Source organism: Tamlana sp. s12 (assembly GCF_016767215.1).
GTDB lineage: Bacteria > Bacteroidota > Bacteroidia > Flavobacteriales > Flavobacteriaceae > Pseudotamlana > Pseudotamlana agarivorans.
On the sequence record NZ_CP068547.1, the window covers coordinates 3,685,001 to 3,742,671 of the forward strand.

General features: G+C 35.5%; 46 protein-coding genes, 2 tRNA genes and 2 rRNA genes (2 of these 50 running past the window's edge). 21 read left to right on the forward strand and 29 right to left on the reverse strand.

Annotation, left to right across the window (positions count from 1 at the left end):
• The 8 genes from JJL45_RS15845 to JJL45_RS15880 all read right to left on the reverse strand — a co-directional run.
• Positions 1–72: ribosomal RNA gene (locus JJL45_RS15845) — 23S ribosomal RNA — on the reverse strand; it reaches 2,754 nt to the left of the window's first position.
• Between the two features lie 213 nt (positions 73–285).
• A tRNA-Ala gene (locus JJL45_RS15850) sits at positions 286–359 on the reverse strand.
• 174 nt (positions 360–533) lie between these two features.
• Positions 534–607: transfer RNA gene (locus JJL45_RS15855), tRNA-Ile, on the reverse strand.
• A gap of 90 nt (positions 608–697) precedes the next feature.
• Positions 698–2,216: ribosomal RNA gene (locus JJL45_RS15860) — 16S ribosomal RNA — on the reverse strand.
• The 16S and 23S rRNA genes sit together here with 2 tRNA genes alongside, the layout of an rRNA operon.
• A 1,227-nt stretch (positions 2,217–3,443) precedes the next feature.
• Positions 3,444–4,760: a TolC family protein gene (locus JJL45_RS15865; RefSeq protein ID WP_068601789.1), complete on the reverse strand. Its 1,317-nt coding sequence runs from the start codon at positions 4,758–4,760 to the stop codon at positions 3,444–3,446.
• Complete coding sequence (locus JJL45_RS15870; RefSeq protein ID WP_068601716.1) at positions 4,750–7,947, reverse strand: efflux RND transporter permease subunit; 3,198 nt, start codon at positions 7,945–7,947, stop codon at positions 4,750–4,752. The genes JJL45_RS15865 and JJL45_RS15870 overlap by 11 nt, the downstream gene beginning before the upstream one ends.
• Complete coding sequence (locus tag JJL45_RS15875; RefSeq protein ID WP_068601714.1) at positions 7,947–9,080, reverse strand: efflux RND transporter periplasmic adaptor subunit; 1,134 nt, start codon at positions 9,078–9,080, stop codon at positions 7,947–7,949. The genes JJL45_RS15870 and JJL45_RS15875 overlap by 1 nt, the downstream gene beginning before the upstream one ends.
• 75 nt (positions 9,081–9,155) lie before the next feature.
• The gene (locus tag JJL45_RS15880) at positions 9,156–11,069 is read right to left on the reverse strand and encodes an ABC-F family ATP-binding cassette domain-containing protein (RefSeq protein WP_067144597.1); all 1,914 of its coding nucleotides are present in this window, start codon (positions 11,067–11,069) and stop codon (positions 9,156–9,158) included.
• A gap of 86 nt (positions 11,070–11,155) precedes the next feature.
• On the opposite strand from JJL45_RS15880, the gene JJL45_RS15885 reads away from it, so the two are divergent.
• On the forward strand, positions 11,156–11,542 hold the full coding sequence (locus JJL45_RS15885; RefSeq protein ID WP_067144599.1) for a DUF983 domain-containing protein: 387 nt from the start codon (positions 11,156–11,158) through the stop codon (positions 11,540–11,542).
• Positions 11,543–11,721: 179 nt separating this feature from the next.
• Here JJL45_RS15885 and JJL45_RS15890 read toward each other — a convergent pair whose 3' ends face one another.
• From JJL45_RS15890 to JJL45_RS15930, 9 genes are all read right to left on the reverse strand, one after another.
• Entirely contained in the window at positions 11,722–12,792 is a 1,071-nt protein-coding gene (locus JJL45_RS15890; RefSeq protein ID WP_242521398.1) for an NAD(P)/FAD-dependent oxidoreductase, read from the reverse strand.
• 128 nt (positions 12,793–12,920) lie between these two features.
• The gene (locus JJL45_RS15895) at positions 12,921–13,727 is read right to left on the reverse strand and encodes a hypothetical protein (protein WP_068601710.1); all 807 of its coding nucleotides are present in this window, start codon (positions 13,725–13,727) and stop codon (positions 12,921–12,923) included.
• A 160-nt stretch (positions 13,728–13,887) separates the two neighbouring features.
• The gene (gene gldN / locus JJL45_RS15900) at positions 13,888–14,778 is read right to left on the reverse strand and encodes a gliding motility protein GldN (protein WP_068601787.1); all 891 of its coding nucleotides are present in this window, start codon (positions 14,776–14,778) and stop codon (positions 13,888–13,890) included.
• Between the two features lie 153 nt (positions 14,779–14,931).
• Positions 14,932–16,494 (reverse strand): gliding motility protein GldM, encoded by a 1,563-nt coding sequence (gene gldM / locus JJL45_RS15905; protein ID WP_068601708.1) that lies wholly within the window; start codon positions 16,492–16,494, stop codon positions 14,932–14,934.
• Between the two features lie 53 nt (positions 16,495–16,547).
• Positions 16,548–17,186, reverse strand: coding sequence for a gliding motility protein GldL (gldL, locus tag JJL45_RS15910; RefSeq protein WP_067144609.1), 639 nt, complete (start codon positions 17,184–17,186; stop codon positions 16,548–16,550).
• 59 nt (positions 17,187–17,245) lie between these two features.
• On the reverse strand, positions 17,246–18,616 hold the full coding sequence (gene gldK, locus JJL45_RS15915; RefSeq protein WP_082935843.1) for a gliding motility lipoprotein GldK: 1,371 nt from the start codon (positions 18,614–18,616) through the stop codon (positions 17,246–17,248).
• Between the two features lie 158 nt (positions 18,617–18,774).
• Positions 18,775–19,941, reverse strand: a complete 1,167-nt coding sequence (locus tag JJL45_RS15920; RefSeq protein WP_068601706.1) for a formimidoylglutamase — start codon at positions 19,939–19,941, stop codon at positions 18,775–18,777.
• 6 nt (positions 19,942–19,947) lie between these two features.
• On the reverse strand, positions 19,948–22,455 hold the full coding sequence (gene topA / locus JJL45_RS15925) for a type I DNA topoisomerase (RefSeq protein WP_068601703.1): 2,508 nt from the start codon (positions 22,453–22,455) through the stop codon (positions 19,948–19,950).
• A 139-nt stretch (positions 22,456–22,594) separates the two neighbouring features.
• Entirely contained in the window at positions 22,595–23,356 is a 762-nt protein-coding gene (locus JJL45_RS15930; protein WP_067144615.1) for a hypothetical protein, read from the reverse strand.
• 195 nt (positions 23,357–23,551) lie between these two features.
• Between JJL45_RS15930 and miaB the strand changes: the two genes are divergently transcribed.
• The 7 genes from miaB (at position 23,552) to groL (ending at position 30,367) form a co-directional block, all read left to right on the forward strand.
• A complete protein-coding gene (gene miaB / locus JJL45_RS15935; RefSeq protein WP_068601700.1) occupies positions 23,552–25,000 on the forward strand; it encodes a tRNA (N6-isopentenyl adenosine(37)-C2)-methylthiotransferase MiaB in 1,449 nt (482 codons plus the stop codon).
• A 39-nt stretch (positions 25,001–25,039) separates the two neighbouring features.
• The gene (locus JJL45_RS15940) at positions 25,040–26,311 is read left to right on the forward strand and encodes a sigma 54-interacting transcriptional regulator (protein ID WP_068601698.1); all 1,272 of its coding nucleotides are present in this window, start codon (positions 25,040–25,042) and stop codon (positions 26,309–26,311) included.
• A gap of 43 nt (positions 26,312–26,354) precedes the next feature.
• On the forward strand, positions 26,355–26,864 hold the full coding sequence (lptE, locus tag JJL45_RS15945; RefSeq protein ID WP_067144625.1) for an LptE family protein: 510 nt from the start codon (positions 26,355–26,357) through the stop codon (positions 26,862–26,864).
• A gap of 27 nt (positions 26,865–26,891) precedes the next feature.
• Positions 26,892–27,854, forward strand: coding sequence for a hypothetical protein (locus JJL45_RS15950; protein ID WP_068601782.1), 963 nt, complete (start codon positions 26,892–26,894; stop codon positions 27,852–27,854).
• A 2-nt stretch (positions 27,855–27,856) separates the two neighbouring features.
• On the forward strand, positions 27,857–28,207 hold the full coding sequence (gene secG, locus JJL45_RS15955) for a preprotein translocase subunit SecG (RefSeq protein WP_068601696.1): 351 nt from the start codon (positions 27,857–27,859) through the stop codon (positions 28,205–28,207).
• A 154-nt stretch (positions 28,208–28,361) separates the two neighbouring features.
• A complete protein-coding gene (gene groES, locus JJL45_RS15960) occupies positions 28,362–28,637 on the forward strand; it encodes a co-chaperone GroES (protein ID WP_068601694.1) in 276 nt (91 codons plus the stop codon).
• Between the two features lie 101 nt (positions 28,638–28,738).
• Positions 28,739–30,367, forward strand: a complete 1,629-nt coding sequence (gene groL, locus JJL45_RS15965; RefSeq protein ID WP_067144629.1) for a chaperonin GroEL — start codon at positions 28,739–28,741, stop codon at positions 30,365–30,367.
• Between the two features lie 210 nt (positions 30,368–30,577).
• Here groL and JJL45_RS15970 read toward each other — a convergent pair whose 3' ends face one another.
• From JJL45_RS15970 to xrtF, 8 genes are all read right to left on the reverse strand, one after another.
• Positions 30,578–30,979, reverse strand: a complete 402-nt coding sequence (locus JJL45_RS15970; RefSeq protein ID WP_068601692.1) for a hypothetical protein — start codon at positions 30,977–30,979, stop codon at positions 30,578–30,580.
• A 62-nt stretch (positions 30,980–31,041) separates the two neighbouring features.
• Positions 31,042–32,199, reverse strand: coding sequence for a PepSY-associated TM helix domain-containing protein (locus JJL45_RS15975; RefSeq protein WP_068601690.1), 1,158 nt, complete (start codon positions 32,197–32,199; stop codon positions 31,042–31,044).
• Positions 32,200–32,290: 91 nt separating this feature from the next.
• Complete coding sequence (locus JJL45_RS15980) at positions 32,291–34,681, reverse strand: TonB-dependent receptor (protein ID WP_068601688.1); 2,391 nt, start codon at positions 34,679–34,681, stop codon at positions 32,291–32,293.
• Positions 34,682–34,943: 262 nt separating this feature from the next.
• The gene (locus JJL45_RS15985) at positions 34,944–35,315 is read right to left on the reverse strand and encodes a heavy-metal-associated domain-containing protein (RefSeq protein WP_068601684.1); all 372 of its coding nucleotides are present in this window, start codon (positions 35,313–35,315) and stop codon (positions 34,944–34,946) included.
• 26 nt (positions 35,316–35,341) lie between these two features.
• Positions 35,342–37,588 (reverse strand): TonB-dependent receptor, encoded by a 2,247-nt coding sequence (locus JJL45_RS15990; protein WP_068601682.1) that lies wholly within the window; start codon positions 37,586–37,588, stop codon positions 35,342–35,344.
• Positions 37,589–37,703: 115 nt separating this feature from the next.
• A complete protein-coding gene (locus tag JJL45_RS15995; RefSeq protein ID WP_082935842.1) occupies positions 37,704–38,105 on the reverse strand; it encodes an HYC_CC_PP family protein in 402 nt (133 codons plus the stop codon).
• A gap of 68 nt (positions 38,106–38,173) precedes the next feature.
• The gene (locus JJL45_RS16000; protein WP_068601678.1) at positions 38,174–38,602 is read right to left on the reverse strand and encodes an exosortase F system-associated membrane protein; all 429 of its coding nucleotides are present in this window, start codon (positions 38,600–38,602) and stop codon (positions 38,174–38,176) included.
• Complete coding sequence (gene xrtF / locus JJL45_RS16005) at positions 38,589–39,188, reverse strand: exosortase family protein XrtF (protein ID WP_082935841.1); 600 nt, start codon at positions 39,186–39,188, stop codon at positions 38,589–38,591. The genes JJL45_RS16000 and xrtF overlap by 14 nt, the downstream gene beginning before the upstream one ends.
• Before the next feature lie 90 nt (positions 39,189–39,278).
• On the opposite strand from xrtF, the gene JJL45_RS16010 reads away from it, so the two are divergent.
• The 8 genes from JJL45_RS16010 to def all read left to right on the forward strand — a co-directional run bounded on the left by JJL45_RS16010 (position 39,279) and on the right by def (position 48,001).
• Positions 39,279–39,734 (forward strand): GAF domain-containing protein, encoded by a 456-nt coding sequence (locus JJL45_RS16010; protein ID WP_068601675.1) that lies wholly within the window; start codon positions 39,279–39,281, stop codon positions 39,732–39,734.
• A gap of 217 nt (positions 39,735–39,951) precedes the next feature.
• Positions 39,952–41,484 carry a bifunctional phosphoribosylaminoimidazolecarboxamide formyltransferase/IMP cyclohydrolase gene (gene purH / locus JJL45_RS16015; RefSeq protein ID WP_068601673.1) on the forward strand — a complete coding sequence of 511 codons (1,533 nt, stop codon included), beginning with the start codon at positions 39,952–39,954 and terminating at the stop codon, positions 41,482–41,484.
• Between the two features lie 189 nt (positions 41,485–41,673).
• Positions 41,674–42,702, forward strand: a complete 1,029-nt coding sequence (locus JJL45_RS16020; protein WP_067144647.1) for a rod shape-determining protein — start codon at positions 41,674–41,676, stop codon at positions 42,700–42,702.
• Positions 42,703–42,720: 18 nt separating this feature from the next.
• Complete coding sequence (gene mreC / locus JJL45_RS16025; RefSeq protein WP_068601671.1) at positions 42,721–43,545, forward strand: rod shape-determining protein MreC; 825 nt, start codon at positions 42,721–42,723, stop codon at positions 43,543–43,545.
• Complete coding sequence (gene mreD, locus JJL45_RS16030; RefSeq protein WP_068601668.1) at positions 43,538–44,044, forward strand: rod shape-determining protein MreD; 507 nt, start codon at positions 43,538–43,540, stop codon at positions 44,042–44,044. Before mreC ends, mreD begins: the two co-directional genes overlap by 8 nt.
• A complete protein-coding gene (mrdA, locus tag JJL45_RS16035; protein WP_068601666.1) occupies positions 44,041–45,996 on the forward strand; it encodes a penicillin-binding protein 2 in 1,956 nt (651 codons plus the stop codon). Before mreD ends, mrdA begins: the two co-directional genes overlap by 4 nt.
• Positions 45,977–47,254, forward strand: a complete 1,278-nt coding sequence (rodA, locus tag JJL45_RS16040) for a rod shape-determining protein RodA (protein WP_202664199.1) — start codon at positions 45,977–45,979, stop codon at positions 47,252–47,254. The genes mrdA and rodA overlap by 20 nt, the downstream gene beginning before the upstream one ends.
• Positions 47,255–47,380: 126 nt before the next feature.
• A complete protein-coding gene (gene def / locus JJL45_RS16045; RefSeq protein WP_068601662.1) occupies positions 47,381–48,001 on the forward strand; it encodes a peptide deformylase in 621 nt (206 codons plus the stop codon).
• A 14-nt stretch (positions 48,002–48,015) separates the two neighbouring features.
• Here the strand turns inward: def and gldC are convergent, their stop codons facing one another.
• Both gldC and gldB read right to left on the reverse strand, forming a co-directional pair.
• A complete protein-coding gene (gene gldC, locus JJL45_RS16050) occupies positions 48,016–48,354 on the reverse strand; it encodes a gliding motility protein GldC (protein ID WP_068601660.1) in 339 nt (112 codons plus the stop codon).
• Positions 48,354–49,328 (reverse strand): gliding motility lipoprotein GldB, encoded by a 975-nt coding sequence (gene gldB, locus JJL45_RS16055; protein ID WP_242521399.1) that lies wholly within the window; start codon positions 49,326–49,328, stop codon positions 48,354–48,356. Before gldB ends, gldC begins: the two co-directional genes overlap by 1 nt.
• A 74-nt stretch (positions 49,329–49,402) precedes the next feature.
• Here gldB and nadE point away from each other — a divergent pair, with 74 nt between their 5' ends.
• Positions 49,403–50,191, forward strand: a complete 789-nt coding sequence (gene nadE, locus JJL45_RS16060) for an NAD(+) synthase (RefSeq protein WP_068601658.1) — start codon at positions 49,403–49,405, stop codon at positions 50,189–50,191.
• A 103-nt stretch (positions 50,192–50,294) separates the two neighbouring features.
• The gene (locus JJL45_RS16065) at positions 50,295–50,924 is read left to right on the forward strand and encodes a response regulator (protein ID WP_067144665.1); all 630 of its coding nucleotides are present in this window, start codon (positions 50,295–50,297) and stop codon (positions 50,922–50,924) included.
• On the opposite strand, the gene dnaG is transcribed toward JJL45_RS16065, so the two are convergent.
• The gene (dnaG, locus tag JJL45_RS16070; protein ID WP_068601656.1) at positions 50,919–52,877 is read right to left on the reverse strand and encodes a DNA primase; all 1,959 of its coding nucleotides are present in this window, start codon (positions 52,875–52,877) and stop codon (positions 50,919–50,921) included. The two genes, JJL45_RS16065 and dnaG, sit on opposite strands and share 6 nt — an antisense overlap.
• A 258-nt stretch (positions 52,878–53,135) precedes the next feature.
• Between dnaG and JJL45_RS16075 the strand changes: the two genes are divergently transcribed.
• Genes JJL45_RS16075 through JJL45_RS16085 form a run of 3 tightly spaced genes read left to right on the forward strand, consistent with a single transcriptional unit; the run spans position 53,136 to position 56,481 of the window.
• On the forward strand, positions 53,136–54,578 hold the full coding sequence (locus JJL45_RS16075) for a circularly permuted type 2 ATP-grasp protein (RefSeq protein WP_068601654.1): 1,443 nt from the start codon (positions 53,136–53,138) through the stop codon (positions 54,576–54,578).
• A gap of 14 nt (positions 54,579–54,592) precedes the next feature.
• Positions 54,593–55,519, forward strand: coding sequence for an alpha-E domain-containing protein (locus JJL45_RS16080; protein ID WP_068601652.1), 927 nt, complete (start codon positions 54,593–54,595; stop codon positions 55,517–55,519).
• An 8-nt stretch (positions 55,520–55,527) separates the two neighbouring features.
• Positions 55,528–56,481 carry a transglutaminase domain-containing protein gene (locus JJL45_RS16085; protein WP_068601650.1) on the forward strand — a complete coding sequence of 318 codons (954 nt, stop codon included), beginning with the start codon at positions 55,528–55,530 and terminating at the stop codon, positions 56,479–56,481.
• Positions 56,482–56,529: 48 nt separating this feature from the next.
• Here JJL45_RS16085 and JJL45_RS16090 read toward each other — a convergent pair whose 3' ends face one another.
• On the reverse strand, positions 56,530–57,671 hold the 3' portion of the coding sequence (locus tag JJL45_RS16090) for a DUF2254 domain-containing protein (RefSeq protein ID WP_068601648.1). 112 nt of this gene lie beyond the right edge of the window; the window shows 1,142 of its 1,254 coding nt (coding positions 113–1,254); the start codon falls outside the window, past its right edge; it ends in the stop codon at positions 56,530–56,532.

Below are 57,671 nucleotides of genomic sequence, written 5' to 3' on the forward strand. Positions count from 1 at the left end.
TCGCAGCTTATCACGTCCTTCATCGCCTCTGAGAGCCTAGGCATTCCCCATACGCCCTTATTTAGCTTATTGTACTTTTTGCTTTTTTAATGAGTTATAATCAATTGAATATTTCCTATTGATTATTGATTAATTAGATATCGCTCGTGGTGATTCTAATTAATCCAAATTATTATTACTTAAATAAATTCTAGTTTTACCTAGTTTATTTTCATGTATCTTGTTTCAATATGTCAATGAACGTTTATAATTAACAATTGTAAATTAACAATTATCAATTTTTTGTGGAGAATATCGGAGTCGAACCGATGACCTCCTGCGTGCAAGGCAGGCGCTCTAGCCAGCTGAGCTAATCCCCCGTTTTTTTAGTATTCAGTATCAGTATCCAGTAATCAGTTAGTGATGTACTGTGTACTGCAACTGCGTACTGCAAACTGGTTTCCCAACTTCTAAAATTTCCTTTTTTTAATGAACGTTTTAAAAACTACTCGTGAACTTTTAACTTTTCACTTATAACTTTTAACTTCAATTTGTAGTCTCAGGCAGACTCGAACTGCCGACCTCTACATTATCAGTGTAGCGCTCTAACCAGCTGAGCTATGAGACTCTACTAAATTGTTTATTTTAAATTAACAGCAATGAGAATAAACTATCTTTTCGTAATAGTTATTGATACTTATTAGTCGTCTTTCTCTAGAAAGGAGGTGTTCCAGCCGCACCTTCCGGTACGGCTACCTTGTTACGACTTAGCCCTAGTTACCGATTTTACCCTAGGCCGCTCCTTGCGGTGACGGACTTCAGGCACTCCCAGCTTCCATGGCTTGACGGGCGGTGTGTACAAGGCCCGGGAACGTATTCACCGCATCATGGCTGATATGCGATTACTAGCGATTCCAGCTTCACGGAGTCGAGTTGCAGACTCCGATCCGAACTGTGATAGGGTTTATAGATTCGCTCCTTCTCGCGAAGTGGCTGCTCTCTGTCCCTACCATTGTAGCACGTGTGTAGCCCAGGACGTAAGGGCCGTGATGATTTGACGTCATCCCCACCTTCCTCACAGTTTGCACTGGCAGTCTTGTTAGAGTTCCCGACATGACTCGCTGGCAACTAACAACAGGGGTTGCGCTCGTTATAGGACTTAACCTGACACCTCACGGCACGAGCTGACGACAACCATGCAGCACCTTGTAAGTAGTCCGAAGAAATAGCTATCTCTAACTAATGCAACTTACATTTAAGCCCTGGTAAGGTTCCTCGCGTATCATCGAATTAAACCACATGCTCCACCGCTTGTGCGGGCCCCCGTCAATTCCTTTGAGTTTCATTCTTGCGAACGTACTCCCCAGGTGGGATACTTATCACTTTCGCTTAGCCACTCAGATAAATCCGAACAGCTAGTATCCATCGTTTACGGCGTAGACTACCGGGGTATCTAATCCCGTTCGCTACCTACGCTTTCGTCCATCAGTGTCAATACATTATTAGTGATCTGCCTTCGCAATTGGTATTCTATGTAATATCTATGCATTTCACCGCTACACTACATATTCTAACCACTTCATAATGATTCAAGATAACCAGTATCAAGGGCAATTTTACAGTTGAGCTGCAAACTTTCACCCCTGACTTAATCATCCACCTACGGACCCTTTAAACCCAATAATTCCGGATAACGCTTGGATCCTCCGTATTACCGCGGCTGCTGGCACGGAGTTAGCCGATCCTTATTCTTACAGTACCGTCAGAACTCTACACGTAGAGCAGTTTCTTCCTGTATAAAAGCAGTTTACAACCCATAGGGCAGTCATCCTGCACGCGGCATGGCTGGATCAGAGTTGCCTCCATTGTCCAATATTCCTCACTGCTGCCTCCCGTAGGAGTCTGGTCCGTGTCTCAGTACCAGTGTGGGGGATCCCCCTCTCAGGGCCCCTACCTATCGTTGCCTTGGTATGCCGTTACCACACCAACTAGCTAATAGGACGCATGCTCATCTTTTGCCGTAGCCTTTAATCATAAATACCATGCAGTAATATGATACTATACTGTGTTAATCCAAATTTCTCTGGGCTATCCAGTAGCAAAAGGTAGATTGCATACGCGTTACGCACCCGTGCGCCGGTCGTCAGCGGAAGCAAGCTCCCCTGTTACCCCTCGACTTGCATGTGTTAGGCCTGCCGCTAGCGTTCATCCTGAGCCAGGATCAAACTCTTCATCGTTAAATTTTTATGTGCTACCTAAAAGGTAACAACTTTAACAACTAATTAGAATCTCTAGTACTCAAAATGGTCTATTCTCTTTGTTGAATTAAATCGTTTCCAATTTAATTCTTACGCTGTCAATTCAATATGTTTATGAACTTATTTCTCTTTTCTTTAGCTCGTTTCCTTGCTAAGCGGGTGCAAATGTAAAACCCTTTTTTTTAACTCACAATGTTTTTTTGATATTTTTTTAAAGTTTTTTTTCGCTTTAAATCTCAATAACCAATATCACTTTATGAACTTTAAACCTCCAACAGACCTGCTGTTTTTAGCGGCTGCAAACATACAACCTTTTTAGAACCTAGCAACATTTTTTTTGATTATTTTTTTAAAGTTTTTTTAACCTTATCTTAATACCAAAACCACTCAATGAACTTCCGCTTTATAGGCATATGCCTTTGTTAGCGGGGTGCAAATATACAAACCTTTACTTCTCCCAAACAAACTTTTTATCGCTTTTTTTTGAAGTTTTTTTGATGATGTTTTTAACTTTCAGTAAACGTGTTGATTACATAGTAAACTTTTGACTATTGACTATTGACTATTTCAAAACACCCCCAAACCCCCTCAAGAGGGGAAATGAGTTGCGTTTCCAGTTCGGCAGGTTGGAGTAATTAAAATAAATCCTTTGTGTATTGATTTGTTAGATCTATGAAACGTTGTGTGCCGAGTTCAAACTTTTAACTGTTGACTATTGACTGTTGACTGTCTCAAAACACCCCCAACCCCCTCAAGGGGGAAATGAGTTTCGTTTCCAGTTCGGCAGCTTTGAGTAAATTAAAACAAATCCTTTGTCTATGGATTTGTTAGATCTATGAAACTTTGTGTGGCAAGCTCAAACTTTTAACTTTTAAACTCTAATATCTAACTTCTACCTTGGATTGCCCTTCGACAAGCTTAGGGTGACAACCGTTATTAGGCTTCAGCTGGAAACCAAACTAAAAAAATATGAAGTCCCATCATATTATAATAATGAAATGCCTATGATGAAACCTAACGCGGATACTTCCGCCGAAAGGCTAATAAAACCCTATATGCTTACTTTCTCCAAATAAAGAAAGGTTATATAAAGATTAAGCATCCTTATATAACCTTATATTTTTGAATATCATTTTACCTAATATATAGGTTAATGACAAAATTGCTCGCCTCCGCCCCTAATAAAGGTTAAGCAGTAGTCATTCTTTAAAATTCTACATTTAAAAGTTCTCCACTAATTTGTAGCATTTCTAATTCGGCAATTTTAGCCAGGTACTTGGCTTTGTTCCTATTGAGTTCTGCATTTAATAAATTGAGTTGCGCCTGACGAAACTCGATTGAATTAACTTGTCCCAATTTGAATTTCTCTTGTGTACGATCGAAGTTGTTTTGAGAAGTTCGAATGTTATCTTCTTCCAATCGAAATATATTTAAACGGTTGTGATAGTTATCCCAAGCATTATTAAAGTCGCGCTCTAATGTAAGGAGCAACTGTTCCTTTTGAATTTTTTGGGTTTCTAAATTAATTTTAGCATTCTTCACTCTGGTTATGGTACTCCCGCCATCGAAGAGGTTCCAACTCAGGTTAACCCCACCTGACAATCCGGTTGTTGTAGAAACCGATACAAATGATGCTGCATTATTATCGCTTTTATTCCAACCATAACTACCTATTAAACCAACAGTAGGCAAAAAGGTCGATTTCTCGGAATTTATTCCCAGCTCACTAATGTCTATATTTTTATTGGCTTGTAGAATACTTATGTTGTTTGCTATGGCTTTTTGCTTGAGCGCTTCCTTATCATAAATGGTATTAAAACCGATATTGGTGTCTACATCAAATTCATTGGACACAGCGTTACCTAATACCAAGTTTAGGTCTCTTTTATAATTTCTAAGCTGCTGCCTGGTATTTAACACGGTAATACTATCATTATTGATATCGACTTCGGCATTAAGGACATCGAGTTTTGTGTTTTGTCCGTACTCAAATTGATATTGGGATCTCTTTAGTCGATCTTTGGAGATTTCGAAAGTTTGAGTGATGGCATTATAATTATCGGCAATTTCGGCAACATTATAATATATGGTAAACAATTGCATGACCGTATTTTCTATAGTGGCACGCACTTCAAGTTCGGTTAATGCTTTAGTTTCTTTTAGGCGTTTGTAATAATATGAGCGGCCTAGCCCATCAAACAACACATAATTTAAATCTACAGAGGCATTATATCGAGAACTTTCGGCTCCTTTAAGTTCGGTAACCCTGCCATCTGAAAATTCGGCTTCGGTATTATCTCGATTAATAGTAGCTCCTGCATTTCCTGTTAATGTAGGCAGGTAACCCGAATTTAATATGTCTGCATTATTGGTTGCTATTTCTAGATCTTTATTAACTAATTTAATTCCATAGTTATTTTCCAAAGCTAAGCTCACAGCTTTTTCCTGGGTCAGGACTTCTTGAGCTACTAACGATGCCTGTGTCAATAATAGGATAGTAGCAATAATGGTTTTAATGTGCATTTTCTTCATTTTGCTCTTTAATCGCGCGTTCAACTTCTTCTTTTGTAACTTTTTTACCAGTCGCTAACCATTTGGTATGCCTTTTAATATCATTACTAAAGGATAAAAACAAGGGCAACACTAATAAGGTTAAAATGGTAGCGTAACCAATTCCGAAGGAAATGGAAATAGCCATAGGTTTTAAAAACTGTGCTTGTCTACTTTTTTCTAAGAGTAATGGCGCTAAACCTGCTATGGTGGTTAATGAGGTTAGGAAGATGGCTCTAAATCTTGACTTGCCCGCTTCAGACAGCGCGTCATCAAAGGTCATACCTTCTCTCAAATTACTATTAAATTTACCGATTAACACCAAGCCATCGTTTACCATGATCCCTATTAGGGCAATGATACCTAATAAAGAAAGCACATTTACAGGAAATCCTAGCAACCAGTGCCCCCAACCTACGGCTGTTAAACTAAAGGGAACTAATAATATTAATAACAATGGCTGACTATAGCTTCTAAAGGTAAAGGCTATTGTGATATATATAAGTAGCAATATGGGGATTCCTGCCTTTTTTAATGATGATGATAATTTATTGGCTTCCCTTTTTTGTCCTTCATACGAGGTTGATATGGTAGGATATTGCGATTGAATGGCAGGAATTATATTGGCTTTAATGTCGTCCAGAATATCTGTAGAACTCGTACTCGGGTCTTTTAAATCGGCCGATACTTGAATTTCACGTTGTCCAGATAAGTGATTAATCGCGACATCGCCACGTTCGATGGTATAACTTGCAATATCTTTTAAAGTAACACGACTTCCTGAAGGCGTAACGATTCGCATATCGTCTAGATTATTTATAGATTCTCTATTAGAACGATCGTATCGCACCCAAACGCGAATTTCATCTTGACCACGTTGAAAGCGTTGTGCTTGAGCACCAAAAAATCCTGCTCGAACTTGATCCATAACGGTTCTTAAATCCAGATCTAATAAGTAAGCACTTTCTTTGAGTTCTAAACGAATCTCTTTGATACCTGCCGGGTCATTATCTTCAATATCTTTTAATAAAGGGTTTTCTTGAAGCGCATTTTTTAATGCCACTTTGGCTCCTTTTAAATCGTCGATATTATTACTTAATAACGAAACAGAAACCGGACTACCACCAAAATTACCTCCTGAACCAAATATTAATCGCTCGGTGCCTATAATAGGCCCCACCAATTCTCTTAAACGGTTTGCGACCAAACTAGCACTAATGGCATCAGGACGTTCTTCACCAGGAAGCATATTTAATTGTAAACTGGCACTGGAGGAACTGTTTAGTTTTAGAATGGTATTTTCAAACAACTCTTTATCTGTTCCCTCTAAATATTTTTCGGTAAATTCTTTATTTACTATAAAAGCCTTTTGTTCAATCATCGATATAATAGAATCTGTGATTTTCACATTGGTTCCGTTAGGCATATCTAGTTCTACGCTTACACGATCACTCGCAATAGAAGGAAAGATGGTCATACCTATAATACCACCTCCAATAGCTCCAAAGGTTAAAACTAAAATGGCTACAAAAATACCAAGCGATAACATCTTAAATTCTAATACAAAATCGAAAATAGGACTGTAAACCTTATCTCTTAGAAAAGTCATAATTCTATCCCCTAGCCTATTGATGCCTCGCATTTTAGCAAAAAACAATTTAATTTTTGACGGGTTTTCTTCTTCTACAGGTTTCATTAGGGCTTTGGAATGCGCCAAGTGAGCCGGAAGAATAATTAGGGCTTCTACTAATGAAACCACTAAAGTTAAAATGACGATAACAGAGACTTCACCAAAAAACTCACCAATTCTACTGTCTAAAAACAGAAATAATGAAAAGGCCAATAGCGTTGTTATGATGGCAGATACAACAGGAGGAATCACTTCCATAGTACCATCGATAGCTGCTTGCACAGGAGATTTTCCTTTTTCGTAATGCTGATAAATATTTTCGGCAATAACAATACCGTCATCAACCAAGATACCAATTACGATAATCATCCCGAAAAGGGATAGTACGTTAATGGTGACATCAAACTGACCGGCAAAAATAAACATCCCCAAGAAAGAAACTGGCAATCCAAAAGCAACCCAGAAAGCTAAACGTGTATTTAAAAATAGTGATAAAAACGCCAATACAAGTAGCATCCCTACAATAGCATTCTCGGTTAATAACTGCGTACGTTGTTTTAGTGTGATCGATCGATCTTGAACAACGTTAAGCCTCACATTATTATGACTTTGGTTATAGCCTTCTATATAGGCATTAACCTTATCGGCAGACGATATTAAATCTTCATTATTTGTACTGGTAACTGTGACATTGACTGCTAGATCTTCATTAAAGAATGTAGCGTTAGGCGTTTCTGAAAAGCGATCACGAATAATCGCTACATCTTTAAGTCTAACCGTTTTCCCTTCATTTGTAGCCTTAACCACAATATTAGACAACTCGTCACCATAATAGGAACGGTTGTTTGCACGAATTAAATATTCTTCGGCATCTGTTTTTATATTCCCACCTGTAACCAATATATTAGAGGCACTTACAGCCTGAGATACATCAGAAAAACTAATATCATAAGCCAATAAGCTGCTTTCGTTTACGGCTATTTCTATTTCTTCTTCCGGGTAACCAGTCACTTCAATTTGTGAAATACCTGGAATGGCTCTTAAATCATTTTCTACTTGCCTTCCAATTTGCTTTAGCGTGGCTAGTGGCACATTTTTTCCGCTTAACGCGAAAGAGATCGTTTCTCGAACTTCCTCGCGTTTAGCTACAATTAGAGGTTCCATGCCAACGGGGAACGACGGAACACGATCTACCGCATTTTTAACCTCCAAAAGCATGAAGTCTATATTTTCACCCTTTTCGATTTCTACGGTTATAGTTCCACTATTTTCTTTGGATACCGAAGTCACACGATCTAATCCTCGAAGGCCTTTAAGATTATCTTCGATTTTTAAAACGACACCCTCTTCAATCTCTTGAGGTGAAGCTCCAGGGTAGGTGATGTTAACCGTTATGATTTTAGAATCTACTAAAGGGAAAAAGGACGATTTAAGTGAATACAATCCAATAACACCAAACACAAAAAACGCTAAAAGAAACACATTAACAGCAACGTGGTACTTAATAAAATATGCTATTAGTTTCCTCATTACTCAGCGTCTTTTTTAGATGTTACTTCTTTAAATGGTTTTACTAGCATCCCAGCATATGCGCCTGGAACATTTTTTTCTAGTATCACGGTTCCATCTGGAATATTTTTTAAAACCACTGTAGTTTCAGAAAAATGAACAGGTTTTACAGGTATGGTTCCTAAAATGCTATCCCGTACCACAAAAACTTCATCATTTTCTAATAATAAGTTCCTATCAATCTCAATGGCATTTTCTTCTTTCTTAGCATCAATTTGGGCTTCTAAATACATACCCTCTTTTAAGTTTTTGTCGGCCACATCAATATAAGCTGTAATGGTTTGAGTTGTGGCATCAATACTTCCGTTTACACGGGAAACATGCCCCTTATAGGTTTCGGTTTCATCTAAACTATTTAAAACAACAGGTTCACCAACTTTTAATAGACTTGCATAATTTTCACTTAATGCCACTTCCATCTCGTAAACCGACGGATCAATAAACGCGCCTAATTTTTGTCCGTTACGAACTAAGGAGCCTTCCGTAACTAAAGCTTCTGTTAAGATTCCTGTAAAAGGTGCTGGAATTTTGAATTTTGATAAACGCTGTTCTAAATTTTTAACATTATAGTAGCTCGTTACAATACCACGACCTGTGATGAAGTAATTTTCTGTGTCTGATGAAATTTCAGGAAGTATAGGTGTCGTCTTGTTTAAGTCGAAGCCATTTAAATAGTTTTGCCATTTCTGATACACCTTAGGGAAATCTAAGCGTAAATCGGGCATAATAGAAGACACCAAACTATAAAGACTACTTTTAGCCGATTGTACACTGGCATAATGCTCTTGGGCATCAATACTTATTAAAGTCTGTGCTTTTTTATAGGTTTGCCCAGGTTTAAATAATACTCGTGAAGGCTTAAAAATCCCTTCCACTTCAGCATACAATTCAACACGTTGCTTGGCAACTAAGCTGCCCGTAGCTGGAATGATAATTTTTACGGTTGTATTCTTTACTGTATCGGTAAATACCGTTTTAATAATCTTTTCTTTTACAGGCTTTGGTTTGTTTTTACTCGCAATTAATTTTTGAGCTCCAAAGAAGGATAGGGCAATAAGTAAAACGCCTATTACAGAAAGTATAATTTTTCGCATTATCAATATTTTAGCGGTGTAGTCGCCAAAATTACCCAATACTTTTCCGCGAAAAGTTAAAAAAAGCTTAAAAAGTTACAACTCGAAAGTATCAATCTCCATGTGAATGGCTTCCCATTTCTCTACAAGCGCTTCTAAATCCGTTTTCTTTTTCTGGTAGTTATCAAAAAAGTTAGGCTGCGATGTAGTTTCTTCGTAATTCACTTCAAGTTCAAGATCAATAGCTTTAATATCTCGTTCTAACTGATTGATTTTAGATTCAACATTACTCAGTTTATTATTTAAAGACTTGAGTTTCTTTTGATCTTCGTAAGAATGCTGTTTTTTCTCCTTTGGCGCTTCGGTTTTAACCACGGTGCGCTTTTCAACTTCTCTTAAACTTTCTACTTGACGCTGCTCTAAGTAAAAATCAATATCACCCAAATACTCCTTAAGTTTATGATCTTTAAATTCGTAAACTACATTGGTTAAACCTTGTAGAAAATCACGATCGTGAGATACTAAAATTAAAGTCCCTTCAAAACGTTTTAAAGCATCCTTCAAGACATTTTTAGATTTAATATCAAGGTGGTTGGTAGGCTCATCCATAATCAAAACATTGAATGGTTGCAGCATCAATTTGGCTAAGGCTAAACGGTTTCGTTCACCCCCAGAAAGTACGCGCACATATTTATCGGCTTCTTCACCACGAAATAAAAAGGATCCTAAAATATCACGTACCTTACTTCTATTAGTTTCATTAGCGGCATCAACCATGGTATCATAAACGGTTTTATTTCCGTCAAGGTACTCAGCTTGATTTTGGGCGAAATATCCAATTTGAACATTATGCCCAAGCTTTAAATGTCCGTTATATTTCACATCACCAACCATAATTTTGGCTAATGTTGACTTTCCTTGTCCGTTTTGACCAACAAAAGCAGTTTTACTATCACGTTCAATCAATAAGTCAATATTCTTTAAAACCTGATTATCGCCATAGCTTTTAGAAACGCCTTCAGCCTCAACAACCACTTTCCCTGGCGTAATAGATACCGGGAAATTAAGCGTCATCACACTATTATCATCCTCATCAACTTCAATTCTATCAATTTTATCCAGCTTTTTAATTAAGGATTGTGCCATAGTCGCTTTAGAAGCTTTAGCACGAAACTTTTCAATTAACTTTTCGGTTTGCTCAATTTGCTTTTGCTGATTTTTCTGCGAAGCCAGTTGTTGGGTTCTCAGTTCTTCACGCAATACCAAAAATTGTGAATAAGGTTTTGGGTAATCGTAAATACGTCCTAATGAAATTTCGATAGTTCGGTTTGTAACGTTATCTAAAAACATTTTATCGTGAGACACAATGGCCACGGCACCCGAATAATTTCTTAAAAACCCTTCCAACCAAATAATAGATTCAATATCGAGGTGGTTGGTAGGCTCATCAAGAAGTAATATATCGTTATTCTGAAGTAATAATTTCGCCAATTCAATACGCATTCGCCATCCACCAGAAAAAGTATCGGTTAACTTATCGAAGTCTTCACGCTTAAAACCTAAACCTTGAAGTATTTTTTCGGTATCACCTTGGTAGTTATAACCTCCTAAAATCTCATACTGGTGTTGAAGCTCGTTGATATCGACCATTAATTGATGATAACCTTCACTTTCATAATCGGTACGCTCTGCCATTTCATTGTTAACGGCAGCCATTTTAGCTTCAACTTCTTTAATCTCAGTAAAAGCCTCATAGGATTCTTCTAGAACAGTTCTCCCTAAAATAAAATCGATGTCCTGCTTTAAAAATCCTATTTTAAGATCTTTATCGGCCGCAATTTGTCCGGTATCAGGCTCCATTTCTTTCGATAAGATTTTAAGCATTGTCGATTTACCGGCACCATTTTTCCCTATTAACCCTATACGATCACCATTACCCAGTTTGAATGTAATATCTTCAAACAGGTATTCCCCTTGAAATGAAATCGATAAATTATGAATGTTCATCATAGAAATGTAACTTTTATCACAAGTGTTATATGTTTAATATGCTATTTTTGTCTTGCAATTGAAGCCGCAAAAATACATTAAATTATATGTTTAAAAAAGGATCTAAATTATATAGTATTTTCACAGGAGCCTGTCCGAAATGTCATGGAGAATCTATGTTTAAAAACACAAATCCTTACATCCTCTCTGAAGCCTTGGATATGCATGAAAAATGCTCACATTGTCATACCAAATACAAAATAGAGCCTTCGTTTTTCTACGGTTCCATGTATGTAAGCTACGCCGTTGGTATTGCTTTTGCTGTGGCCGCATTTGTTATCGCCTTTTTTGTGTTTAACGCTGGAGTAAACGCTATTTTTATATCCATAGTCATCACGTTAATTGTATGTATGCCTATTATTTTAAGGCTTTCCAGAAACATATGGATTAATATTTTTATGCACTACGATAAAACGATTACCAAGGAAAATTAAGATTTTGGCGTTACCACAAGGGTCGGGCTTTATTCACTGTTTTCTACATTAAATTAAAGAGCTCATGAATATAAATATTTTGGCAGTCGCTTTTTTTTGAGAAAAACAAAAAAAGAGCTTCAACAAATGCCTCAATCCCTAACGCAAGCATCGAATAAGCTGTAACAGAACCTATTTAATTAAGTCATCAAATCTTGAAACCTTTTGATATCAATATCGTCTTCTAAAGGAGTCTGGTATTCTATAAAGTCATACAACTGCTTTGCAACATAAGGACCTATCATAACGCCTCGGGTGCCAAGTCCGTTTAAAACATAAAGATTTTTAAATTGGGGGTGTTGTCCCACCAATGGTCGACGGTCTTTCACTGTAGGCCGAACTCCAGCAACTTGATTAACGACTTCAAACGGACAATCAATCAGTTTTTTTAATTTTGATAAAAGTTCTGTTCGCGCCTTATCGGAAGTTTTATTTGTTAAATCTTTCCACTCATAAGTTGCCCCTACAATATATTGATCGTTATCTAATGGAATTAGAAAGACACCTGCTTTTAGCACAAAATTAATTTTAAGTTCAGGAGCATGAATAATAAGCAACTCGCCTTTTGCAGGAACTAATGGTAAATGGTTAAAAAAGGTGTTTTGTTTAATACCAAAGCCTTCAGAAAAAACAATGTGTTTCGCTTGAATATCCTTATACTGTATCGAATCGGGATTATTAATGAGCAAATCATAGTCAAAACCTTCTTCAATAAACAGGCCCTCCTCTTTTAACCTTTGTTGGTAAGTATCTACAAGCGTCTTAACATCGATACGCCCCGTATCTAGAACTTCTCCAAAACCAAAAGGTGCATCAATAGCCGCATTTGAATTTTTAATCACTTTAGGAGAAAGCCATTTAGAAAGTAAAGGCTTATCACAGGCCGAGAACCAATTGTTTTGCTCTTCCAATGAAGCAAACTTACGGTACACAGGAATTTTATAATCCAATTTAACGCCTAATTTTTCCTCTAGTTGCTGATAAAAAGGTAAAGCTAAGGCTATCTGCTCATCACTTTTCCAAACCGAGGTAAAGCGTTTTAAAACAACAGGATTGTATAACCCACCTGCAACTGCAGATGACTTTTGTGAGCCATTGTCCAACACAACGAAGCTCTTCCCTTGAGCACATAACAATTCACAGAAACAAATGCCTGCAATACCAGTACCTACAACTATATAATCAACTTTCATACTTACAAAATTACGCATCTTAAAAAGATATATCTAATGAAGTAATAAGTTATATTAAAGCTAAAATCAAAATCTATAAAAACGAAAATCTCAGACCATAAAGCCTGAGATTTTATATACTTAACAGCAGCTAATAGCCAGCTGTATTAATTCATGAATTGTAAATTGATTCCCGTTAGAACCTGAAAAACAGGTTGAACACCTTCTACATAAATAGAATACTGCGGCTCTACATACATGTTAAATACGGTGTTACCCATTTTTACAACTTTACCAATACCTAAAGCAATAGGCACTGAATAAGCCTCTTTTTTAAAGTCTAATACCCAAATAGGAGCACCTCTTAAATAAGTTCCTTTACCTAATTGCCAAAAATAAAATGGTTGTATAGCAGCTAAACTGGTTGCTGCTCTATCTTCATCTCCTGCAAATGAAGCCTGCCATGTAATTAAACCACCAAATTGAAAAATGGGGGACTTAGCCACAAACGCTACAAATGCAAAACCACCTTGCCATTTCCCAGCTCCTAAAACATCATCAGAAGCCGTTGGCGCAGTTACAGATGGACCAATACCCATTGTTGTTGTTGCGTTAGAAACAAAATTATATGATAAAAATGCATTAAAATCTCCTGTACCACTAGTGGTGTTCACAACTCCGTTGGTATTAGGCATTCCTAAAGAAGAAAAAGGCATAGATGCTCTTAGTAACAGCTTCCCTTTAGAAATTGGTTTAGCAAAACGAACCCAAGTTGTATTCATAAAAGCTGCATCGGGTGCTTCAGCTAATTTGGGGAAATAATAATTTTGAAAGCTTACTGCTGTCATATTAGCTAATGGGTTATTAGCTTGAGCAGCACTCGCACTGGCATCTTTAGGGGCAGTGGCATCTTGGCTAAAAACTAAAGTTGTACCAATTAAAAAGCAAAACAGAGCTAATGTAATTTTTTTCATAATTTCAATGTAAGGATTAATGAAGTAAAGTTAATAAATAAACAGAAAGCCCATTGATTAATAAATAGAATTTTAGAAGCGACAATTAACGCTCCAAGTAAAACAAAAAGCGCCCACTTTAAAAAGTAGGCGCTTTTAATATTATTTATTAAGTTAGAAATTAGTAAGTCCACATATCTAACTCGAAATCTCTAATTTTATCTTTGATTCTTTGTGATTCTAACAATTGCATTAAAGCATTATCTGATACATATTCTGAAATCGCTCTATCACCTTGTACATTCTCTTCTCTATAAATATAACCATGGAAACGGCGTGCATTTAAAACGTGATCGAATGAAAAAGGAATTGAACTATTTTCATTGTTAAAAGATTTCGCTTCGTGTAAAACTTCTCTAGCATCTGGGAAGAATACCCAAAATAATTCTACTAAATCTTGTTGATCTGTATCAATAAAGTTAACATCCGGAGCCACTGGTGCAATACCTAATAAACGGTATTTCATTTCAGCTTGACGTTTGTCAAAATACCACAATCCTTTAATATGGTATTCTTTAATATCAGCAGCTGTAAGATCTCTTCTGTTAATATACTCAACAGATAATTCTTCACCAGCATTAATTTGCTCGATACCTAATTCAGTAGTATCAACCATCGCTAACGAAGCTTCAATATCTTTAAGTGTTCTTTTTGTTGTAAAATAAGAGTCACTATAAATATTTTCAATATCACCATTTTGAATGCTCTTCATAAGCACATCGTACAACGAACGTCTATCGTGTCCGATATTGTTCGTGTCGATTGGGTAATATAATGGGAAATTTGCACGTTCATCAAGAACAATCTTTTCCCAAACCATTTTTGAAAATAAGATATCTCTATCATCAACATAGCCATACTCCAAAGGTTTATCGTTATCTACAGCTTTTTGACTTTCTGTTCTAACACCAATTTCATCAGGGCTTTTTGCATTTAATATATTCGCCTGAGCAAATATATTAGAGACTGTAAAAACAGCTACAAGGGTTAATAAAAAATTTCTTAATTTCATCTGCTTATATTTATTATTTCTAATGGTATTATAAAACATCCGCATGGTTTCCGTTGCAAGCAACATCATCTTTACGGATGTTATATATTGTACTTATTTACCTTAAATACTTAATGTATTAACGATAAGTTCTGTTATATTATTATAGAACTTTTAATTTGTAAGCTCAATAAACACTGGAGATACTTTCTTAAGTATTACACTTACTCCAGTTGCTTTAGCTTCAATGTCAAATATTTGAACACCTGACCCACGTTTAGCACGAGCTAAAGCTTGTTGTGCTCTACTATCTAACTTGTTTCCATTAACATTAATGGTTGGTTGTCCAGGCACTTTAAATTTAAATCCTGTAACACGTAAAGGTAATTCGAAATCGAAATCATCAAACTTAGCTCCAATAGTAGAAATTTTCAAACTATTACGTTGCATTTTAATAGATCCATCTTCACCTCTAACAGTACCAGTTGGTTTTGGTAAATCTTTAATTCTAAATTTAGCTTTATCTCCAACTTTAGTACCATCTGGTAAAGTACCAGTAACATTAATAGTTACTTCTCTACCTTTAATACGTGTTGCATCCATAACGTAAGAACTTCCAGATTTTCTAGATAAACCAGAGGCACTAGCATTTACTTTATTGTCAGGGATACCTGCAAATGAAATCGTCATAGGGTTTTTAACACCTCTATATACAACATTCATTTTATCAGCAGAAATAGTCGCTGAATTTGGTTTAGAAACTGTTGCGAAAGATGAATTTACAGGTACTTCAATTTCTTCACCATCTTGAGCAAAAATTAATTTACCTTCAATTTTATGCTCTCCTACATTACCCGTACCAATTTTTAATTTCACTTTACCTTCTTCAATAACGTATTGATCTTCAGTAAGTGCTTTACCGTCTAAAGTTAACTCTACACGTGTTGGCTTAGTAGATGCATCTTTACGACCTAGTACAATGTTTCCATCAAACTCCTCACCATTAAAGTAAGCTGATTTTGATGTTTCCATTAACGTCGTATAGTTTGTCATAGATACCTCGCTAGAAAGTGTCCCTTGTAACATTGTAGATAAAACTTCAGATTCTGTAGTTTTAATATCTGCCTGTAGTTGCGTCATTTTAGTTAATGAAGCTACTAAAGGGAATCCTTTATAGTGGTAATCTAACCAGTTTACTTCTAAACCATCTCTGTTCGTTACAGGATCGGTATTAAATTCTGCTTGCACATCTTTAATAACAGACTCCATACCTTTTTCATCTTTTAAAAGGTTTACAACACCATCTCTAAAAGTTGCTATTTGGTTTAAAAACTCTTTACCATCTTCTTTGATTTTATCTCCTTGGAAGAAGTTTTCATCAAGGTAATCCCCTTTATCCATGATCTCATAATCTGTAGGATCATCAATTTTAGCGGTCATTTTACCTTTTAATTCTGATAAATAATCATCAAAGTTTTTTGCTAAGGCGTCAATTTGAACCGCTTTAGCTTTTAATGGTTCGTATTTTTCTGGTTGATCTGTAGCTTTTTGCTCTAAACTTGCCATAAAACTGTTGTTTTGAACAGTATTTGACACATTAGATTTTGTAAGCTTTTCGTTCATTAATCCGAAGGCTGAAAGCACTTCTTTTGACATATTTAAAGCTAGCATCGCTATAAATATTAAATACATCAGATTAATCATTTTCTGTCTAGGTGATAAATTTCCTCCTGCCATGTTTATTAATTAGGTCTTGATTAATTATTTTAATTCGAGATTAATTCCCCTAATTATTTACTCATTGCAGATAACATCCCACCGTAAACTCCATTTAAAGAAGATAAGTTAGATGCTAAAGCTTGCATTTGCTCTTTTAACTTAGCTGCATTTTCTACAGACTCTTGGTTGATAGTAGCTTGTTTGTTTACACTTTCTAATTGTACTTTATATAAGCTGTTTAAAGACTCCATTTGAGCAGCTGCTAAAGACATTTCTTCTCCGTACTTTTTAGTAGCTTGGATAGAATCAACTGTTGGGCTGATGTTTTTAGCTGCACCTTCGAAGTTCTTAATGCTGTTACCTAAGCTAGAGATTAATTCTCCATCAATTTTAGCTTCTTTTAATAAATCATCTAATTTTTTAGATAATAATCCTTGTGCGTCTTGTTTTGCTTCAGCTTTATCTGCTTTAGCTCCACCTGCTAATTCTGGGTATACTAAAGCCCAATCTAAATCTTCATCAACTGGTTCGAATGCTGATAATGCGAAAATAATTGCTTCAGTAACAAGACCAATTGTTAACATAACGTTACCTGTTAATGGTCCGATTTCGAAGTGAATAATTTTGAATAATGCTCCAACAATTACGATAGCGGCACCTAATCCGTATGCCATATTCATAAATTTCTTGCTTGCTTTTGACTTTGCCATAATGTTCGGTTTTAAATTTTTAGTAGGTTAATTTTAATTATTTTAAAAAAATTGGAATATTACTTTTGACCGTTCGCTGTTACTTGTGTCCCCATATAATCTTGAACGGATCTAAAGCCAATATAACTTCTTGCTGAATCTGCATATTCATAATCTCTTGAACTTACTTGTAAGAAGTAAGCAACATCTTTCCAAGAACCACCTCTAACGATTTTACGTTGGTTATCGGCATCGTTAACACTCGGGTTAATTGTAGATGTATATTCGTATGCTGAAGGATCGTAAGATGCATTTACCCATTCTGAAACGTTTCCAGCCATATTGTATAAGTTGTAATCGTTAGGGTCGTAAGACTTAGCTTCAACAGTATACAAAGCTTGATCGGCTGCATAATCACCTCTTACAGGTTTAAAGTTTGCCATAAAACATCCTCTATCCGATTTTGTATAAGGCCCACCCCAAGGGTAAGTTGCTGCTTGTAGTCCACCTCTAGCAGCGTATTCCCACTCTGCTTCAGAAGGCAATCTGAATGTATTCACAGGAGAAGATCCTGCTTTAGATTTTTGGTAAGTATTTTTCCAAAGTGTTCTCCACTCACAAAATGCTTTAGCTTGTTTCCAAGTTACGCCTACTACAGGATAATCACTAAAAGCATCGTGCCAGAAGTAATCGTTATGCATTGGCTCGTTATACGAGTAAGCAAAATCTCTAATCCACACTGTAGTATCTGGATAAATTTCAATTTCTTCTTTCAAGATAACGTCTTTACGCTTCACACCTCTATTTCTAGCAGCTTCTTGAATGTCCATGTGATTGTATTGAAATTTAAATTTCGTTACATCCCAAGTACGTTGCCCGTTAAAAGACTCTTCTAAAGGCAAATACATAGTATCCATAACCTCTGTATAGTACTCATCTGGATATTCGGCAGTATCAAAAATCAAATCAACGTCTTTGTTAATTTTTCTTCCTTCATAACCTGTTGGTCCTAATCCCGTATAGTTTTCAAACATATACTTTTCATAAACAGACATATTGGTTGTATCTACATCTTTAAATGCATACTCTCCAATACCTCCATCTTCAGGAGTTAATCCTACCTCATCAGCTAAAACAGCCAATTTCATTCTTACAATTGAATCTCTTACCCAGTTTACAAACTGACGGTATTCGCTATTAGTAATTTCTGTTTCGTCCATGTAAAAAGAACGCACAGTAACCGTTTTCGCAGGTGCATCATGTACGCCAGCCAGATCATCATCAGCCTTACCCATGATAAATGCGCCACCAGGAATAAGCTGCATCCCATAAGGCTTTTCTGGATGCCATTTTTTTCCTTTCACACCAACTAGTTCGCCCCTATCTTTAGAGCCACAACTGGCCAGAACTGCTAGAACTGTGGTTAATAATAATAACTTCTTCATATCCATAGTAAACTCGAGGTTAATTTATTTAGCTTTTCGATTCCGAGAGCGTAAACATATTTATATATTTTTTAAAAAACAACTATTTATCTAAAAAAATAACGTTTCATCGTGAAAAAATAACACTTCAACGGTAGTATATCGGATTAACGTACTACGAGTTGTTAAACACAATTTTTCTGAAACGCTTTATACCAACGCTCTGGAATTATATTATTGCAAGCATCAGTATAATCTTGATGTGTGCAAGGTAATAACGTATGTCTCTTCAATTTATTATTAACTTCCGATAAAAAAGGTATTTCTATCCACCAACGCCCTGTTTTATTGCTTTTATAGAAGACTAAATCCTCCTCCTCAATAAGCGTTGTAAACTTTTGATAGCTATTTTCATCAGAAAAATCATCATCCAGCACGCGGTAGTTTACACCCTCAATAAAATACCATAACATCTGAGCTATAAGTAAAGAAGTCATCTCATCATCTTTTGAGGGCTTATATTCATAAATCCCAAAAGAGCTCACTTTATTGCTAATTCCGGCATAACGGGCAATAGCGCAGATTTCCTTCCCGTCTAATCCGTTTGGTGAATACCTTTGATTAAGCCCAAGCTCAGAACCTTTAACCGCGTTCAGATCGATACTTACAATATTCGCATCTCTTAGTGCTGGCTCTACTGAAGTAATATCGTGAGATACCTGCCCCAGTCGGTAGGATTCAAAATACAAACTATCCATAAGATCTAACTCTTCTTGAGAATTAAAGTAGGTTTGATAGCCTATAGTAGCGTAGTTAAAAAGGTTGTAAGGTTCATCCAGAATAATTTTACCTACAAAACTGTTGTTTTTTATAGGTTTTGACGAATCTCCTAAATTGAATTGAGCATCTACATTTACAATATTAACCATAGGAATTAAATCGTCGTAAGCACGATAATTCGCATAGGTTAAATCCTGAGATCCTCCTAAAATAACTGGTATGATTTTCTTTTGCACTAAGATGCTTATAGCTTCCTTTACTGCAAAATAAGTATCTTCAACAGATTCGCCTTTGTGAATATCACCTAAATCGGCAACGGTAGTATTCCAACTACCAGGAAACAAACTATAGAAGGCTTTACGAATTTCATTTAACTGAAATTCCTCACCAATATAATTGATATCATTTCTATTTTCCAGAACACCAATAATAGCGATATCTACACCATCGAGATCTGGAATCCCGAGTTGAGCAGAATGTATTTTAAGTTTTCTTCCTAGAGCTTGTGTTGATAATAATTCGTTATGAGCTAATACTAAATCTGAAACCGGCGAAAGGAAATTAAAATTCATCTAATACTATTTCTTTTTAGCAGCAGGTTTCTTTTTAGCTGCTGGTTTTCTTTTGGTTGCTTTTTTCTTTGGTGTATTGGCTTCAATAATGCCTTGAGCTTCTTCTAAAGTCATGTCGGTAACATCAACCGTTTTAGGCAATTCTACTTTAATTTTACCTTTTAACACGTTGTGTCTTCCCCAGCGGGCCTTCTCTACACGAATACCTTCATCTTCCCAATTATGAATAACCTTATCGATTTCTTTTTGAATTTTCGTTTCAATTAATTCAACAATATCATCATCAGATAAGTTATCCCAATCGTATTTTTTATTCACATTAATGAACATATCGTTCCATTTAATAAATGGTCCAAAACGCCCTTTTCCTTTTTGAACAGGTAAATCCTTATACATATATATAGGCGCATCAGCTTTTTGTTTTTCTTTAATTAAAACAATAGCATCATCCAGTTCCACACTTAAAGGATCAACACCTTTAGGCAGCGACACAAACGCGTCACCAAACTTCACATAAGGTCCGAAACGTCCGTTATTCACTAACACCTCTTCACCTTGAAACTCCCCTAAAGTTTTAGGAAGCTGAAATAAGTCCATCGCCTCTTCATAAGTGATAGTTGTTAATTGCTGGTCTGGTCCTAAACTTGCGAATTGTGGCTTTTCTTCATCGTCAACCGTTCCTATTTGAACCATAGGTCCGAAACGCCCTAAACGCACACTAACCTGCTTGCCTGTTTTTGGATCTTTACCCAAAATACGTTCACCAGATTCTCGATCGGCATTTTCTTTTACATCTTCCACAACAGGATGAAAATCTTTATAGAAGTTTTTCATCATCTTCGTCCAGTCTTCGTTTCCTTCAGCAATTTCATCAAAATCCGCTTCTACTTTTGCAGTAAAATTGTAATCTAAAATCGCATCAAAATGATTCACTAGGAAATCGGTAACAATCATACCGATATCGGTAGGCACTAATTTCCCTTTATCTGAACCTACTTTTTCTGTTAGGGTTATATCTTTTACTTGTCCGTTACTTAGTGTAAGTTGCGTATAGTCACGCTCTACGCCATCAACGGTACCTTTTTCGATATAATTTCTATTTTGAATGGTAGAAATTGTAGGCGCATAAGTTGATGGACGTCCAATACCAAGCTCTTCCAATTTCTTAACTAACGAAGCCTCTGTATATCGTGCTGGCGGACGCGTATAACGCTCGGTAGCCGTGATATAATTATTAAGTAGCGCTTCATTAACACGTAAAGCAGGTAACATTCCTTCGTGCTCTACATCCTCGTCATCTGTTCCTTCTAGATATACTTTTAAGAAACCATCGAAGGTGATCACCTCACCGTTAGCAGTGAATGTTTCTTCATGCGTTGACGCATTAATTCTCACATTAGTACGTTCCAATTCAGCCTCACTCATTTGCGAAGCAATGGCACGTTTCCAAATCAAATCGTATAAACGTGCTTGATCTCTATCGATGTCTACCGAATGGGTTGCAAAACTCGTTGGACGAATCGCTTCGTGAGCCTCTTGCGCCCCTTTGGCTTTTCCTTTATAATTTCTTGGTTTACTATATTCTGCTCCGTATGCATTTTTGATTTCAGCTTCGGCACCTTGACGTGCTTCATCCGATAAATTCACACTATCCGTTCTCATATAAGTAATTAAACCCGCTTCATATAGGCGTTGTGCCATAGTCATGGTTTTACTTACTGAAAAATACAGTTTACGAGAAGCTTCTTGCTGAAGTGTTGATGTTGTAAATGGTGCTGCTGGTGATTTTTTAGCAGGTTTCTTTTGAAGATCTGCAACTTTAAAATCGGCCGTAGCATTTTGTTCTAAGAATTTTTGAGCTTCCTCTTTGGTTGAAAAGTTTTTAGGAAGTTTTGCTTTAAAGGTTTGTCCGTCTTCATTTGAAAATTCGGCATCTATTCGATAAGATGCTACTGCCTCGAAACCTTCAATTTCACGTTCCTTTTCAACAATTAAACGTACAGAAACAGACTGCACACGTCCTGCTGACAAACCACCTTTAACCTTTCTCCAAAGTACGGGTGACAACTCATAACCAACAATACGATCTAGTACACGACGGGCTTGCTGTGCATCAACCAAATCGTAATCGATACCTCTAGGGTTTTCAATCGCTTTTTGAATAGCAGATTTAGTAATCTCGTGAAAAACAATACGCTTTGTTTTTTCTTTATCCAATTTTAGCGTTTCAGCTAAATGCCATGCGATAGCCTCTCCTTCACGATCCTCATCACTTGCCAACCAAACCATTTCGGCTTTTTTCGCTAGGTCCTTCAGTTTTTTTACAACTGCTTTTTTATCCTTTGAAACTTCGTATTTTGGTTTAAAATCACCTTCAACATCAACGCCTAATTCCTTAGATGGTAAATCGGAAATGTGTCCGAAACTCGATTCAACTTTAAAATCTTTACCTAGAAATTTTTCAATGGTTTTTGCCTTTGCAGGTGACTCTACGATCACTAAATTCTTCGCCATACTTCACTTTTTGAAGCTACAAATGTATATGAAAAAAACGTTATCTGTAACATTTTGGTCATTATCTGTTAATTAATTAAATAAAAAACGGTCTTTTTTTAGATTGGAGAATTGTCAATTCTGATAAAAACAAGACCTCTTAAAAAGTAGAACCAATTTCGTCTATTGGACTTTGATACTCAAAACCAATCACCTCTTTATAAATAAAAAGCACAGGTAAATAAGCTATAGCTATGGTAAATATAACCCCTATTCCACAACCTAAAATCCCTAGCATTCCCATTAACGCACCAACGAACATCGTACCGAAAGAGATTAACCACTTTTTATTTCCTAATTTAAAACTCGCTTTTACAATTTCTATTTCGGTTAAATCGGGATTAAACGCAAAAATGACGGCGATATACGACAATGGCACATACACATATATTAATGGTATTAAAAACAACAACTGAGCAATTGTAGAAATACCTGTGTAAATCATACCTAAAGTTAAAAGCTTTGAAAAGTACCCGTTTCTAAAAAAATAAAAATAATCGTTCTGATAAGGTTTTCCTAATAACTCGAAGCTACACATTCTATAAAAGGCGGCTAAAAAGGCCATGGTTAAGGTACTCATCAAAATATTTTGAGGGACGCTATACAAAGCATTTTTCGAATATGAATTTACAAACCCTTCAATATCAAACTCGCCATTAACAAAAATCTCACTAGTAGGCGCCAGACCTATTATGGTAAACACGACAGCAACTGCCGCCCCACAAACCATCATTAATAAAAAAAGCACAGCCCCTTTTTGCCAAACCATTTTATATAGCGTAATAACCTCGTCTATAATGATTCCAAAATCTAAAGCTTTTGCGTTTTCAATTTTATTAAATAAGTGTTCTAATGTGTTCATACAGATGGATGGTTCTTGTTGATTTTTATTATTTGCCCCTAAAATTAATTTTTTTTAGGACAAACTAAAGCATAACGTCTACTATATGTAAAAACGTTCTTAATTCTCTGCTAAAATAAAACTGTCACTTTGTCACAAATCATTAATATATTGTATCTTTGCGTGCTTATTGACCGTTAAAGGTTTCAGTAAATTATGGAAAAGATTATAGACGAAAACAAACAAGGAAACACCTTAGTTTTAGAGCAAAAAGCTGAAAATAAACGCAAACTTTTTATTGAAAGTTATGGGTGCTCAATGAATTTTAGTGACAGCGAAATCGTAGCTTCTATTATGGCCGACCAAGGTTTTAATACGACTCAAAAATTGGAAGAAGCCGATTTAGTTTTAGTAAACACCTGTTCCATTAGAGACAAAGCCGAACAAACCGTTCGCAAACGCCTTGAAAAATACAATGCTGTAAAACGCGATCAAAATCCGAAAATGAAAGTTGGGGTTTTAGGCTGTATGGCAGAACGACTAAAAACCAAATTTCTTGAAGAAGAAAAAATTGTTGATTTAGTTGTTGGTCCAGATGCATACAAAGATTTACCAAACCTGCTCGCTGAAGTGGATGAAGGTAGAGACGCTATTAATGTGATCCTTTCGAAGGAAGAAACTTATGGTGATGTTTCTCCGGTACGCCTTAATACGAATGGCGTAACAGCTTTTGTTTCTATAACCCGTGGCTGCGACAATATGTGTACTTTTTGCGTGGTACCTTTTACCCGTGGCCGTGAACGCAGTAGAGATCCTCAAAGTATTCTTGAAGAAGTAAATGACTTATGGCAAAGAGGCTATAAAGAAATTACTTTATTAGGACAAAATGTAGATAGTTACCTGTGGTATGGTGGCGGACTAAAAAAAGATTTTGTTAAGGCTACCGACATGCAAAAGGCTACAGCTGTTGACTTTGCAAAACTACTAGAGATTTGTGCTAAAGCGCAACCTAAAATGCGTATTCGTTTTTCTACCTCTAACCCTCAAGATTTAACCCTTGATGTGGTTGAAACCATGGCAAAATTCGATAATATTTGTAAACACATTCATTTACCAGTACAAAGCGGAAGCAACCGTATTTTAAAGGCCATGAACCGCCTGCATACACGTGAAGAATATTTTGAATTAATCGATAATATTCGCCGCATCATTCCCGAATGTGCTATTAGCCAAGATATGATTGTTGGATTCCCTACAGAAACCGAGGAAGACTTTAAAGACACCGTGTCTTTAATGGAATACGTAAAATACAACTTTGGTTATATGTTTACCTATTCGGAACGCCCGGGAACGATGGCCGGAAGAAACATGGAAGATGATGTGCCTGAGGAAACAAAAAAACGTAGACTACAAGATATTGTAGACTTACAACGTATTCATAGCGAAATTAGAACCAAAGAGCACTTAAACACTGTTGTGGAAGTGTTGATAGAAAAAGAATCTAAAAAATCACCCGATCAATGGTCTGGTAGAACGTCGCAAAATATAGTATGTGTGTTCCCTAAAGCCGATTATAACATTGGAGATTTTGTAAATGTTAAAGTCACAGATTGTACCAGTGCGACTTTAATTGGAGAACCTATCGGTTTAAGCCAAAATAATTAATAACTATAAGATTCCTGCCTACGCAGGAATAACAAAATTATGGAATCAGTTCAAGCTATAAAACAACGATTTGGTATTATTGGAAATACGCCTGCCTTAAATCGCGCCATTGAAAAAACGATTCAAGTAGCACCAACAGACATTTCGGTTTTAGTTACTGGAGAGAGTGGCGTTGGTAAAGAAAGTATTCCTAAAATAATACACCAATTATCACATAGAAAACACAACAAATACATTGCTGTTAACTGTGGTGCTATTCCTGAAGGCACTATTGACAGCGAACTATTTGGACATGAAAAAGGCGCTTTTACAGGTGCCACCCAAACCAGAGCCGGTTATTTTGAAGTTGCCGATGGCGGAACCATTTTTTTGGATGAAGTTGGCGAGCTGCCCCTAACCACACAAGTACGTTTATTACGTGTGTTAGAAAATGGTGAATTCCTAAAAGTGGGTTCGAGTAAAGTTCAAAAAACCAATGTGCGTATTGTAGCGGCAACCAATGTAAACATGTTTGAAGCTATCGAGAAAGAAAAATTTCGCGAAGATTTATATTATCGTTTAAGTACGGTAGATATCAACCTACCTCCATTACGAGAGCGCCAAAGTGATATTCATTTGTTATTCAGGAAATTTGCTAGCGATTTTGCTTTGAAATACAAAATGCCTACCGTAAAACTTAGTGACAATGCCATAACCATGCTTACAAAGTTCCGATGGGGCGGTAATATTCGTCAGCTGCGAAACATTGCCGAGCAGCTTTCTGTATTGGAGCAAAACCGAACGATTACTTCAGAGATTCTTCGTAGTTATTTGCCAGACTCCGCATCGACCAACCTGCCAGCTGTTATAAAAACATCAAAATCTGAAAGCGATTTTAGTAGTGAACGTGAAATTCTGTATAAAGTCCTTTTCGATATGAAAAGTGATTTGAACGATTTGAAAAAACTCACTATGGAATTGATGAAAAACGGAAACACTAAAGATGTTGAAAAAAACAACGAAAGTTTGATTCAGAAAATTTATGGTGATACCGATGATGAAGACACAGATTATGAAGAATCGATAGACACCAATACAGAATTAATTTCCATTCCAGAACATACGGTGGAAGAGGATTTACAACCTGTGCAAGACAAATATCATTTTGCTGAAGAAATTGAAGAAGAAGAAACCTTATCGCTACATCAAAAAGAGCTAGAGCTTATTAAAAAGTCTCTAGAACGTCACCAAGGAAAACGTAAATTAGCAGCCCAAGAATTAGGTATTAGCGAGCGTACATTATATAGAAAAATTAAACAATACGATCTTTAAGTTTACACTCAAACCTTTATCATCAAAATCAGGAGTACATAGAATGAGAAAATATATTATCCCCTTCACTTTTATCCTTTTTAGCTTAACTATTGTAGGTTGCGGAATCTACTCTTTTACAGGCGCTTCAATTCCTGCGGGCGTAACGACATATCAAGTAAACCGTTTTGAAAATACCGCTTTACTTATCGAGCCTGGTTTAGAGCGTGACTTTAAATTGGCGCTAGAAGACTTAATTCAAAATCAAACCAATTTAAATTTAGTGCCTTCAGGAGGAGATTTGGTATACGAAGGTGAAATTACCGAATACAGAATTTCTCCAACTACGGCTACTTCCGATCAAATAGCCGCTCAAAACCGATTAACTATAAGTGTAAGTCTACGGTTCTTCAACAAGAAAAAACCAGAGGACGACCTAGAACAGCGTTTTTCGTTTTTCTATGACTACCCAGGAACCGATCAACTAGTTGGTTCTTTAAAAACAACAGCCCAAGAAGAAATATTTGAACGTATCACACAAGATATCTTTAACGCTACATTAGCCAAATGGTAATTGGCAGGCTTAAAATTCAAACCACAAATGACACAAGCAGATTTTACACACATCCTTCAAAAGCCTCAAGAGTTGACTCATGAGCAAACTGATGGATTAAAATCTATTCTTGAAAAACACCCTTATTTTCAAGCAGCAAGAGCTATTTACCTCAAAGGTTTAAAAGATCAAAGTAGTCTACAGTACAACAAAGAACTTAAAATTACAGCCGCCTATACAACCGATAGAAGTATTTTGTTTGATTTTATTACTTCGGAAGTATTCTTTCAAAATGAAATTTCGGAGACCATAAAAAACAATAGCAATTACTTAGGTGACATTGCCGTTGAAGCTGAAGATCTTTCCATCAACAAAAAAGTATCCATTGACGATCGCCTTAATCAGCAAATTAATGATACCGATGGTGTTTTAGATCCAGCCCTCTTTGAACCTAAAGAACCTAGGCCGTTAAAAGAAACCCCTATAATTTCGAACACTCCGGAAAAGGATCAAGAAAAACAACAAGACTTAAACCCTGACGAAAAATCAGCCGAAGCCATTTTAGAATTAGGCAAACCACTACCTTTTAATAAACAAGAATCACATTCTTTTAACGAGTGGTTACAACTTACCAGGTTTCAACCTATTGAAAGAGAACCAGAAAAGGAAAAACTGGAAGTTAAAAGTGATGAACCTTCACCAGAACCGACAGCTACAACCGATTTAGAGAAGGAGAAAAAATTCAAACTTATTGATAAATTCATTGCTGAAAACCCTAAAATCAGTCCGACGAAACCATTAATGCAAAAGGGTAATTTAGCGCAAGCCCAGATGATACAGCCCGAAGCGTTAATGACAGAGACTTTAGCGCGAATTTATGTTGAACAGAAAAACTTTAAAAAGGCAATTCAATCTTATAAAATTTTAAGTTTGAAATATCCAGAAAAAAGTAGTTTCTTTGCAAACCAAATTAAAGCAGTAGAGCAATTACAAGAACAAAATAATAAATAACAATGAGTACGTTTACAATATTTTTAGTCCTTATAGTGGTGGTAGCGTTTTTACTAATCGTAGTAATCATGGTTCAAAACCCTAAAGGTGGCGGATTATCATCATCTTTCGGTGGTGGTGGCACACAACAATTAGGTGGTGTAAAAAAGACCACAGACTTTTTAGACAAAAGCACTTGGTACTTAGCTACTTTACTTTTAGTATTAATTTTAGCGTCTAATGTAGCTATTAACAGAGGACCTGGTACAGGCGAATCTAAAGCATTAGATACTGAAGCTGCTCCAGCACCTGTAGCTTTACCTGAAACACCAGCTGCAACTAATGACGTAGCTCCTGTTAAAGAAGCAGAATAAGTATTCATTGCATACCATATACAAGACAAAAATGCCAACTTTTTAAGTTGGCATTTTTTGTTTCTGCAAGTTTGTCAGTTATATGCTATTGGCATATTTTTCGTAATCATGTAGTCTAGTAATTTAAACTTAATAATTAAAAACATAAATTAAAATGGGATTAAACATTAAACCTTTAGCAGACCGTGTTCTAATAGAACCTGCTGCAGCTGAAACTAAAACCGCTTCAGGAATTATCATTCCAGATAACGCAAAAGAAAAGCCTCAAAAAGGAACTGTAGTAGCCGCTGGACCAGGAACAAAAGACGAGCCCATTACTGTAAAAGTTGGGGATACTGTTTTATATGGTAAATATGCTGGAACAGAGCTTAAACTAGAAGGTTCCGATTATTTAATCATGCGTGAAAGCGATATTTTGGCAATAATTTAGGTTTTGTCATTCCTGCGAAGGCAGGAATCTCAACAAAAAAAAGTAAATATTAATTAAAACAGATTCCCGCCTGCTAGGGAATAAAAAAATAAAACATAATCATGGCAAAAAGTATAAAATTTGATATTGAAGCACGCGACGGTTTAAAACGTGGTGTTGATGCATTAGCAAACGCTGTAAAAGTAACTTTAGGTCCTAAAGGACGTAATGTCATTATTTCAAAAAGTTTTGGAGCACCTTCTGTAACCAAAGATGGTGTATCGGTAGCTAAAGAAATCGAATTAGAAGACGAGCACGAAAACATGGGTGCTCAAATGGTAAAAGAAGTCGCTTCAAAAACCAACGATTTAGCTGGTGACGGAACAACAACTGCTACCGTTTTAGCTCAAGCTATCGTAAAAGAAGGTTTAAAAAATGTAGCTTCTGGCGCTAATCCAATGGATTTAAAACGCGGCATCGACAAAGCTGTTGAGGCTATTACTAAAGACCTTGAAGATCAAGCTCAGAAAGTAGGAAGTTCTTCAGAAAAAATCAAACAAGTTGCTGCTATTTCAGCAAATAACGATGATACGATAGGTGAATTAATCGCTAAAGCTTTCGAAAAAGTAGGAAAAGAAGGTGTGATTACTGTTGAAGAAGCTAAAGGTATGGAAACCTATGTAGACGTTGTTGAAGGTATGCAATTTGACCGCGGATACTTATCGCCTTACTTTGTAACCGATTCAGACAAAATGGTTGCCGATTTAGAGAATCCATACATTTTATTATTCGATAAGAAAATTTCTAACTTACAAGAGATTCTTCCAATTTTAGAGCCTGTTGCACAATCTGGTCGTCCTTTATTAATTATTGCTGAAGATGTAGACGGACAAGCTCTTGCTACTTTAGTGGTTAACAAACTACGTGGTGGATTAAAAATTGCTGCTGTTAAAGCTCCTGGTTTTGGTGACAGACGTAAAGCTATGTTAGAAGATATCGCTATTCTAACTGGTGGAACTGTGATTTCTGAAGAACGCGGATTTACTTTAGAAAACGCTGATTTAAGCATGTTAGGAACTGCTGAAACAGTAACTGTAGATAAAGACAATACAACTATTGTAAACGGTTCTGGAGATGGTGAAACGATTAAGGCTCGTGTTAACCAAATTAAAGCACAAATAGAAACAACAACTTCAGATTACGATAAAGAAAAACTTCAAGAGCGTTTAGCGAAATTGGCTGGCGGTGTTGCTGTACTTTATGTTGGTGCTGCAAGTGAAGTTGAAATGAAAGAGAAAAAAGACCGTGTTGATGATGCTTTACATGCTACTCGTGCTGCCGTTGAAGAAGGTATTGTAGCTGGTGGTGGTGTTGCTTTAGTAAGAGCAAAAGCTGTTTTAGCTAAAATCACAACCGATAATTTAGATGAAACTACAGGTGTTCAAATTGTAAATAAAGCAATTGAAGCGCCTTTAAGAACTATTGTTGAAAATGCTGGAGGCGAAGGTTCTGTAGTTATCAATAAAGTATTAGAAGGTAAAAAAGACTTTGGTTACGATGCTAAATCTGAATCTTACGTAAACATGCTTAAAGCAGGGATTATCGATCCTAAAAAAGTAACGCGTATTGCTTTAGAAAATGCTGCTTCTGTAGCTGGAATGATCTTAACTACAGAGTGTGCTTTAATCGAAATTAAAGAAGATGCTCCGGCAATGCCTCCAATGGGTGGTGGTATGCCAGGAATGATGTAATGGCACTGCCATAAATAGATTATACAAAAACGCTTCAATCCTGATAATATAGGGTTGAAGCGTTTTTTTATGTCAAAATTAAAACGATATAAATACTATAAGTTCAACTACATGAAAAGCGAACTTAACACCAAATAAATTTTTTAAGATATCGACCTTTAAAGAAATAGTACACTTATCCTTTTTGAAGAAAACCGCGATGTAAAAGCACTATTGATTTGAAGCATATTGTAACAGCTCTTGCTCGATCTGTGTTGGAAATTTTAAAACACCTTGATGCCAGAAATTATAGTCGGTCATTTCATCTGCACCAAACTCATGCCTCTTAACAGCCTTAAAAAGTTTTAACTCCTTTTTTCTAAGCTTTTTTAAATGCTTTAAATACTTTGATTCTGAAATTTGCTTTGTGGAAAACAAATGCTGCTGCGTTTTAAAAGTACTTTGAATAGCTTCAAAACGAGATTTTAAGGCTTCAGTAGTTGATGCATCTTGATTAATTTGAACACGTTCAGTATTATTGAAATCGCTCAAATTCATACTTGTTGTTTCCGCCGCATGGCAAAGACTAAAAAACATCAAAAAGGTTACTAAAGCTATTTTATAATTTCTCATGCTTCAAAAATAGTGAAAGAAAGATAACATAACTTTATTTTCCTTTTGAGCCCCACCTTAGATTAAGATGCCACAGCTTCAGCTATTTTCTCCTCCCTTTTCTTGGTTTTATAATTTCTACCGTACCAAAGTAGCACACCTGTTACTGGCAAAGTAGCCGTGAGTAAGCTCACGATAAACGCGATGATTTTACCAGGAAGCCCTCCAATGGCGCCGATATGAATGTCGTAATTCATTCTAAGAATTTTATCAGCAAATTTGGCATCTTCATATTTCCCGTAAATAGCAGGCGTCTCAATTTCTTCAAGGGTGTTTTGGTCAAAAAACCTAAAATCTGAATCGTAAAAAACCCCTTTACTGTTTGACACCTCCACATATATACTTGAGCTATCAGACTCTGGGTAATGTAATTCAAAATTCTCTGCATTCGGAGTTGATTTCCAAAGCTTAGGAATTAATTGATCGATTGGTAATACCGTACCCGCCTTAACGAGTTTCGGTCCGGTATTATTTTCAGGAATGATGAAAGCAGGTACTTTGTCTCCTCCTGCTGATTTATAGACCACATATTTAAGCCAATTATACGAAATCACAGTCCCGGTAAAAGCCAAAACTAAAGCTAAAGAACACACATAAAACCCTACTACGGTATGTAAATCGAAATTTTTACGCTTCCAACGGGTGGTAGATTTCCAATCGAAAGTAATACGTTGCTTTAGGTTTTTACGCTGTTTAGGAATCCATAATAAAAAGCCAGATATAATAATTAATATGAAGATTAAAATAGACGCACCTACAATTTGTTCGCCTATCTCTCTAGGAAACCATAAACGCATATGACCCTTTAAAATAAATGGAAAAAAACCAGTAAGGTTATCATTAATTTGAATAACCTCACCCGAATATGGGTTTAGGTAAACATCTCGATAAAACTCAGGTTCTCGGTCGTAGAAAATAACCTGTATTGCCTCATCAGGTTTTCCAAAAATAGCCCCGTGAATATGATTGTTTGGAAATAGTTTTTGAGCAATTGTTTGAGCCTCGGTTACAGTTATTTGAGGTAAGTTTTGTACTTCAACTGTTTTATAATCTGAATACAAACTCTCTATTTCCTCTTTAAAAGCCCAACAACAACCAGTTATAGCTACCACAAATACTACGACTCCAGTTACAAGACCTAATATTTTGTGAAGTGTTAATATTTGCTTTCTATATTTCATAGGCTAATAAAAAAGGTTGTTTGATAAAATTAATGCGACAAATGTACTATATCATTAAGACTTCAAACAACCTCGTTTTTATAATTAATTATTAAAATTTATAGGTGAAGTTTGCAATTAAAGCTCTTGGCAATTGCGGTGTAATAGTTGTCCACCCTTTGTAATACTCTTTATTAAACGCATTGTTTAATTTTAAAGTAACACGGTATTTATTCGCTTGATAAAATAAAGAAGCATTAGCAACTGTATAGCTTGGTAAAATAAACTCTCCTGTATTAGCATAGTTTATCGCAAATTGCTCGGTTGCTCCATTAAACCCTAATCCTGCTCCAAAACCATTTAATAAACCTTCTTGAAATTCATAATTAGCCCAGAAGTTATATAAGGTCTCTGGCCCTGCCTCAAGTGGTCTTCTGTTAAGAATGTTAGTATTATCAGATTTTGTAGTTTCACTAAAGTTATTGCTAAAACCTGCTCTAATATTAAGTCCGTCAAGCGGATTGGCATTCACTTCAATTTCAAAACCTCTACTAACCACTTCTCCTCCTTGAATTTTATTGAATGGTGAATCTGGATCGGTAATCACTTGATCTTTCACCTTAATATCGTAGTAACTAACTGTAGCATTTAAACGGTTTGAAAACAGATTAGTTTTCACACCAAACTCTAATTGGTTGGCTTCTTCAGGGTCAAAAGTTTTTAAGGTTTGTGGTCCTGCGCTAGGATCGCCAACTAATTGTGGAGCCACATTGGTAAATCCGTTTTGATAATTAGCAAAAACAGATAACTGATCTAAAATCGGCTGAAACATCAAACCAAATTTAGGAGAGAAGGTATTTTGCTCATAATTATCATCTGAAGTGGCAAGATTACCGTCATTATCAAAACGATCAAAACGAATACCTACCATAGCCGATAAAGCTTCTGTTATGTTTATTACATCTGAAGCGTAAACACTATAAATGCTGTATTCCGATTTCAAATCATTTACTGAAGCTCCTGCTAAGGCTGCATCAATCCCTGAAGTTGATAATGGGTAACCATCTTCGGTTGTTCCATCGGCTTGTACGCTTCCATAATACACGTAGCTTGAGCCGTTATCAGTACTTGTAGCATTTAAATAATCCAAACCAACAACCATTCTATTTCGTAATCCTAAAACATTAAAGTTTCCAATAAAATTTTGTTGAATATCTGTGGTTTGCGTATTCGCATTTTGTTTATTAATAAACCTTGAAAATGTATCTACTGGATTTCCTCCCAAATCATACAAATACGAGTAGTAACCCGTTGTGGAAGTATTACTTCTTGACAATAAAGTTTGAGATTGCCATTTATCAGACAATTTATAATCCATTTCAACTCTGTAGTTTTGAGTTGGATTTTGTAGTGTGATATCGTTACTCGTGAAAGACAATTTATTGTTATACCCTAATTCATCCATGTTTGAAGCTACACTAGGCGCTGCTCTATTTAAGAATAAAAACATAGGGTTTGTTTGCTCGGCCTGCGTAATTTCTCCGTAAAAAGAAAACGACAATTTATTGTTTACTTTATAAGATAAAGATGGTGCTATAAAGAAGGATTCGTTAAAACCAGCATCTTGAAAACTCTCGGACTTAGCATATGAGGTATTAATTCTGAAATAAATACTTTTATCTTTATCTAATGCTGTATTAAAATCTCCAACAATTTGATTTAAACCATAACTACCTGCTGTGTAGGATAACTCTCCACCTGTTCCAACGAAAGGCTTTTTAGTAACCACGTTTATTAATCCACCATAAGAACTTACGGCATTTCCAAATAATGTTGCAGAAGGCCCTTTTATTACCTCGATACGCTCAATATTTGCAGCGTTAATCGTTCCATTAGTTAAACCTGGTAATCCATTTACTAATTGCGGCTGTACTGAAAACCCTCTTAAAGTGTAGTAACCTGCGCCATCGCCTCCACGACCTGTTGAAGCCCATAATTTATCAACTCCAACTGCATTTTTTAAAGCATCGTCAAAATTAGTTACAACTTGCGACTCTAATAAACTAGTAGTAATTGTACTGTAAACCTGAGTATTTTCAATGTCTTTTAGTGGTAATTTTGAAACGTATGCTGTTTTCTTTCGTGAGAACTTATTACCCTCACCACCATAAACAACAACTTCATTTAAAATTTCATTTCCTTCATAAAGGGTTATGATTCCTAAATCTAAATCCTGATTAGCGATTATTGAAACTTCAACTTCTTTTGTTTTGTATCCAATGAATGAAAATGATAGTGTATAGGTGCCGGCTTCAACGTCTTCAATTTTAAAACGACCGTCAACATCGGTTTCTGTACCAACATCTGTTTGTTTTAGTACAATATTAACGTTCTCTAAAGCTTGAAAAGCGGAGCTATTAACAACTCCTGAAATGGTATTATTTTGTGAAAAACCTAACCAGGTTAGTACAAAAAATAATAAAAATGTAATTTGATTTTTCATTTAAGTTTATTTAAACCAATTATAAATAGTAATTTTTCGGCAAAAGTAACTGCTCATATTAATATCAGCAAACTATTTAAACTAAATCTAAATAAATTTAATATCCTAACACGACGAACTGCAAAACCGAAGTATAAAACCTACAAAACACCACATGAAATCAATGCTATTACTAAAGAATATACTTACATTCTGATGATTTATAAAAAAAACCTCCAAGACATGACATCTTAGAGGTTTTATAGTAGTTTAAAAAGATGAACTAATCCGCATCTTCATTATGATCATTATGATCGTCTTGAACAGCTTCATCACGATACTTACAACAAGGGTGTACACTAGCATAAGCTTCATCGGTTGCTTTTTGGTCTTTAGTATCATGACCTACCTCAAGCACACTCGCTTTTATAGTTTCTAAATTTGTTTTTCTTTCATCATAAATCAAACTAAGTTCATGGGTTTTCACATCCCATACCGCAGATTTTACACCTTTGGTTTTAAAACAAGCTTTTTCAATGCGCGTCTTACACATTAGACAAACACCATCAACTTCTACAGTTGCTCTAGCATTTTTGTTTTGGGCATAGGACAAGCTCCCTATAAGACACATGATAAGAAATATTGTTTTTTTCATTTTTATTGTTTTTAATAGTTATTGTATTATAATTTTAAACGGAAACCTGCATAATACAAGCTCCCAAATATGGGTCCGTACACAAAAGTAGTATCAAAATTCGCTCCAAATGGGTCGTTTGCTGCCATAACCGGATTTGACTGTCTTAGATTGGTTATATTTTCCCCTCCAAAATAAACCTCAAATTTTGGAGAAAAAACACGAGTCACTTGTGCATTTAAGGTTGCTACTGTAGGCGTATATTCTGGTAGTTGATACGCTACAGGATTACTTGCTGTAGAAGAAAAGCGCTGTTCACCCAACCAATTAAAGGTCGTATCGAACTTCCAATGCTTGCCATCTTCACTAAGTTGTGTTTCATAAGATAGATTAGCAAACAAACGATGTTTAGGCACTAAAGGTTTATCTAGCAATCCAGACTTATACTCTGTTTTAACTTCATAATATTTATAGGCTAACCTCATGTCGAATTGCTCAAAAGCATTATAATTCAATTCAGCCTGAAAACTATTGGCATAACTTTTACCTTCTAAATTATAAAAATTAACCTCCAACGGGTTTTCATAATCTACAACAACCTGATTTGTAAAATCGGTTTTGTAGTAGTCTAAAGTGATATCGGCTTTTCTTCCAAATAAATTAAAACCTTGTAAATAGGACACCCCGTAATTCCAAGCAATTTCAGGATCTAATCCGTAAATATTACCATTTGAATTCAATATATTAAAGGTACGAGATGTAGCAAACATATTTTGATTTTCAGCAAAAATATTCGCACTACGCTTACCGCGGCCAAAAGACATACGTAAAGCCGACTTTTCCCATGGCGTATATTTAGCATGAAATCTAGGCGTTATAAAAGTGCCTAACAAATTATGATGATCGATACGCACACCAGCGGTTAAGTTGAGTTTTTCCAAATTATCATAATTGTACTCAAAAAATGCGCCTATAGCGTATTCTGTTCTTTCATAATTATTATCTAGATTTAGGGCATTTACAAACTCATCATAATGATCGTAAGTATAACTCAATCCCGTTTTAATTTTATGTCTAGAATCACTAATTATGGAATTATAAATAGCAGTGGTATACAGGCTATTCTGCATGATATTATAGGTGTTTAAACCAAAATAAGATTCCTGTTCATGACTACTAAAGGCCGCTTGAACACCGATACTTTGATAAGGAATATTAGGGTTGACGTACCCAATTTTTCCGGAAACTTCATAACGACGTGTATCAATCTCACTTCCCCAAGCATTGGTTGTCAGTTTATCGGTATTAGGATCAAAATTTAATTGTCCCGTTTGTTTTTCATCATTTAAAAACTTTAAATTAATAAAACTAACTAGTCCCTTTTCTGGATTGGTGTATTGCCAGCGATTCATCACATTAATCTGATTATACTTAGGCATATCTAGAAAACCATCGTGGTTTACATCATGTTCAGCTTGATGCGAATTACCGTGTAAATACAACCCTGTATCCCAGCGTTCACTTACTTTTTTGTTAATATGGGTATTTAACTCCGTACGTAAACTAGAAGCGCCGTAACCATTTACGTATACACGATCGTCCGTGGCCGGCTTAACTAACTCTGCGTTTATCTGCCCTGCAATACTTTCATATCCGTTAACCACACTTCCTGCGCCTTTTGTTATTTGGATACTCTCTACCCAAGTTCCCGGAATAAAACTTAAACCAAAGGCTTGTGACGCACCACGGATGGAAGGTATGTTTTCGGTCGCAATTAAAATATACGGACTAGTTAATCCCAACATTTTTATTTGTCGCGTTCCTGTTAGGGCATCGGCAAAATTCACATCTATTGATGGGTTGGTCTCAAAACTTTCGGCAAGATTACAGCAGGCCGCTTTTAGCAACTCATCGCTACTCACGGTAAAAGTATTGGTTGCTTTCAAATACGATTTTGCAGTGGCTTGCTTACGAGATGTCACAGTAACGGCTTCTAAATTATCAGTTGATTTCAACCAATGCTTTATGGGTTTTGCACTACTTACGGTAATGGTATCGGTTTGAAAGCCGATGAAACTAATAACGAGTTTTTTATAATCGGATTGATAAGGTATTTTAAACTTCCCATCAAGATCTGTTACGGCTCCAACCGTAGTATTGAGCCAATAGACATTTGCTCCCGCTAGAACAAGGTTTTTGTTTTCTTTATCTGCTTCTAATATGACGCCTTCGAGTTGGTCTTGCGAAAAGAGCCAGGCTGGCATCAGTAAAAGCATAAATATAATAGGTTTCATATTTAATGACATTTAATTTTTAATTCAAATAATTTTCGTGGTTACAAACCACTTGCCACGCTTAACAATTAGAATATGCGTGTTCTTTTTAGAAAATTGGATAATGAATTATAAATCAAATGATGAAAACCTGATCTAACACCTGAATATCGGAAACTATAAGGGGTGGTGAATAATTGGCGTGAGGAACCTTTTGTTTTGGTAAACTTTCAAAACCAAATATAAGGCTGTAGGTGAAAGCGTAAAGAAATTGTTGTTGATCTAAATCTAAATCATCTATAGATGACATACTCAGTTCATCTTGTCCTACAACAACATCAACTTCATCTTTGCAACAGTTTTTCTTCTGAAGTGTCTCTAAAGCTTCCATTTCGCATTTTTCAGCTTCAACAAAAACCCCAACATCTACTAACACATCACCGCAAAAATGTTTTTCAACAGTAAATGAAACCGTTGAAAACAATACGATCAAGGCTAGTAAACTTGTAAAAGCTTTATGTAACATGGTCTTTAACACCTTACAAAATTACAAAAATGGCATACTAAAAAAGCATTTTATAAAATGTTTAACATACTAAAACGTTTTCACTTTTTTAATTTATGGTAATAAAAGGCTGGTAAAAGCAATATCAAAATAATGGGTTGAATTAAAAACCGTCGTACATTAAAAAACATATAGTAATCCTCTTGTCTAGGATGCACTACAAAATATAGATAGATTAACATAAGAACGATAAAAGCTAATACGTAAATAATTGCAGAAAACTTAACGATGTTTTTGTCCGTAAAAATCACAGCCATGATAGCTAACGAAAGTATACTATTTAAAAAATACCTCAAAGAAGTAAAACCAACGAGTTTAGCCAATTCCCTGCGAGGGCTATCGATATATAAATAATCATTTTTAAAAAACGATAAGTATGGATCGTAAAACAGACTACCTTCAAAATATCGAATCAATATTAGCAATAGAAACAGAACAGAAAGCAGTATCAATTTATTAACTCTCGACATTTTCCATCTTTAAATTAGAAAACATATTAACCCAAAATACCCAAAGAAAAAACACCAGACCATAGATGATCCCAGGAAAAATGATATTGTGCAAGACCTCTTCATACTTTGGATAATGAAACATCCCTAGCGCCAAAATGGTGATACGAAATAAATTTACAATATAAATGAAAACGCTTCCTGTTAGCACATAAACAAGGGTTGGTTTTAATCTTGTTGAAAATGCTATAATAAAAGAAGCAAATAATATAATAACACTAAAGGCATTACAACCTTCGATAATACGCGCTAAATACTGCCCGTTAATTATGAGTTTTAATGAAGGTTCATTAGGATGTTTAACAACCTCAATAACGTAACCAAAAAACTCTAAAAGAGCTGCGCATTGCAAACCTACTAAATTGGTGAAATAATCGGGATAAAAAATGCTGCCATCCGAAAGCTTTAAATAAAAACTATAAATGACAGACAAGGTAATATATACCACTAAAAAAGTGAGTATAAATCTAATTACCGCCTTGTATTTTTTAAAAAGTGATAACACCGATTTTTCTTCAATTTTTATATTTTTTAACCTCGTTGTCATGGATTTTCCGATTAAGAAATGTATTAATCTTATCTTAATGAAAGATCAAATTACGTCTTTTTAAATACTTTTACCAAAACTTTTAAAATTATGATTTTTGAAGCATTAAAACCACAAGTTGAAGCCATTATTTCAAATGAGATAAAAACGGTTGATGAACGCTTATTCAGTATTTGTGAATTACTTGAAAAAAACATTGCCTATTACAATTGGGTAGGCTTTTATTTTAGTCACCCGTCAAAAGAAGAACTTCACCTTGGACCTTATGTAGGCGAACCTACAGATCATACAATTATTCCCTTCGGAAAAGGTATTTGCGGACAAGTCGCATTAAGTAACAAGAACTTTGTTGTGCCCGATGTAAAAGCTCAAGACAATTATATTGCCTGTAGTATTACCGTTAAAGCCGAAATAGTCATCCCTATTTTTGTAAATGGTAAAAACATAGGACAAATTGATATTGACTCCAATACCGCTGATCCTTTTACAGAATTAGACGAGCAGTTTTTAGAATTTGTTTGCGAAAAAGTAGCAAGCCTACTTTAGTAAGTAAAATAAAACATAGTCGCATTTATTTCAAGCAGAAGTTCTGAAAAACATCCATAAATCTCAAATTCTAATTGTCTTTTTTTAACAAATCACAGCTTGTTTTTTAGAAGAAATAAGTACTTTTGCACTTATTTTCAAAATCCAGTGTAACACACTGATAAACAACATAAAGTTATTTTTAATAACGAATAATTAAAAACATAACACAATAGAAATGAGCAACGAAAAAACAATTAAGTCGGCCTTAATTTCAGTATTCAGTAAAGATGGTTTAGAGCCCATAGTTAAAGAACTTAACAAACAAGGTGTTACCATTTACTCTACTGGTGGTACCGAAAAATTTATTAACGATTTAGGTATTAACGTTGTTCCTGTAGAAGATGTGACCTCATACCCTTCTATTCTTGGTGGACGTGTTAAAACATTACACCCGAAAGTTTTTGGTGGTATTTTAAATAGACAAAACCACGATGGTGATGTTGCCGAATTATCAGAATACGACATTCCACAAATTGATGTGGTTATTGTTGATTTATATCCTTTTGAAAAAACAGTAGCTTCAGGAGCAAGTAACCAAGATATTATAGAGAAAATTGATATTGGAGGTATTTCTTTAATTCGTGCTGCTGCTAAAAATTATGCAGACGTTATTTGTGTATCTTCAGTTAACGATTATGCTGAATTTTTAGAAATCATTTCTAAAAACAACGGAAGCATTTCTGAAGAAGACAGAAAACGTTTTGCTGGTAAAGCTTTTAATGTGTCTTCGCATTACGATACGGCCATCTTCAACTATTTCAACCAAAATAATGAAGAAACTGTATTAAAAATTAGTGATCAAAACGGTAAAGTGCTTCGTTATGGTGAAAACCCTCACCAAAAAGGCTTTTTCTTTGGTAATTTCGATGAACTATTCACGAAACTTAACGGAAAAGAGTTAAGCTATAACAACTTATTAGATGTTGATGCTGCCGTTAACTTAATGAACGAATTTAAAAATGATGCGCCTACTTTTGCCATCTTAAAACATAACAATGCTTGTGGTTTAGCACAGCGTGACACCTTACATCAAGCTTATGTAGACGCCTTAGCTGGCGACCCTGTTTCAGCTTTTGGAGGCGTTTTAATTTGTAATACTGAAATTGACTTAGCTACAGCTGAAGAGATTCATAAATTATTCTGTGAAGTCGTTATCGCTCCTTCTTTTTCCGCGGAAGCTTTAGAATTACTACAAGGTAAAAAGAATCGAATTTTATTAGTTATTCACGATATTGAATTACCACAATCAAATGTTAGAAGCTGTCTAAACGGTGTTTTAGTACAAGACAGAAACAACATTACAGATAAAGCTGAAGATCTTACAAACGTGACTAATTTAGCACCAACGCAAGCTCAAATTGACGATTTATTGTTTGCTTCAAAAATTTGCAAGCATACCAAATCAAACACTATTGTACTTGTTAAAAACAATCAATTATGTGCTAGTGGTACGGGACAAACAAGTCGTGTAGACGCCTTACAACAAGCTATTCATAAAGCAGAATCATTTAACTTCGATTTAAATGGAGCGGCTATGGCAAGTGATGCCTTTTTCCCTTTCCCAGACTGTGTTGAAATTGCTAAAAATGCTGGAATCACATCGGTTATCCAACCAGGAGGATCTATAAAAGACCAGTTAAGCATTGATTATTGCAACGCGAATGATGTGGCCATGGTCATGACAGGAACGCGTCATTTCAAACACTAAATAATAAAACAAAAATGATCTCATCGGTTTTTAAATGTTTTCCTAGCATCTAAATACCGGTGAATATCGTATAAGATTCAGAACTTATATTTTAATCATAAAATGAAGTCGGTAAAAGGTGTATATTTATATACTTTTATTACATTTACGGAATTCGTTTTTAATCTACTATTAAACTACTATTAGCACATGGGCTTTTTTGACTTCCTTACCGAGGAAATTGCGATGGACTTAGGTACCGCGAATACTCTTATTATACACAACGACAAAGTCGTAGTTGATGCGCCTTCCATAGTTGCTCGAGATAGGATTTCAGGAAAAATTATAGCCGTTGGACAAGAAGCCAGCTTAATGCAGGGTAAAACTCATGAGAACATTAAAACCATTCGCCCGTTAAAAGATGGGGTGATTGCCGATTTTGATGCTTCAGAACAAATGATGAGTATGTTTATTAAAAACATTCCAGCATTAAAAAAGAAGTTCTTTACCCCTGCTCTACGATTGGTAATTTGTATTCCTTCTGGAATTACAGAGGTTGAAATGCGTGCGGTAAAAGAAAGTGCAGAACGTGTTAATGGAAAAGAAGTTTACTTAATTCACGAACCTATGGCTGCGGCTATCGGTATTGGAGTAGACATCATGCAACCTAAAGGAAATATGGTAGTAGATATAGGTGGTGGTACTACCGAAATTGCTGTTATTGCGCTTGGTGGTATTGTTTGCGACAAATCTGTTAAAATTGCAGGTGATGTGTTTACTAGTGATATTGTATATTACATGCGTACCCAACACAATTTATATGTTGGTGAACGTACTGCTGAAAAAATAAAAATTCAGATTGGTGCTGCTACTGAAGATTTGGAATTACCTCCAGAGGATATGAGCGTTCAAGGACGAGATTTATTAACCGGTAAACCTAAACAAGTTTCTATTTCTTATAGAGAAATTGCTAAGGCCCTAGACAAATCAATTTTAAGAATTGAGGATGCCGTAATGGAAACCTTATCTCAAACACCTCCAGAATTAGCTGCAGATATTTACAATACAGGAATTTATTTAGCAGGAGGTGGTTCTATGCTCCGTGGTTTAGACAAACGTTTATCTCAAAAAACAGATTTACCAGTATATATTGCTGAAGATCCATTAAGAGCTGTAGTTAGAGGTACGGGTATTACACTTAAAAACCTACCTAAATTTAAAAGCGTATTGATAAAATAAGATTCTTTATAAAACACCATGCAGCAAATTATTAATTTTATAATTCGGTTTAAAAACTTTTTACTGTTTTTGTTGCTGTTTTGTATCGCGCTTACCTTTACTATTTTATCTCATTCGTACCATACCAGTAAGTTTATTAATTCTGCTAATTTTTTCACAGGTGGTTTTTACGAATCTTTTCATCATATTAATAGGTATTTAGATTTAAACACGCAAAACGACTTATTGTCTGAAGAAAACAGAAACCTTCGTGATGCCTTATACAACAATGCCGCCACATCCGATTCTATTTTCACAGATACAGCTTCATACGATCACAATTACAAAGTCTTTACTGCAAAAGTTATTAAAAACAGCTATAACATAGCAAATAATATTATCACTTTAAACAAAGGGTACTCGGATAGTATACAGCAGGATTTTGGTGTTATTTCCTCAAAAGGTATCATTGGTATTGTTGAAAAAACAAGTGCAAATTATGCAAGTGTCCTTTCCATTCTAAACACGACTAGTAGAATTAGTGCGCAGTTAAAAAAGACGAATCATTTTGGTACGTTAATTTGGGAAGCCGATTCGCCTGCTTTTATCAAGCTAATAGACATTCCAAAAATAGCACCTGTTCAAGTTGGAGATACCATTATAACCTCTGGCCGTTCGTTTATTTTTCCTAAAGGTGTTCCTATTGGTACCGTAAACGATTTTAATTTAGACCGTGCCGAAAATTACTTTGAAATTAGGATTAAGTTATTTAATGATATGACCAATCTTGAACATGTTTATATTATCGAAAATTTAGGATCTAAAGAAATTAAAAACCTTTTAAACGACAGTGCAGATGAATAGTATTTTATCCGTTCATACCGTCCGTTTTATCGTTCTAATCGTTTTACAGGTTTTAATATTAAATCATATTAATTTTTTAGGATATATAAACCCTTACCTATACATCCTTTTCATTGCCTTGTTCCCTATAAAAAATAACCGTTTAGCTATAATCATATTAAGTTTTTTGCTAGGATTGATATTGGATATTTTTCTAGATTCAGGAGGTATTCATGCTGGAGCATCGGTTTTTGTAGCATACGCAAGACCGTTATTTTTGAAATTTGCTTTCGGAAGTATGTTTGAACATCAAATCATTAAATTTAACACAGTAGAGTTTGGTTCCAAGCTAACTTATTTTTCCTTATTGACGGTAACTCATCATTTTATTTTATTTTTATTGGAGGTTTTTAGTTTTTCAAAAATAATTTTAATCCTAGAAAAAACGTTATACTCAAGTATATTTACTATTTTATTAGGCGTTTTAATGACCATTATTTTTAGTCGGAAAATTAAATGAGACAATTTTTATTATTTATCACCATAATTGTAGTTGCCCTAATCTTTATATCTAGACTTTTTTACCTACAAATTTATAGTGCAGGTTCTCACAGTCTATTTGAAGATAATGCGATTAGGAAAGTTTACGACTACCCCAAACGAGGCTTTGTATTTGACAGAAACGGCAAACTCCTTGTTGCCAACCAACCGTCTTATGATGTGATGGTCATTCCTCGTGAAGTAGAACCTTTAGATACTTTAGAATTCTGCTCCTTATTAAAAATAGACAAAGAGCGTTTTCTAAAACAATTTAACAAAGCCAAACACTATTCACCAAGGCTTCCTTCGGTTTTTGTATCGCATTTATCCAAAGAAGATTACGCTGTTTTACAAGAAAAGATGCGGAAATTTCATGGATTTTATATTCAAAAAAGGTCTTTAAGAAGTTATGAAACCACTATAGGCGCTAATGTTTTAGGCGATCTTGGAGAAGTAAACAATCGTATTATAGAGAAACAGCCTTACTACAAAATGGGTGATTTAATAGGTAAGCAAGGTGTTGAGGCCTCTTACGAAAAAACCCTCCGTGGTGTTAAAGGCATCAAATTCATCCAAAAAGACCGATTTAACAGAAATATTGGCCCATACAAGGACGGACAATACGACACCATCCCTGAACCAGGAAAAGACATCACGATTACTATTGATGCCGACTTGCAAGCCTATGGTGAGATCTTAATGACAAACAAACGTGGAGGGGTTATTGCCATTGAACCTGCATCTGGAGAAATTCTAGCCATGGTAGCAGCACCTACTTACGACCCCAATATTTTAGTTGGAAGAGACCGCTCAAAAAACTTCACCAAACTCTACAATGACTCTATAGCCAAACCGCTTTTCAATAGAAGTTTACAAGGTGTTTACTCTCCGGGATCACCTTTTAAACTGATGAACGCTTTAATTTCTTTACAAGAAGGGGTAATGTCGCCTCCAGATATCGTTACATGTTATCGTGGTTATCATTATGGAGGAAGCTTCATGAAATGCCACTGTGCATATGGCACCAGGAATAATTTAATTTCAGGTATACAACACTCTTGTAATGCCTATTTCGCTACGGTTTATCGTAAAATATTAGACAAAAATGGTAATGCCTCCAAAGGTATAGATGTTTGGGCCGAACATGCTAAAAGTTTTGGACTAGGAGAATACTTAAATAACGATTTATTTGTTGGTCAAAAAGGAAGAATTCCGGACCGTGAATACTATAAATACGCCTATCCTAAATCGTTTTATTCTTCATATACGGTTTCCAATGCTATCGGACAGGGTGAAGTTGCTACGACTCCTATACAATTGGCTAATATGGCCGCTGCGATTGCTAATCGCGGACACTTTTATACCCCACATATCATTAAAAAAATAGAAAACGAAACGTTACCTGATCAATTTACTGTGCCTAAACACACGACTATTGATAAGCAACATTTCGAGCCAGTAATTGAAGGCATGTTACAAGTATACAGAAGAGGTACGGCTGCTGCGTTACAAGTGAAGGACATTGATATTTGTGGTAAAACAGGTACTGTAGAAAATTTCACCAAAGTAGATGGCGTGAAAATGCAGCTCACCGATCATTCCATTTTTCTTGCTTTTGCACCAAAAGACGATCCGAAAATTGCTATAGCTGTGTTTGTTGAAAATGGTTATTGGGGAAGTCGATATGCTGGAAAAATTGCCAGTTTAATGATTGAAAAACATATTAAAGGCTACATCACAAGAACAGATTTAGAAACCTGGCTACTTAAACACAGTTTAGAAGCAGAATATGCAAAACCTTATTCGGGAAAACCTTTTGGAATAAACGGTCACTCTGCATTCCAGGTTGTTTCAGATGAAGAATACCACAAACTGAAGGCTAAAGTAGATGCACTAGATAATACGAAAAAGGATGGTAAGGGAGACAAATAGATATTTTAAATTCGATTGGATTACAATTTTACTATTTCTTTTATTAGCTGGTTTTGGGTGGCTAAATATACTATCTGCATCCCATGTAGGCACCGAAGTAAATTATTTTGATTTCTCCCAACCTTACGGTAAGCAACTTGCTTTCATAGCCTTTACCCTTGTCATGATTGTTTTTATTTTAGCAATTGATGCCAAGTTCTATGAACGTTTTGCAAGCGTGATTTATATCATATCCATGCTCTCGTTGGTAGGCCTCTTTATTTTTGGAAAAAATGTAAACGGAGCTACCTCTTGGTATAGAATTGGAAGTTTTACTTTGCAACCCAGTGAATTCGCTAAAGCTGCTACCGCATTGGCCGTAGCGAAATATGTAAGCGACCTTAACACCAATATGTCTTTCTTTAAAGATCAACTAAAGGTTTTTGCTATTATCGCAACACCTGCCGTATTAGTATTACTTCAAAATGATACAGGAAGTACCATTGTATATGGTGCTTTCTTCTTTGTTTTATATCGAGAAGGGTTGCCAAAATTTTATTTAAACATTGCGGTTTCACTCATTTTAATAACCATTTTATCACTAAAATTTGGGGCCGTTATCACTTCAATATTGGCTACAGTAGTCACTATAGCTATTTATTTTTTTAACAAAAAGAAATTTAGAATTCACCACTTAATTTTAATGTTGATTGGTGCAATCGCGATATCTTTTAGTATCAAAATATTCTATAACAACGTATTACAACCCCATCAAAAAGACAGAATAAGCTTATGGCTACGTCTTGAAAAAGACCCTATAAAGCTTGAAAGAATGAAACATACGTTTGCATACAACCTTAACGAATCTGAAAAAGCCATAAGTTCAGGTGGCCTATGGGGAAAAGGTTTTATGCAAGGTACACGAACTACAGGAAAGTTTGTTCCAGAACAGCATACAGACTACATTTTTAGCACCGTAGGTGAAGAATGGGGTTTTATAGGGAGTAGTATGGTTGTGCTTACTTTTCTGCTGTTATTATTAAGAATTCTTCATTTAGCTGAATTACAAAAATCACAGTTTAGTAGAATTTATGGATACAGTGTTGCCGGCATCGTTTTTATCCATTTCATGATTAATATTGGTATGGTGATGGGCTTAATTCCAACCATTGGTATTCCTTTGCCTATGTTTAGTTATGGAGGATCTGGTCTGTGGGCCTTTACCATATTGATTTTCATTTTTGTGAAATTAGACTCTAACCGCATTAACGAGTGGTAAATTTTACTTAGGCAGCATAGTTACTTTAAGCATTCTTAACGGAAAGACACCTAATAAATTTATATTCACAAGTCATTTATTTTCACTAAATTGGATACAAACAACACTTAGCTTATTCCATATTTAATGAAGTATTTATCCTTTATCCTACTAGTTGCATTTCTAGCTGTGAGTTGTACATCTTCACACTCCTTCTCTGAAGAAGAAACAAAACTCATTATGAGTGCGGATAGCTTAACCCCTATGCGTGTTTACAAAATCACCAATAAACAAGATTCTGTACTACTTCGAACTAAAAGTAAAGCTATAAAAGCAGATCCGACAGATCCCGTAATTAAACATTTTGTAAGCAGACTTTATGCTACTGTTCGCGATAGTATGTCTTTAGGCGTTGGTATCGCAGCACCGCAAGTTGGGGTCTTAAAACAAATTATTTGGGTACAGCGTTTTGATAAAGAGAATATTCCATTTGAGGTCTACTTAAATCCTAAAATAACACGTTATTCGAAGAGAAAACAAACCGTAAAAGAGGGCTGTTTATCCATTCCAAACCGTAGTGACGTTTTAAACTGTCGCTCCAACCAAATAGACATTGAATACGACACTATGGATAACGAACATAAGAAAGAAACTGTAGAAAAATTTACTGCGGTAATCTTTCAGCATGAAATAGACCACTTAAGCGGCATACTCTATTTAGATCATCTAGAAAAAGAAATTCAAGACGCCAACAACGCTTCTGAATGAAAAACCAATAAAGATTAACTTTTCTTCAGCTCCAGCTTTTCTGCAAAATAGTCACAGAAATCCTTCATGGTGGCACTCATTTTTTCATCCTGTGTCGCACGATAAAACGTATCACTCATAGATACCAAAGTTTGATGAAAAAACACTTTCATATCATCAACAGGCATATCTTTTGTCCACAAGTCAATGCGTAGGGCTTCCTTAGCCTTTGCATCCCAAACAGCAAGCATCATAGCTTTAGCTTCTTCATTAGTAATGCCTCCATCTTCTGCTGTCCAGTGCAGGGTTTCAGGAATTCGATTTTCATCAAGCTCTACATTAAGTTCTATTCTAGATTTATGTGTATTGGCCATTATTTACGTGGTTTAAACTTTGAGTTATTAAAAATTTCTTCACTACTTTTTTGGAGCATGTCTTTAAAAGACACCTTATTATTTTTCATATAAGCACTAACAATTTGCCAGCCTATGTACTGACCAATCTGTCCTGGAGAATCTGCATCAATTTCGGCAAGATAAAACTTAGAAAACGGTGCTGGATTTATAAAACGGCTTGGAAGCTTTGAATCGGTACTAAATAGGAGTTCACGCTCTACAAAATAACGCCAAATATAAGCTTCGTTAACTGTAGCCCAATCCAATTGCGCTTCTGTATACCCTATACGTTCGGCCTCAGTTTTAAAAGGAAGTATGACATCTTTAAAGTAGAGCTGTTTTCCAAAGTAAATCATTTCATCTAAAAAAGACTTACGCTTAGGCTGAAAGATAAGCTTCTCGGAGTAGGCCGTAGCCATATCAACAACAATTTGTTTTTTATCAAGTTGTTCCCTCAAATACATGGGAATACTACCATAATATTTATGATCACGACCTAGGTAAGCATCGAGTGCAATAACAGCGATGGTATCGGTAACAATAACACGGTTTCTATAATCCACATCGTTGGTAACCGTAATGACTCTTGGGGCCTTAAATTCTGGAAAGTAATATTTTAAATGATTAAACAGAGATTCGATTTCGAATTCGACAGGATCAAAACTAGTAAAAGTTTGATTGACTTCACCAAACAATTCTACCTGTAATGAATCCTCTTTCTTCTCCAACCAAAAGGCATCTGGATATTTATTTGAAAACATAAACGGATAGTCCTGTTTTAGCTGTCCTAAATTTTCCGGAGTGGTTTCTGCAAATAACCTATCAAAGCGCTCTACTTGTATATCGGTATTTATTTTAGCGATGCTGTGCTCTAAAGCATTTTCAGTCTTACAAGAAACCACTGTTGCTAAAACAAACACAAGCAATAATTTCATTAAAAACTTAAAGGCCATAAATTTTTATTAATTAAGTGTTTGGGTTATTTTTGTTTGCAAAGGTACTATTCTTTGACTTAAATTCATTTAAAATGCAAACAGAAAAAGTAATTGATCACATCGTAAATTGGCTAAAAGATTATGCTACTAAAGCTGGAGTAAATGGTTTTGTAATAGGGATTTCTGGAGGCATCGACTCTGCAGTCACCTCGACTTTATGCGCCAAAACAGGACTTAATGTATTATGTATTGAAATGCCAATACACCAAGCAGAAAGTCATGTGTCTAGAGCCCAAGAACACATTGCACAACTCAAAGAGCGTTTTGATAATGTTAGCGAAACCAGAACAGATTTAACGCCTGTATTTGAAGAATTTAAGACAGAAGTATTTTTTGATGGCGATCAAGCAACTATAGATATGGCTTTAGCCAATACGCGAGCGAGATTACGTATGACAACACTTTATTACTACGCAGGCCTCTACAAGCTTCTTGTTGCAGGAACTGGGAACAAAGTGGAAGATTTTGGTGTTGGCTTTTATACGAAGTATGGTGATGGTGGTGTTGATTTGAGTCCGATTGCCGATTTACTAAAATCGGAAGTTTACGAACTTGGAAAAGCCTTAAATGTTCCTGAATCTATATTAAATGCCACCCCAAGTGACGGATTATTTGGTGATGCAAGAAGTGATGAAGATCAAATTGGAGCCAGCTACCCAGAATTAGAATGGGCCATGCAAATGGATGCCGAAGGCAAGGTTTCTAGCGACTTTTCCGACAGAGAACAAGAGGTATTTAACATTTACAAACGTTTCAACAATGCCAATAAACACAAAATGATTCCTATACCAATCTGTAAAATACCTACAAATTTGTCATAAGAATTGCAATTAATGTATAAAATCATTACTTTTGCAGTAGGCTTTATCTCTCAAAGTAACGCGCTCTCTAATCTGTTACTTAAAACGAAGCTCTCTTAAAATTATGATAAATTTATTAATAGCAGACAATCACCCGATTACAAGAAAGGGACTCGAAGTACTTTTCTCGGCATCTCCTAACATTAATATTGTTGGTAGCGTAGACGATGGCGATGCCATCTTAGAATTTGTAAAGAAGAACCCAGTAGACATTATTCTAACGGAAACTGATTTTCCAAAACTTAATGGATTAACAGTATTACGTTATTTAAAAAATGACTACCCAGACATTAAAACGATTATTTTTAGTGCTCAGCCAGAAGAAGTTTATGCCATAAACGCCATTAAAGCTGGAGCTGCTGGATACTTAAATAAATCGGTTAATGTTATTACCATTAATGAGGCCATCTTAAAGGTAGCTGATGGTGGTATTTACTTAAGCAATGACTTAACCCAACAGTTAGCTTTTGGTTCTCGAGTAAATAAAGGAGGAGCCTTTTACAAAAAACTTTCTACCAGAGAATCTGAAGTTTTAAAACTTCTAACTATTGGTAAGAAAAACAAAGAAATTTCAAAGGAATTAGATATTAACGAAAAAACAGTTAGTACTTACAAAGCACGTTTAATGCGTAAATTAAAAGTTACTAACTTAGTTGATTTAGTTAATCAAGCAAAACTGACTCAGCAATTATAAAACGCGGTTAAGTTTTCTTGACAATAACATTTTTAGACTCGAATAGTCTTTTACTTCTTCAAGTATATTTCTATTCGTGTCTATTTTATTTTGTAGGGTTTCCTGTTGGAAACCTTTTACTTTTTGATCAATTAGGAAACATCGCAAACTCAATATCGTTTCACTTACAATTTGAGCTATAGTGGTTTCCTTTTCTTTAGGAAAAATATCCATGCGATTCCAGTTGTCAAGCGTATAGCGTTCATCCTCCATTAAAATAGAAGTGATTTCATTAGCCATGTCTTGATCGACAGAATTTACAAAGGATTTCAAATCGAATTCAGCCTCTTGGTTCAACCTTTCAATAATCGTGTAGTAAATCAATTTAAACTGCGGATTACTAAATTCCATCTCATCATCTTGCAGGTCTAAAAATATTTTTTCGAACACTTTAGCTTGCTGAATAACAGGTTCTAATTCTAACTCACCACTCTCGGATTCCTTAAGAACTAAATCTTCAAAATCTTTGGTTTTATCACCATAGAGCAATAAAAGCTCAATTATTTTTCGTTCTAAAATATACTGAACGTCAACTTTTTTCGGAGGCTCTTGGTTTTTTATTACTTCAAAAGCTTGTTGCTCTGGTTGATCTCTTTTATTTACGTCTTGATTATCCTTTTTATTAATCTGGGCTAAAGTTGAAAACAACACGGCTTCACTAATGTCCATGATTTTAGCACACTCCTGAATGTAAATTTCCTTTTTTATACGATCGGGAATCTTAGAAATACTATTAACGATATCTCTAACCGTTTCTGCCTTTTTAATCGGATCATTTTTAGACTCCTCAAACAATACTGAAGCCTTAAATTGTATAAAATCTTTCGCATTACTATTTAAGTAATCCGATAATTCTTCTAAGGTATTTTGTTTAGCAAAGCTGTCTGGATCTTCCCCTTCTGGAAACGTACAAACCCTAACATTCATACCTTGCTCAAGAATTAAGTCAATTCCACGAAGAGAGGCACGGATCCCTGCAGCATCACCATCAAAAAGTACGGTGATGTTTTTGGTTAACCTATTAATCAAACGAATTTGCTCGGAGGTTAATGCCGTCCCTGAGGAAGACACCACATTATGGATTCCTGTTTGATGAAACTGAATCACATCGGTATAACCTTCAACTAAATAGCAATTATCTTCCTTGGCGATACTTTGCTTAGCCAGATGAATCCCGTATAACACCTTACTTTTATAGTAAATCTCACTCTCGGGAGAATTCACGTATTTAGCGGCCTTTTTATCGGTAATTAAAATTCTACCTCCAAAACCTAAAACACGACCACTCATGCTTTTTATAGGAAACATGACGCGGCCTTTAAAACGGTCAAAACGCTTATCTTCCTTTACAATAGTGAGTCCGGTTTTAGCTAAATAATCGATGTTATAGCCTTTTTTTAGAGCTTCATCGGTAAAGGCCTGCCATTCATTTAATGAGTAACCTAAGTCGAACTTATCTATAGTCTCTTCAGTAAATCCACGCTCCTTAAAATAGCTCAATCCTATAGATTTCCCTTGATCGGTTTTATGAAGAATATTTTTAAAATAATTACTAGCAAACTCACTTACCAAATACAAACTTTCTTTTTCGTTTGCTTTTTCCTTTTGCTCGTCGGACTGAACCGTTTCTTCAATTTCAATATTATACTTTTTTGCTAAGTACCTTAAAGCCTCAGGATAGGTGAAATGCTCATGCTCCATTAAAAAAGACACAGCTGTTCCGCCTTTACCAGTTGAGAAATCCTTCCAAATCTGCTTCACCGGCGATACCATAAAACTAGGAGAGCGCTCGTCGCTAAAAGGACTCAAGCCTTTATAGTTACTCCCGGCTTTTTTTAATTGTACAAAATCGCCAATAACCTCCTCAACACGGGCGGTTTCAAAAATTTGATCTATAGAAGATGGTGATATCAAAATGCAGTTATAATATTTTCACACAAAATTAAAGAATTCTACTCGTAAAATTAACTTTAAACCAGCTTCATTCATAATACGCTTATATTCCTCGAATTAGCCCTTAATAAATGAATAAATAACAAAATTACCACTCAAAATTCAGTGTTTACAATAAAATATTTATCATTTTTTAAGATTTCATGATTAATTATTTGTTAACACGACAATTCATTGAATTTAATTCAAAATTAACTATCTTTAAAAAAAGTGAAGCTAATGACGAATAAACAATTATTTTCTTCATACCAATTACTTCCTAACACTTGGGATGAAATGTACAGCGACAATTCTAACATTCGTTCGCAGTACGAAATTATCAACGATTACTTACGAAATACGTCAACTAAGGTCTTATATAAAAAAGAAGAACTTTCCAGACAGTTATTTATGAGTCAGGGCGTGACTTTTACCGTCTACAATAACAAGGAGGGGGTTGAAAAAATATTTCCTTTTGATATTGTGCCTAGAATTATCACCGCATCAGAATGGGATCATATCGACAAAGGTATTAAGCAACGTTTAAAGGCTCTTAATTTATTTATTAAAGACATTTATCACGACCAGTTTATTATTAAAGATGGCATTATTCCGGCCGAATTAATATACTCCTGCCCATACTTTCTTCGTGAAATGAAAGGCGTTCATGTGCCTCATGATATTTATGTACATATTGCGGGGGTGGATTTAATTCGTAATAGTGATGGTGAATTTTATGTTCTTGAAGATAATTTAAGAACGCCTTCAGGTGTCAGTTATATGCTTGAAAACAGAGAAATTTCTAAACGTATATTTCCTGGAATTTTACCTAAAAATAATATCAGGCCAGTATCAGACTATCCGAATTTATTATATCGAAAACTTAAGGAGTTATCCTACCAGAGTAATCCGAATGTCGTGCTTTTAACACCTGGCATTTATAATTCTGCCTATTATGAGCATACCACTTTAGCTAGACTTATGGGTATTGAGCTAGTTGAAGGCAGCGACCTGGTTGTTCAGGATCATGTCGTGTATATGAAAACGACCAGTGGATTAAAACGTGTTGATGTGATTTACCGTCGTGTAGATGATGATTTTCTAGATCCCTTAGAGTTTAATGCATCGAGCGCCTTAGGTGTTGCTGGTATCATGGCAGCCTATAGAAAAGGTAATGTCAATATTGTAAACGCTCCAGGAACTGGGATTGCCGACGATAAAGCCATTTACATTTATGTACCAGATATGATTCGGTATTACTTAAATGAAGAACCTATTTTAAACAACATTAAAACATACCAACTTGCCAATCCTGAAGACTATAAATATGTGGTTGAAAACATAAAGAAAATGGTTTTGAAAAAGACCGATGGTAGCGGTGGTTACGGTATGCTAATGGGCCACGAAGCTTCGGATGAAGATATTGCCGATTACTTAGCTACGGTAGACAAAAAACCTGAAAACTTTATAGCTCAACCTATCCTTAGTTTATCTACGGCACCATGCTGTATTAATGGGGTTTTATCGCCAAGGTGTATCGATTTAAGACCTTTTGCTTTAACGGGTACCGATGGTATCGATATTACACCAGGTGGCTTAACCCGTGTAGCCTTAAAAGAAGGTTCGTTGGTGGTAAACAGCTCGCAAGGTGGTGGTAGTAAAGACACCTGGGTTATTCAATAATTAAAAAATAAAATATGCTTAGTAGAGTTGCAAATAATTTAATTTGGTTAGAACGTTATATGGAGCGAGGCCATGGCATATTGAGTTTGCTTAAAGTCAATTTTTATGCAAACCAAGACTCACCAGAGCTTTTTCCGTGGACACCCATTATAAAAAACTACACCGATTTTAATAACACCTTTTATACAGAAAACACTGTTGAGTGCCTAGATTTTATGGTTTTTAATACAGAAAACCCTAATTCTATTTTAAATATTGTTACCAGAGCTAGAGAAAATGCCAGAGGTGTTCAAGAACATATTTCTAGAGAATTATGGATTTGTTTAAATAACTACTACCTTTTTCTAACCAAAAAAAACCTGCGCAAAAAACTGAATACCGAAGACCCTATTGAATTTATAGACAACTTAAGGAATTTTCACTTAATGTTTTATGGTACTATGGATATCACTCAAGAACGCGGGGCGCCATATTATTTTTTAAATCTAGGAAAGTACTTAGAACGGATGATTTTAGTTTCCGATTTTACAGCCATAAAATTGACCGAAATCTCCAAAACCACCGATAAACTGGAGCAGAGTTTCTATTGGAAAAACTTACTACTCTCTATGGGAGGCTATCAATTATATCTTAAAAAATATAAATCGGCCTTTAAAGAAGATCATATTATATCGATGGTTTTTCAAGAAAAGCTTTTTCCTAGATCGCTATATTATTGCGTTAACAAATTAAACCTTAGCGTTGGAAAACTTATTGAAGGTGGCCAATTAGATAAAAACTATATCGAATTTTCATTAGGAAAATTAGAGAGCACCATCAAATACACGACAATTGAAAGCATTAACAATCAAGGTCTTGATAATTTCATAACACAAATTAAAAAGGACATTAGAGATATTTCAATTAATATTAACACCATCTATTTTTCTGAAATTAATTAATTAGACTTATGCCAACATTTTATATCAAACATATTACGGAATATAATTATAGTGATCTGGTTTACGATGCTGCAAGTCAAATGATGTTACACCCTATTCAAGACGAATACCAAAACATTCCCTCGCATACATTAAGCATTACTAATAATCCTAAAATTGAAACACGAAAAGACTTCTTCGGGAATACGGTGGCTACTTTTATGATTATTGAACCTCATAATCAACTTTCGATCATTTCGGAAATTGAGGCTGTTACCTTTGAGCGCACCCTACCAGAAGATCAAGCACCTTTAGAACAACAATGGGACACCTATAAACAGTTGCAATACAACCCGTCTTTTATGGATTTCTTAAACCATAAACCCTTCGATGGTACAAGTGTAATTTCAAATCTTATTAACGACGAAAAACTATTGAGCACCTCCCCTTTTAAGGCCACAATGAGCCTGTGTAACTACATTTACAACAACTTTAAATATATTCAAGGTATAACCAATGTAGATTCAAATCTAAATGATGTATGGGCTTTAAAGGCTGGCGTATGTCAAGATTTTTCAATATTATTAATTCAAATGGTAAGAATGTTGGGCATTCCAGCACGTTATGTTAGCGGTTATATTTGTCCGAATCAAGCCGGTTCTCGTGGTGAAGGGGCTACACATGCTTGGGTAGAAGTTTATATTCCATTTTACGGCTGGTTAGGTTTAGACCCAACAAACAACGTGATTGCTAATCAATATCACGTAAGACTGGCTGTAGGCCGAAATTTTAAAGATTGCACCCCGGTTAAAGGTGTTTATACCGGTCAAGCCGAAGAAGACTTATTCGTTAAGGTTGAAATTAACACGACAAAAAGTATGCTTAATCCAAACCTTTACCACCATAATGAAGGGGAACACATAAAGAATCGAAACAGTTACAGACAAAGTCTTCAAAACATCCCTAACCAACAGCAACAATAAATAAAAATCGAGATGTGTTAGTATATAAGAACAACTCAACTGAAAAACCTATTTTCTGAACAAAGATGCTTTTTCTAAAATTTCGAGGTCTTCTTCCATATCCATGGCGATTTGAGCTCTTTTAAAAGCATATTCAGAATGTTGCTTTGAGGCCGTTTTTATAGCATTATGATTTATCTTTTCTAAGGCACAAAATGCCTTTTGTAGGCGTAGCATCACTTCCATAAAACCAGCACCATCTCTAGAAATTGGCTTAAAAGCATCATCAAAAAAGTCACACATTTCTATTTGAGGAATTTCCAAACGATCGTATAACAGGTCATTTTCTGTTTTCTCAGGATTGTTCCATAAATAAAAGAGCTTCTCATGACAACCAATAATCTGAATAGCGGTTCCCGGATCATTAATACCCGGAGACAAGGCCCTACTTGCTATTTCTGTTAATGTTATGAGTCCGAATCGGGGATCTTCATCAAACAATCTTGTATGACCAATTTCAATGGTTTGATTTATTTTCTTTTCAACCTCCTGAGTTATTTCTGAATCGCCGGTTGAACGTATATGAACGATCTCAAAATTTTCATTTACAAATTTTCCTGGCAGGCAATTCAATCTCATTTTCAAATCTAAAGATTCTGCCAACTCTTGTAAAGCCTCCATATTTATATTTTGAACATAGCCCGTTTTATGTGCCAATATGGCTTGTCCTCCTATAAATTCTCCAACAATAGGTAAGGCATTCCGTAGCGGATTTTTAATGTACTTGGATATTGATTTCTCCGCCACTTTTTCAACTTGCAAAATAGTATGCTCTAACCTACCCAATCTTGAAATGCGGTCTACCCACCTTAAAAAAATGAGAATCACTGCCGTGAAAAATATCAAGGTAATGACGAACAGAATAAACTTTCCTGCTTTATTATAATAGCCATTGCTCAATGCTACGGTTGCTACAATACTGAATATAAAGGCACCTATAAATGTTGAAAGCGCATATTGGGACACATCATCGGTAATGATAATTTTAAACGAACGTGGTGTTGCCGTCCTACCTGCAGCTGAATATGCCGACAGCATAGAACCTACCGCAAAGATGGCGATTACCAACATACTCGCTGATAATATATCCAAGAGATCTTCAATCGATTCTGTTTTAATTTGGGGAACCAGTTCGTTAAGCGAAGTTTCAT

What these genes read in the sequence shown, in the direction of transcription:
- JJL45_RS15865 (WP_068601789.1), bottom strand. Translation starts at nt 4,760, where the DNA reads ATGCACATTAAAACCATTATTGCTACTATCCTATTATTGACACAGGCA.
- JJL45_RS15870 (WP_068601716.1), bottom strand. Translation starts at nt 7,947, where the DNA reads ATGAGGAAACTAATAGCATATTTTATTAAGTACCACGTTGCTGTTAAT.
- JJL45_RS15875 (WP_068601714.1), bottom strand. Translation starts at nt 9,080, where the DNA reads ATGCGAAAAATTATACTTTCTGTAATAGGCGTTTTACTTATTGCCCTA.
- JJL45_RS15880 (WP_067144597.1), bottom strand. Translation starts at nt 11,069, where the DNA reads ATGATGAACATTCATAATTTATCGATTTCATTTCAAGGGGAATACCTG.
- JJL45_RS15885 (WP_067144599.1), top strand. Translation starts at nt 11,156, where the DNA reads ATGTTTAAAAAAGGATCTAAATTATATAGTATTTTCACAGGAGCCTGT.
- JJL45_RS15890 (WP_242521398.1), bottom strand. Translation starts at nt 12,792, where the DNA reads ATGCGTAATTTTGTAAGTATGAAAGTTGATTATATAGTTGTAGGTACT.
- JJL45_RS15895 (WP_068601710.1), bottom strand. Translation starts at nt 13,727, where the DNA reads ATGAAAAAAATTACATTAGCTCTGTTTTGCTTTTTAATTGGTACAACT.
- gldN (WP_068601787.1), bottom strand. Translation starts at nt 14,778, where the DNA reads ATGAAATTAAGAAATTTTTTATTAACCCTTGTAGCTGTTTTTACAGTC.
- gldM (WP_068601708.1), bottom strand. Translation starts at nt 16,494, where the DNA reads ATGGCAGGAGGAAATTTATCACCTAGACAGAAAATGATTAATCTGATG.
- gldL (WP_067144609.1), bottom strand. Translation starts at nt 17,186, where the DNA reads ATGGCAAAGTCAAAAGCAAGCAAGAAATTTATGAATATGGCATACGGA.
- gldK (WP_082935843.1), bottom strand. Translation starts at nt 18,616, where the DNA reads ATGGATATGAAGAAGTTATTATTATTAACCACAGTTCTAGCAGTTCTG.
- JJL45_RS15920 (WP_068601706.1), bottom strand. Translation starts at nt 19,941, where the DNA reads ATGAATTTTAATTTCCTTTCGCCGGTTTCAGATTTAGTATTAGCTCAT.
- topA (WP_068601703.1), bottom strand. Translation starts at nt 22,455, where the DNA reads ATGGCGAAGAATTTAGTGATCGTAGAGTCACCTGCAAAGGCAAAAACC.
- JJL45_RS15930 (WP_067144615.1), bottom strand. Translation starts at nt 23,356, where the DNA reads ATGAACACATTAGAACACTTATTTAATAAAATTGAAAACGCAAAAGCT.
- miaB (WP_068601700.1), top strand. Translation starts at nt 23,552, where the DNA reads ATGGAAAAGATTATAGACGAAAACAAACAAGGAAACACCTTAGTTTTA.
- JJL45_RS15940 (WP_068601698.1), top strand. Translation starts at nt 25,040, where the DNA reads ATGGAATCAGTTCAAGCTATAAAACAACGATTTGGTATTATTGGAAAT.
- lptE (WP_067144625.1), top strand. Translation starts at nt 26,355, where the DNA reads ATGAGAAAATATATTATCCCCTTCACTTTTATCCTTTTTAGCTTAACT.
- JJL45_RS15950 (WP_068601782.1), top strand. Translation starts at nt 26,892, where the DNA reads ATGACACAAGCAGATTTTACACACATCCTTCAAAAGCCTCAAGAGTTG.
- secG (WP_068601696.1), top strand. Translation starts at nt 27,857, where the DNA reads ATGAGTACGTTTACAATATTTTTAGTCCTTATAGTGGTGGTAGCGTTT.
- groES (WP_068601694.1), top strand. Translation starts at nt 28,362, where the DNA reads ATGGGATTAAACATTAAACCTTTAGCAGACCGTGTTCTAATAGAACCT.
- groL (WP_067144629.1), top strand. Translation starts at nt 28,739, where the DNA reads ATGGCAAAAAGTATAAAATTTGATATTGAAGCACGCGACGGTTTAAAA.
- JJL45_RS15970 (WP_068601692.1), bottom strand. Translation starts at nt 30,979, where the DNA reads ATGAGAAATTATAAAATAGCTTTAGTAACCTTTTTGATGTTTTTTAGT.
- JJL45_RS15975 (WP_068601690.1), bottom strand. Translation starts at nt 32,199, where the DNA reads ATGAAATATAGAAAGCAAATATTAACACTTCACAAAATATTAGGTCTT.
- JJL45_RS15980 (WP_068601688.1), bottom strand. Translation starts at nt 34,681, where the DNA reads ATGAAAAATCAAATTACATTTTTATTATTTTTTGTACTAACCTGGTTA.
- JJL45_RS15985 (WP_068601684.1), bottom strand. Translation starts at nt 35,315, where the DNA reads ATGAAAAAAACAATATTTCTTATCATGTGTCTTATAGGGAGCTTGTCC.
- JJL45_RS15990 (WP_068601682.1), bottom strand. Translation starts at nt 37,588, where the DNA reads ATGAAACCTATTATATTTATGCTTTTACTGATGCCAGCCTGGCTCTTT.
- JJL45_RS16000 (WP_068601678.1), bottom strand. Translation starts at nt 38,602, where the DNA reads ATGTCGAGAGTTAATAAATTGATACTGCTTTCTGTTCTGTTTCTATTG.
- xrtF (WP_082935841.1), bottom strand. Translation starts at nt 39,188, where the DNA reads ATGACAACGAGGTTAAAAAATATAAAAATTGAAGAAAAATCGGTGTTA.
- JJL45_RS16010 (WP_068601675.1), top strand. Translation starts at nt 39,279, where the DNA reads ATGATTTTTGAAGCATTAAAACCACAAGTTGAAGCCATTATTTCAAAT.
- purH (WP_068601673.1), top strand. Translation starts at nt 39,952, where the DNA reads ATGAGCAACGAAAAAACAATTAAGTCGGCCTTAATTTCAGTATTCAGT.
- JJL45_RS16020 (WP_067144647.1), top strand. Translation starts at nt 41,674, where the DNA reads ATGGGCTTTTTTGACTTCCTTACCGAGGAAATTGCGATGGACTTAGGT.
- mreC (WP_068601671.1), top strand. Translation starts at nt 42,721, where the DNA reads ATGCAGCAAATTATTAATTTTATAATTCGGTTTAAAAACTTTTTACTG.
- mreD (WP_068601668.1), top strand. Translation starts at nt 43,538, where the DNA reads ATGAATAGTATTTTATCCGTTCATACCGTCCGTTTTATCGTTCTAATC.
- mrdA (WP_068601666.1), top strand. Translation starts at nt 44,041, where the DNA reads ATGAGACAATTTTTATTATTTATCACCATAATTGTAGTTGCCCTAATC.
- rodA (WP_202664199.1), top strand. Translation starts at nt 45,977, where the DNA reads ATGGTAAGGGAGACAAATAGATATTTTAAATTCGATTGGATTACAATT.
- def (WP_068601662.1), top strand. Translation starts at nt 47,381, where the DNA reads ATGAAGTATTTATCCTTTATCCTACTAGTTGCATTTCTAGCTGTGAGT.
- gldC (WP_068601660.1), bottom strand. Translation starts at nt 48,354, where the DNA reads ATGGCCAATACACATAAATCTAGAATAGAACTTAATGTAGAGCTTGAT.
- gldB (WP_242521399.1), bottom strand. Translation starts at nt 49,328, where the DNA reads ATGGCCTTTAAGTTTTTAATGAAATTATTGCTTGTGTTTGTTTTAGCA.
- nadE (WP_068601658.1), top strand. Translation starts at nt 49,403, where the DNA reads ATGCAAACAGAAAAAGTAATTGATCACATCGTAAATTGGCTAAAAGAT.
- JJL45_RS16065 (WP_067144665.1), top strand. Translation starts at nt 50,295, where the DNA reads ATGATAAATTTATTAATAGCAGACAATCACCCGATTACAAGAAAGGGA.
- JJL45_RS16075 (WP_068601654.1), top strand. Translation starts at nt 53,136, where the DNA reads ATGACGAATAAACAATTATTTTCTTCATACCAATTACTTCCTAACACT.
- JJL45_RS16080 (WP_068601652.1), top strand. Translation starts at nt 54,593, where the DNA reads ATGCTTAGTAGAGTTGCAAATAATTTAATTTGGTTAGAACGTTATATG.
- JJL45_RS16085 (WP_068601650.1), top strand. Translation starts at nt 55,528, where the DNA reads ATGCCAACATTTTATATCAAACATATTACGGAATATAATTATAGTGAT.